Below are 57,671 nucleotides of genomic sequence, written 5' to 3'. Positions count from 1 at the left end.
GCCTCTACACGGCAGTTGGTAGATTATCCAGACTTTCTGGATATCCAATTGCAGTCATTTGTAGACTTTTTTCAGATTGAGACTGCTCCTGAAAAAAGGGCTCAAGAGGGGCTTTACAAGGTATTTATGGAGAATTTCCCGATTACTGATTCACGGGAGAATTTCAAACTAGAATTTATAGATTATACTATTGATCCTCCGAAATATTCGGTAGATGAATGTATAGACAGAGGTCTAACGTATTCTGTGCCCTTAAAGGCTAAATTAAGACTTTCTTGCAGTGACCCTGATAATGAAGATTTTGAGACCATTGAGCAGGAAGTATTTCTGGGCAATGTGCCTTACATGACAGAGAGAGGGTCATTTGTAATTAATGGAGCTGAGCGGGTAATTGTATCTCAATTGCACCGTTCTCCAGGTGTGTTCTTCTCTATGAGTAAACACACAAATGGTACTAAATTATATTCTGCCAGAATTATTCCTTTCAAAGGATCCTGGATTGAATTCTCGACAGACGTAAACAACGTAATGTATGCATATATTGATCGGAAGAAGAAATTTCCGGTAACTACATTGTTACGTGCTATTGGATTTGGTTCTGATAAAGAAATATTGGATTTATTCGGTCTGTCTGAAGAGTTGCCTGTAAATAAAGCTACTCTTAAGCGTATGGTTGGACGTAAGCTGGCTGCACGGGTATTACGTACATGGACAGAAGACTTTGTAGATGAAGATACTGGAGAGGTTGTCTCTATTGATCGTAATGAGGTCTTACTGGAACGTGATCATGTAGTAAAAGAAGGTGATTTAGACATAATACTGGACTCAGAATCCAAGGTTGTAATTGTACATCGCGAAGATGTAAACGTGGCAGATTACAGTATTATTTACAATACATTACAAAAAGATAACTCAAACTCTGAAAAAGAAGCGGTTGAGCAAATTTATCGTCAGTTAAGAAATACAGAAGCACCAGATGAACAAACAGCTCGTGAAGTAATTCATAGTTTGTTTTTCAGTGATAAACGTTATGATCTTGGTGAAGTTGGTCGATATAGAATTAATAAAAAACTAAATTTGGAAATCTCATCTGAGGTTAGAGTTTTAACAACAGAAGATATTGTCTCTATTGTTAAGTATCTAATTGGCTTGATTAATTCTAAAGCCCTTGTTGATGATATTGACCACTTAAGTAATCGTCGGGTGCGTACAGTAGGAGAGCAATTATATGCGCAGTTTGGTGTTGGTTTGGCTCGTATGGCACGTACAATAAAGGAACGTATGAACGTACGGGACAATGAGGATTTCAAACCTGTTGATCTAATTAATGCTCGTACCTTATCATCTGTAATTAACTCCTTTTTTGGAACAAATCAGTTATCTCAGTTTATGGATCAAACCAATCCATTATCTGAAATAACGCACAAACGACGTATGTCAGCTCTTGGGCCAGGCGGTTTATCCCGTGAGCGTGCAGGTTTTGAGGTGCGTGACGTTCACTATACACATTATGGACGTTTGTGTACTATTGAAACTCCAGAAGGTCCAAATATTGGCTTGATCTCTTCTTTGTGTGTGCATGCTAAGATCAATAGCATGGGCTTCATTGAAACACCTTACCTAGAGGTTGACAATGGAAAGGTAAAAGTAGAGCAGGAACCTATTTATCTGACTGCTGAAGAAGAAGATACACACTACATTGCACAGGCTCGTGTAGCAGTTGATGAGAAAGGTAATTTCCAAACTGATAAAGTGAAGACTCGTTATGAAGGTGATTTTCCTGTTGTAGAACCAGAGAAAATTACTTACATGGATGTTGCCACCAATCAGATTGTATCTGTTGCCGCATCTTTGATTCCATTCCTAGAACATGATGATGCGAACCGTGCATTGATGGGATCAAACATGCAACGTCAGGCTGTACCTTTGTTACGTCCAGAAGCGCCGATTGTTGGTACAGGTCTGGAAGGTCGTGTAGCCCGTGACTCTCGTGCATTGGTAGTGGCTGAAATGAATGGTGTCATTGAGTTTGTTGATTCTACTAAGATTGTCGTACGCTATGATCTGACAGATAATCAGCGTCTAGTAAGCTTTGATGAAGAGCTTAAAACCTATAATCTGATCAAATTCCGTCGTACAAACCAAGATACTTGTATCAATCTTAAACCTATTGTCTTTAAAGGACAACGTGTTGTTAAAGGTGATATTCTTTGTGAAGGATACGCGACTCAGAAAGGAGAACTTGCTTTAGGACGTAACTTAATGGTTGCCTTCATGCCTTGGCAGGGATATAACTTTGAGGATGCAATTGTAATTTCTGAAAAAGTTGTTCGCGAAGATATCTTTACTTCTTTACACATTGAGGAATTTGAACTTGAGGTTCGGGATACTAAACGTGGTGAAGAAGAACTGACTTCCGAAATACCTAATGTAAGTGAAGAATCAGTTAAGAATCTGGATGAGAATGGTATTATTCGTGTAGGTTCAGAAGTACGCGAAGGCGATATTCTGATAGGTAAAATCACACCGAAAGGAGAATCTGATCCAACACCTGAGGAAAAACTACTTCGGGCGATATTCGGAGATAAAGCTGGTGATGTGAAGGATGCTTCTATGAAGGCACCTCCATCTTTAAAAGGCGTTGTTATTGATACCAAATTGTTCTCTCGTCCAAAGAAAGATAAAGATGGTCGCGAAAAAATGAAGAATGAGGTGAAAACCTTAATGAAGAAGTATAGTCGCGATCTGAATTCTGTAAAAGATGTGATGGTCGAGAAAATGGTTCAGTTACTGGATGGCAAAACCAGCCAGGGAGTGAAGCATAAGTTTGGAGATGAGGTAGTGTCTAAAGGTGTGAAGTTCTCTCGTCGTAATATTGTAGAAAACTTATTCCCTGATAAAAATATCTATCGGGATGAGAGTTCATATAATGTTCCGGAAGAGGTAAATTTATTGTCTGATCTGACGCTGGAGAATTGGAGTAATGAATCTGAAGCCAATGCATTATTGGAAGATCTGGTTAAGAATTACAATAAGAAGCGGAATGAGATTTCTGCCAGATTTAAACGTGAGAGATTTACATTAGAAGTTGGAGATGAATTACCTGCAGGTATTGTGCAATTGGCAAAAGTGTATGTTGCTAAAAAACGCAAGCTGAAAGTAGGTGATAAAATGGCTGGTCGTCACGGTAACAAAGGGGTTGTTGCCCGGATTGTCCGTGAAGAAGATATGCCATTCTTGGCGGACGGAACAGCTGTAGACATTGTGTTGAATCCGCTTGGGGTACCTTCTCGTATGAACCTTGGACAGATCTATGAAACAGTATTAGGCTGGGCTGGAAGAAAACTAGGTAAAACCTATGCTACTCCAATTTTTGATGGTGCTACTGAAGAACAGGTATTAACCGAGTTAAGAGATGCTGGCTTGCCTGATTTTGGACGTACATATCTTCACGATGGTTTAACAGGACAAAGATTTGACCAACCTGTTACAGTTGGTATTATCTATATGTTGAAACTGGGTCACTTAGTGGATGATAAGATGCACGCTCGTTCAATCGGACCTTATTCATTAATTACACAACAACCATTGGGTGGTAAAGCACAGTTTGGTGGTCAGCGTTTTGGTGAGATGGAGGTTTGGGCATTAGAAGCATTTGGTGCTTCTCATATTCTACAGGAGATTCTGACTGTAAAATCAGATGATGTTGTAGGACGTGCTAAAGCTTATGAAGCTATTGTAAAAGGTGAAAACATGCCGAAACCAAATATTCCTGAATCATTCAATGTATTGGTTCATGAATTGCGTGGTCTTGCATTAGAGATCACATTGGAATAATTGTTTTACGCAGAGTCTGACTGTCATTTCAGACTCTGCGTTGATCTTATCCTATATAAGAAGGAATCATAGTCATAAGCTTCTTTTAAGGATTGCAGGGTTTTAAACATGTATTGTCGCCCATAATTATATTCCTAACCTATGGCTTTTAGAAAAAATAAAAAAATCAACGCAGACTTCTCGAAGGTCACGATTAGTCTTGCCTCTCCACAATCCATTCTGGATAGTTCTTATGGTGAGGTGACACAGCCTGAAACCATTAACTACCGGACATATAAACCCGAAATGGGAGGGCTTTTCTGCGAACGGATTTTCGGACCAGTAAAAGACTGGGAATGTCATTGCGGTAAATACAAAAGAATTCGTTATAAAGGTATTATTTGTGATCGTTGCGGAGTTGAAGTAACGGAGAAGAAAGTTCGCCGTGAACGCATGGGACACATTGAACTGGTTGTACCTGTAGCTCATATCTGGTATTTCCGTTCATTACCTAATAAAATAGGTTATCTGTTAGGTTTACCAACTAAAAAACTTGATCAGATTATCTATTATGAAAGATATGTTGTTATCCAGCCAGGAGTAAAAGAAGAAGAAGGTGTAAAACAACTGGATTTCCTGACAGAAGATGAATATCTGGATATTCTGGATAAGCTTCCTCGTGAAAATCAATTGTTACCAGATGAAGATCCTCAGAAATTCATCGCTAAGATGGGTGCTGATGCATTAGAAATGCTTCTCTCCAGAACTAAGCTGGATGACTTGTCTTATGAGCTTCGTCACGTAGCATCTACAGATACTTCTCAACAACGTAAAGCAGAAGCTTTAAAACGTTTGAAAGTAGTAGAAGCATTCCGGGATGCAAATACACGTATTGAGAACAGACCTGAATGGATGGTTATCCGTATGGTACCTGTAATTCCACCGGAGCTTCGTCCGTTAGTACCTTTGGATGGTGGTCGTTTTGCAACTTCTGATTTGAACGATCTATATCGCCGGGTAATTATTCGTAACAACCGATTGAAGCGTTTGATTGAAATCAAAGCTCCTGAAGTTATTTTACGTAATGAGAAGCGGATGTTACAGGAAGCTGTTGACTCTCTGTTCGACAACTCTCGTAAAGTAAATGCTGTTCGTTCAGAAGGAAACCGTGCACTGAAATCACTTTCTGATATGCTGAAAGGTAAGCAGGGTCGTTTCCGTCAAAACTTGCTAGGTAAACGTGTTGACTATTCTGGTCGTTCCGTTATTGTGGTAGGACCTGAACTGAAATTACATGAGTGTGGTCTGCCTAAAGATATGGCTGCCGAGTTATTTAAGCCATTTATTATTCGCAAACTGATTGAGCGGGGAATTGTTAAAACTGTAAAATCAGCGAAGAAAATAGTTGATAGAAAAGATCCGGTTGTTTGGGATATCTTGGAAAATGTACTGAAAGGGCATCCGGTTCTGCTAAACCGTGCTCCTACATTGCACCGTTTAGGTATTCAGGCATTCCAGCCAAAACTGATCGAAGGAAAAGCAATTCAGTTGCACCCTCTGGTAACCACAGCATTCAACGCTGACTTTGACGGTGACCAGATGGCGGTACACGTACCACTAGGTCAAGAGGCAATTCTGGAAGCATCTTTATTGATGCTGGCATCTCATAATATCCTGAACCCTGCTAACGGTGCTCCAATCACAGTACCTTCTCAGGACATGGTATTGGGATTATATTATGTAACCAAAGGACGTAAACATACTCCTGAATATCCTATCGCAGGCGAAGGCTCTATCTTCTATTCTGCAGAAGAGGTAATTATTGCTGTTAATGAAGGCAAGTTATCTAAGCATGCCAATATTAAAATTCGTACAAAAGTACGGAATGAAAATGGCGAACTGGAAACGAAAATTATAGAGACGGTTGCCGGTCGTGTTTTGTTTAACCAAGCTGTTCCAGAAGAAGTTGGATATATTAATGAATTGCTAACCAAAAAGAAACTACAGCAAATCATTGGTCATGTCTTCAAAACAGTAGGTATGTCTCGCACTGCCAAATTCTTGGATGATATCAAGGAACTTGGTTTCCAGATGGCATTCCGTGGTGGTTTATCAATTGGATTAAATGACGTGAAAGTGCCAGAGGCGAAAGCAAAACTAATTGATAATGCAGTTGGTGAAGTAGACAATGTTTGGAATAACTACTTGATGGGTCTTATCACTGATAACGAACGTTATAACCAGGTAATTGATATTTGGACTCGTGTAAATACTCAGATTACAGAGTCTTTGATGAAACAACTGGAAGGTGACCAGCAAGGATTTAACTCCATCTATATGATGATGCACTCTGGCGCACGGGGTTCTCGTGAACAAATTCGTCAGTTAGGTGGTATGCGGGGTCTAATGGCTAAGCCCCAGAAAAACTTGCAAGGTTCTGTAGGGGAGATTATTGAAAACCCAATCATTTCAAACTTCAAAGAAGGTCTGGATGTATTGGAGTACTTTATCTCTACACATGGTGCTCGTAAAGGTTTAGCCGATACTGCATTGAAAACCGCTGATGCTGGTTATCTGACTCGTCGTTTGGTGGATGTGGCTCAGGATGTAATCATTAACGAAAGTGATTGTGGTACATTACGTGGTATAGTCGTAACAGCTCTTAAAGATAACGAAGATATTGTTGAACCACTATCTGAACGTATCTTGGGACGTGTTACTGTACATGATGTATTTGATCCAATCACAAATGAACTGATTATTGCTTCTGGTGAACAGGTAACAGAAGAAATCGCTACACGTATTGATCAAACAAGTGTAGAGGCTGTTGAGATTCGTTCAGTATTAACTTGTGAAACTCGTCAGGGCGTATGTGCGAAATGTTACGGACGTAACCTAGCTTCTGGTCGTATGGTTGAAAGAGGTGAAGCGGTTGGTGTTATTGCTGCTCAGTCTATCGGTGAACCAGGAACACAGCTTACCCTTCGTACCTTCCACGTCGGTGGTGTGGCGTCAAACATTTCTTCGGATGCAAACATCAAAGCTAAATTTGATGGGGTGATCCAATTCGAAGAACTGCGGACTATCACTACAGTTAACAACGAAGGTGAGAAAGTAAACGTTGTAATGGGACGTTCAGGTGAGATCAAAATTATGCAGGAAGGTACTGATAAAGTATTGATCAGTAACCACGTACCATATGGTGCATTCCTAAAAGTGAATGATGGTGAGAAAGTGAAACGTGGTGATGAACTTTGTTTCTGGGATCCATATAACGCTGTAATATTGTCTGAACTGGATGGTACTGTTCAGTTTGAATCGATTGAAGATGGTGTGACCTTCCGCGAAGAGTCTGACGAACAGACTGGTTTCCGTGAAAAGGTAATCATTGATACAAAAGATAAGACGAAAAACCCTGCAGTAGGGGTATATACTAAAGACAAAGAAGGTAAGTCATATAACATGCCAGTAGGTGCTCACTTGGCCGTTGAAAACGGATCAACTGTACGTGCTGGACAGGTACTTGCGAAAATTCCTCGTGCAATAGGTAAAACTCGTGACATCACGGGTGGTCTGCCTCGTGTAACGGAATTGTTTGAGGCACGCAACCCTTCTAATCCTGCTGTTGTAAGTGAAATTGATGGTGTTGTTACTTATGGAGGTATTAAACGTGGTAACCGTGAGATCTTTATCGAATCCCGTGATGGTGTTCGTAAGAGATATATGGTGCCATTGTCTAAACACATCCTGGTACAGGATAATGACTTCATTCGTGCAGGTGCACCACTTTCGGATGGGGCAATTACACCTTCCGATATTCTGGCTATCAAAGGTCCAACTGCTGTGCAGGAATATCTAGTAAATGAAATTCAGGAGGTTTACCGCCTACAAGGTGTGAAGATCAACGATAAGCACATCGAGTGTATTGTACGCCAGATGATGCAAAAGGTTGAAATCATTGAGGCAGGTGATACTAACTTCTTACCTGGTCAATATGTGGATCGTTTTGAATTCCGTGAAGCAAATGATCTGATTATGAATATGAAGGTAGTTTCAGATGCAGGTGATTCTGAAAACCTGAAGCCTGGACAGATTATTTCTTCCCGTCGTTTGCGTGATGAAAACTCAAGTCTGAAACGTCGCGACTTACGTCTGGTAGAAGTAAGAGATGCTGATGCGGCGGTTTCTCAGCCGACATTGCAGGGTATTACACAAGCCTCTCTGGGTACAGAAAGCTTTATCTCTGCTGCATCGTTCCAGGAAACAACTAAGGTATTGAGTGAGGCTGCTGTGCGTGGTAAAGCAGATCAATTGATTGGTTTGAAAGAAAACGTAATTGTTGGCCACTTGATCCCTGCTGGTACTGGTATGCGTCGTTATCAAAACCTGATTGTTGGTTCTCAGGAAGAATTGGAAACAATGACTACTGCCAAAGAACGTCAAACCAGTTCTCGCCGTCGTGAGCTTCAGGACTAATCTAATCTATAAAATAGATTGATAAAATATAGTTAAAAGAGTTATGGGATACTTCTCATAACTCTTTTTTTTAAGGATAGGGCATTCAGTAATTAGGAGAAATTTATATCTTTTCTTCCAGAAGCAGGGCGATATTTCTATCTTGTGGCTTGAAACTGATAAGTTGTTAGCGAAGGAGATAATCTAAAAATATATCATTTGTAAACTTGTATCGATTATGGCTGATAAAAACAACCCGGAAGAAGAAAACCAACTTAATATCGAACTGTCGGAGGAAATGGCAGAGGGTGTATATTCCAATTTGGTGATGATTGCTCATTCTAATAGTGAATTTGTGCTAGACTTTATTCGTATCATGCCAGGAGTGCCTAAAGCCAAGGTAAAATCTCGTGTCATAATTACTCCTGAACATGCTAAACGATTATTAGCCGCACTAAAAGATAATGTAAGGAAGTACGAAGATGCGTTTGGAACAATCCGACAGACTGAAGAAGGTTTTACATTACCTATGAGTTTTGGTGGAAAAATGGGAGAAGCGTAATCAAAATATCTATATTGCAAATAGAAAGGCCTGATAAGTTGGAACTTATCAGGCCTTTCTATTTGCAAAGATGGTTACTTATCATATAATTTGCTATTAAGATTATATAATCTGTTTTCCATGCCTTTACCACCTCTGAACTGTCCCTCTTGTGGAGCAATGCTGGAGTTAAAGTACCGCCATTCCAAAATGGTAGTTTGTAAGTATTGTGGTCAGACAAGTTATCTCAATGTAGATAGCCTATTCACAGTTGGGTCTCCAATCGTACTGGTAGATTATGGATCTGTTTTATCTGTAGGGAAGAGAGGGAAGATAAAAAATAAGCCTTTTGAAGTAGTAGGCAGATTGCGATTTGATTATGAAGATGGATTCTGGGATGAATGGTTGCTCATAATGGATAACGAAGCCGAAATCTGGTTGCAGGAAGATGAAGGAGAATTTGTTCTTTTTCGAAAGAAAAACCTTTCAGACCCTCCTCAATATACAAGTCTGGTTGTAGGATCAATAACGGCAATAGAGACAGACGATGTTTTTCTTACAGAGAAAAACAAAGCAGTTATCAATGGAGGAGAAGGTGAATTACCTTTTCAGGTAGTTGCAGGCGAAAAAGCTGATTATGTAGATGGGATTGTTGTAGGTAAGAAATTGATTGCTAGTCTGGAGTATATGCCGGATGGTGTTGTATATAATGTGGCAGAGCCTTTGACTATGAAAGATTTTCTGTTTAACTAATCCGACAATCTGTGCAATATGAACAAAATTATTATAGTAGCCCTTTTAATGGTACAGATTATTCTCTGTAGCTGTGACAATATACAAACGAAAAAAGAAGCGGCTATAGCCTCCATACATTATGATACTGTTAACTTTGGCAGTTATTATAATGTACCCATGGATTCTGCTTTCTTCTTTTCTATAAAAGATACTAAAAATACCGAGCTGTCAGATTTTACAGTAGATAGTGCTTATGTGATTACCGTAAGTCTAAAAGGAAAACAGGATATTCCGTTTCGCTTAATCTCATTGAATAAAAATGTAGAGGTGAAACCTATCCAGACAAATGAGAACAAGTATCAGTTGAATATACAACAACGTGTGCCTACTGCTGATAAATATTATGCGAAGCTGGCAGTAATACCGCCTGATAGTACTCGATACATTTTCAGAAACAGATTCTGGCTTGATTCGACGAAATCAAAGTTTGAGGAGGGCACGATGGAAGTAGATACAATTTGTAAACTTACCTATAAGATAAACGCCGATAAGTAGCAATAGTCCTAAGAAGGGTGTTAAAAATCCATGGCATCAATTAAACCACAGTCATATTTTCAAACAATAAAGCAATTCCGGTGTACTAACTGCGGTGGTGAGATTTCATTGATTAACACTCGTACACGTTATATCGGTTGTCAATACTGTGGAGCCGTTGTAGATGCTCGTTCAGAAGCACATCAGGTCATTGCTAAGCTAAATCAACCATCCAAATACCCTCCAAAGTCTTTCATTCGTTTGGGAATGCAGGCAAGATTTGATGGGATCAAATACCAGGTATTGGGGCGTACATGCTGGCGGTCAGTGTACAAGGAATATTGGAAAGATGAAGATGGGAGTGGCTATTCTGACGAAACCTGGAAATACGATGAGTGGGTTCTGATGAGTGAGTATCAAACTTTTTTTTATCTGATAGAAGATGAAGAAGGATATGCTATTTCAACCTCAATAGTACCTGTATACCCTAACCTGCTTTTAAATCTAAAAATTAAAGATTTCTACTCCAATAGTATCCGGCAGGTACAGGAATATGGGAATTCGGAAGTCGTGTTTTTCGAAGGTGAATCTACTTACCAGATACATACGGGAGATAAAGTTCAGTTTACGGAATATGTGGCAGGTAATTCTTTTATTGTAGAAACAAGATTGGATAATACAGGTACTGCGAAGGAGATCGAATTTTTTGAGGAAACGAGAATTAGCCGAAACCAATTGCTGACCGCGTTTGAAGGCAACCCGGAAGTTGACAAACTCTTGCAGTTACGTACTCAGCGACGTGCAAATAATAAATTCTGGTTAAAGACATTTGGCTTTGCAGGGATAGTCTTTTTGCTTTTATTGTTTTATTCGCTGGGCTCTGGAAATCAAATATTTACACAGAAATTTGTGATTCCACAAGCGTTGGATTCCAATAAGATCAGTGAGACTCCCGAGCTACTTACTTTAATCCGGCCTTTTGAGGTTCAGCCAGGGATAGTTAAACTGGTATTATCTGCTTCTTTTCCTGATAATAGTGATGCATGGGTAGGACTAGAACTACAAGACAGTAAAGGAGAAATAGCTAATGTATTAGATGATAATTTTTTTCAGGAATCAGGTACAGAATATTGGCAGGAAGATGGTGAGAGTGGCTGGGAAGACTGGGAGGAGTCTGAAAGAGAGAAAGAAGCTTATTATCGGGTAGAACAAACCGATACATATTCGGGGAAAGTATATGTGATACCTAATGCCAAAGGTGATGTGACTGTGCAGTTTACTGTATTTCAGGGTAGTATACTAAGTAGATACTTTATGATTGCCGCTATTTGTTGTGGAGTAGGTTTTGTAATTATGGTGTTAGCTGGCATAAGAGATTGGAATGTGATGTAGATAGTAAATAGATTTAACACAATTATGTACTTATGCAAACATTTACAAGAATACTTATTGTAAGCGGATTGGCTATTATGTTGGTTGTGGCATACCTGGCTTCTATAAAAGGCTATGGTTTGACAAGAATGACAGATCCAAAGATTCAGGAAGAGATTCGGAAAAATAATGGAAGTATACGGTATTTTCAGGGGCGTAGTATTAGGGGTGGTGGACCTCGATACGGTAAATAGAATAATAGCAGTATAAGCAAAACTATTCATGTCAGATACCTTTACCGAATATAGGAAGTATCCATCTGTTGAACATGCTCAGAGTTTTCTGGATTTATTGGAAGATAATGAGATAGGATATCATGTTGAGAAAACAGCTCCATCTTTTGATGTAACATTTGCTCAAAATCAACTAGGTGAAGACATTGTCATTAAACTAAAGTCTTCCGACTTTGAAAGAGCGAATGAACTTCTTGAAAAAGTAGCTATAGAAACCTATAATACAATTGAAAAAGATTATTACCTTTTTGAGTTTACAAATGAGGAGCTTATGGATATTGTAGCCAGGCCTTATGAATGGAATCTATTTGACTATCAATTAGCTCAGCAAATCCTGAAAGAAAGAGGAAAGTCAATACCTGTTGAACTGACAACTGCTCTCAAAAGGAGTAAAATAGAAGAACTGGAAAGAATAGAACCTTCTCCTGTACCCTGGATATGGGCTGGTTATATACTTTCGATAGTGGGTGGATTATTAGGTTTTTTTATAGGGTGGCATTTACTGGCATCCAATAAGGTTCTTCCTAATGGTAAAAGAATAAAAATGTATGATTCTGCAACCCAGCTTCATGGAAAACGCATAATGATAATTGGAGGGCTCTGTATTATCATTTGGCTTATCATCCGATTAACGATAACTTTTTATATATAAAATCTTTTATCATGTATACACTGCTTACAATCTTACTTCAGGCTCCCGGATTTTGGGAGAAAGGTATCATGGGCACAATCATCTACAGTGTCATTGGACTAATTATGTGCGTAATAGGGTTTAAGGTAGTAGATTGGTTAATTCCAGGACATTTGGCACGACAGATTGCAGAAGAAAAAAACATAGCTGCAGCTTTGGTTGCCGCTGCCTTGATTTTAGGTATCTGCATTATTATTGCCGCCGCCATAGCAGGATAGCTAATCATTGGTGGCAGAACCTCTTTAAAAATGAATATAGAAAATCAGGCTGAAGAAGATAAGACAAAAAATCAAAATAAGTTAACAGCTGCCGTGCTGCCGGTCTTGCTGGTGTCTGTTTTTATTATTGCCACCTGTGGCATTTTGTATGAATTACTAATAAGCAGCATTTCTACCTATTTTTTAGGAAGTAGTATTCTACAGTTCTCTCTGACAATTGGTTTTTTCATGTCATTTATGGGAGTAGGATCATTTTTATCAAAATACATTCATTCAAAACTCCTGGATCAGTTTGTTACTATTGAGATTATTCTGGGAGTGCTTGGCGGCTTCTCTGCCTTTATTCTTTACCTCTCTTATTCTCTCACAGAAAACTATCATCTGATTGCCTTTACTTTAATCAGTTTGCTAGGCACATTGATAGGACTCGAAATACCATTAGTGACCCGAATAGTGCATAGCTATGCAAGCCTTAAAGATACAGTAGCCAAAGTGTTATCATTTGATTACATTGGGGCATTGTTGGCATCTATTATCTTTCCTTTACTGTTACTGCCTTATTTGGGAACAATGCGTACTTCTTTTTTGATAGGCATACTAAATCTGGCTGTAGCGGCATTTAATAGTCAGATATTCAGGAATGATCTGACCAGAGGCGTGTGGAAGCGTAATATCTCCATTGCTTTGATTTTGGTATTATTAGCTGGCTTTATTTATTCATTTCGTATTGTTAGTTTTTTCGAACAGTTTGTATACCAGGATGAAATATTAGTAACCAGACAATCTCCTTATCAACGTATTGTGGTAACCAAATGGCATCAGGATTATCGTTTGTATTTAAATGGACACTTGCAGTTTTCAAGTGCAGATGAATACCGTTATCATGAGCCTTTAGTACATGTGCCAATGGCATTATCGTATAATCATGAAAAAGTATTGGTACTAGGAGGAGGAGATGGATTAGCTGTCAGAGAGTTATTGCTATATAAAGATATTCAGCAAATTGATCTGGTAGATCTGGATAAGGCTATGACTGATCTGGGGCAACAACATCCTATATTTAGACATCTTAATAAGAACTCATTAACTAACAAAAAAGTAAGAATATTTAATGAGGATGCGTATAAGTTTATAGAAAAATCTACTGATATTTATTCTGTGATCATTATTGATCTGCCAGATCCTAGTGATCCGGGTTTAGGAAAATTATACTCCCGTGAATTTTATCAGCTACTTCAAAAGCGGTTGGCGATAGATGGAATTGTAGTTACACAAGCAACCTCGCCTTATTTTGCTACTGAGGCTTTTTGGTGTATTTCCCATACATTAGGAAATGTTTTTACAACTATAAAACCATACACAGTGTATGTGCCTTCATTTGGGCAATGGGGATTTGTATTAGCTTCGAATAAACAAAATAAAAGATTGAGTAAAAATACTGTGTACACAATCCAGCAAATGCTGAAAACCCAGCCCATGCGATTTCTGAAACCACAAATTGTACCTGGTCTTTTTGCTTTTGATCCGGATATGGCAGAACGTCCAACCCCTGTCAATACACTGGATACACAGATCCTTGTTCAGTCTTACGAAAAAAGTTTGCGTAACTGGGAATAAGAAAGCATAACAGAATGATAACGTAGTTACTTCACAGAGTTTGTTATGGTGAATCTATCTTCGCGCCTTTGATCATATTATTATCCGAACTTTATGAAAAAACAGGCTCTTTATCTTCTTTTCTGCTTACTATCTCAGGTGCTATTCGCACAGATAAAGCCATTAGCCAATGCACATGCCCATAATGATTATGAACATACACGCCCACTTTTCGATGCACTGGAGCAAGGATTTACAAGTGTAGAGGCAGATGTATATCTTGTAAATGGTGAACTATATGTTTCGCATAACCCTCCAAAAGAGTTGGATACCAAACGAACATTGAAGGAATTATATCTGAACCCATTGCAGAAGATTGTAAAGAAGAATAATGGAAAGGTGTATGCTGTTTATACTGGGATTTTTTACTTAATGATTGATTTTAAAACTTCGGCTAACGAAACTTATGAACTCTTGAATGAGCAACTAACGAAATATCCGGAACTTCAGAACAATTCACATTTTGTTATTTTCATCTCTGGTAATCGTCCCATAGAAAAAATTCGTACTGATAAATCTGCGAAAGTAGGCTTGGATGGAAGACCTGCGGATCTGGGATTGAATATTCCTGTGAGCCAGATGCCTGTAATAAGTGATAGTTTTACAAATATTTGTAAATGGAATGGAAAAGGAGAGATACCAGAAACAGAACGTCAGAAACTGATCTCACTATCTCAAAAGGTTCATGCTGAAGGTAAGAAGTTAAGACTATGGGCAAGTCCGGATGATGCCAATGCCTGGAAGGTATTGATGGATGTAGGAGTAGATATGGTTAATACAGATAAACTGGCTGATTTAAGAAAATTTCTGGAAAAATATCAACCTGCTCACAATTGAAAGATTGATTTTTGTGTTTTGTAGGAAAATAGCTAATAATCTATGAAACGATCAACTATTTTCCTTTGTGTGAGTTTTTGTATGGGTGTTATTATGGGTAGTGCAGGCCAAGGCAATACTGAACAGTGGCCTGCTTTTTCCGCAGATCTAACTCCTCCAGCACCTGATTACTCTCGGGTTGAGTATTGGGCAGCTCTACCTTCTATAAAAGATAAAGCAGATGAAGTTCCCAAACGTAGTAAAGGGCTGAAAGATCTGCAGGCGGAAGCCAAAGCGGATGTATTTTTCGTTCATCCTACTATATATACCTATGAGCCAACAACAAAATATATCTGGAATGGTGATGTAACAGATGCAGAGCTAAATAAGAAAGTAGAAGAATCTACTATTCTTAATCAGGCATCAGTGTTTAATGCTGCTGGCAAAATATATGCTCCACGTTATCGGCAGGCACACTTCTTCTGTTATTATACATCTCAGAAAAAAGATGCTGCAAAAGCCTTTGATCTGGCATATAATGATGTGAAATCTGCATTTGAATATTACCTTACTCACTACAATCAGGGACGCCCTATTATAATTGCAGCGCATAGTCAGGGGACTCAGCATGCCAAACGACTGTTAAAAGAGTACTTTGATGGTAAACCTCTGCAGAAACAGTTAGTAATAGCCTATCTGATTGGGATGCCAATACCTGCTAACTATTTCAGTCAGATACGACCTGCTATTTCTGCCGAACAAACAGGGGGATTTGCTACATGGTGTACCTATGCAAAAGATTATTATCCATTAGAATATGAAAATGAACAGTATAAATCGCTTGTGGTAAATCCTTTGACATGGGATACAACATCTGTATATGCAGAGAGGAAGCTAAATAAAGGTGGGGTTGGATTAGGATATAAAATGACTAGTGTAGGTGTGGTAGATGCACAAAGACATGAAGGCATGTTATGGATAGGCAAACCTCATATTCTAGGGGCAGGTTTGCTACATACCAAGAACTGGCATGTAGCTGATTATAATTTGTTCTGGATGAATGTACGCGAAAATGCTGTACTACGTGTCGAAGCCTTCTTACGAAATTACTCAGGAAAGCTACCCTCAGAATGAGATATAATTTCATTCTGAGGGTAGCCCTCTTTACTGTTTGCGTTTTTTGTATTTGGCAAGTTGCAAATGCAGATCGTCGATCTGTTCAATCAGACCAGGCTGGTTAGGGCGAATCGTGTACAAAGTCTCTAGGGATTTTAAGGCTGCCCAGTGATCTCCAATCACAAGATAGATAGACGCCATACCTGAAAGTCCCCCAAAATGGCGTGGTTCTAATTTCAGCGTTTGTTTAATATCATCTATAGCCTTCTTAAAATCTCCACGTAAGTAGTAAGCCGTTGCTCGTTTATTCCAAGCTTCTGGATATTCAGGATTTCTTTGGATCATTCTGGCAAAAATACGTATTGCAGAGTCAAAGTTCTCATTTCGGAGAAAACGGCAACCTCGTTTCATCATTGTATTGATCTCATCAGAACCTCCTTCCATCCAGATATCCCAGATCATATCTTCAACAGCCTCAGCTTCATTTTCATTTTTTGTCGATTTTAATATTGTAAACAGACTGTCAAGCATTTCGCCAGAATGAGATTTGTTAGGGTACAACATAGGCAAGTTGTGTTTGGAGGTTGATAACTAATAAGATGAAAAAGTATCTGTAGTTTGTTACTCGTATCAGCGCCAGACTAAAAATATAAAGTTGAATAATGAATGAAAGGCTATCCGGTAATTATAATTACCAGTGCACATTTACAGCCTTACATCTATACAGATTAAGTGTATTGTATGGTTTTGGGCTTCTGCCAGTCGGCTCTGTTATATATAATTCTGTAACAGAGGTTTGAGGTACAAAATATTGCTTAGAAGATATTTCTCTGAGACGGTATACTATGCTTTAAAGCAAGAACATTAAGTTAGTATTAAAAAATTAAATTTCAAGTACTTAAAGCTTTATTTTTTGAAGTAGTCTGTTTGATCAGAATGTATAAGGACTAAAGCTATATAATTCATCTTATAGACATAGATTAGAGATCCAACTAACTTTCGTATAGTAGACTGGATCTCTAATCCATATTCATAGGATAAAGTGTCATAAAGGGATTGAAAAGCCTGAATAAGTATCTTTATGAGATAGGATCAAGTAGGTTAATTGTATAATTATCTTATCATATCTCAAGCTACTTTTTCAACAGGTTGTTGATTGGCTAGTGAGGCTACCCATTCATTATAGTTTTTCTCGATCCACCTTCCCAACAGATAGTTGACTGAAAGAGGTAGTGCGACACGTAAAAACCATGAGGTTCGTTTAGGAAATACAAGATTGATTGCGGCAAAGGAAAAGGTCTCAATCCCATACTTTAAAAGATTATGGGCAATCTGACTATCCAGTAATTTGGCAACGTTTGAATATGGATATTGTTCGATAACAGATCCAGACCCGGGCTGCGATGAGTGAATATCTTTCTGCTCTTCTGTCTCGGAAGCAAAACTGTGATTCTTCATATACAGTTCTATCTATAAATATTAATAATTTGTTCGGTTTGCTGTTTTCGTACAAAATAGTGACAGCTATTAAAAGGTAATGAGCAGGAGACGGTTGACTAATACCGTTATTGAGTTTGTAATAATCTGGGGTTGCTCTTCACTGGTATCTTAATTTCACGTACCGCAGCTCCAGGTTGTTCAGACGCATAAATAAAATTCTTATAACTTCTGCGAATCTTGTGTAATGCTATTTCCAGATCCCGGACTACATATGAATGGCAGTAGCCACGATGTTTGGAGTGAGTGTATATAGTTACTGCTTCTGTTACAGGATTAACAGAAAATCTTCCTACCCTACACCCTTTGTATACAATATAAGGATCATAAATAGCATAGCCTTTATTGATTAAGGCTTTACGCAGGACTTTCCATTGAATTGGCTTTTGCAATAACCAATCCAATACCAGTTTGATGGGCATTGTGAGGTTATTTCTCATATACTTACATATTATTAGATGAATAATTACACTAAAATTTCATGGAAGTGGTTTGTCGTCAATAGATTAGTAAACTAATGTGCCTTTGGATTTAAAAGTTGGTTTTCGTTTGTAACTTGTTGATATACAGCGTGTTTATGACATTTGGTATAAGCTGTGAATGCGTAAAATATTCTACATAAGCACAATTTTCTGATTAGGAAATATATACTATGGATTAGTCAGGTGAATGTCTTTCTACAATCTAGTGGAAATGAAATATAAAAAAAGAGCTACTCACTTAGTTAGTAGCTCTTCCATATAAAAATGTAATCCTATATCACTTATTTGAATGATATGTTTTGAACGCACATTATACAAATGCGGTAGAAGAATTGTTAGTGCAAGAAAGAAGAATAGAAATCAGGTATTCTGATTCTTAGTAGTAGGTACCTGTTAGTAAGTAATTAGTAACATAATCATGAATGCCTTCTTCCAGACTATGAAAAGCTTTGTCGTAACCTATAGATCTAAGTTTTCCCATGGATGCCTGAGTAAAGTACTGATACTTATCTCGGATATCTGCAGGAGTATCCACAAAGTCAATAGTTGAAGGAGTATTTAGTGCCTTAAAGGTATTGTTGGCAAGATCAAGAAAAGTACGGGCTTTACCGCTTCCCAGATTGTAAATGCCTGAGTCTCGTCGGCAATGCATTAAATAACTACAAACTTCAATCAGATCTTTTACATAGATGAAATCACGCATTTGTTCTCCATCTTTGAAATCAGGGTTATGAGATCTGAATAGTTTCATTTTACCAGAATTGCGGATCTGATGGAATGCGTGGAAAATGACTGATGCCATACGGCCTTTATGGTATTCATTCGGGCCATATACATTAAAAAATTTGAGACCTGCCCAGAAGAAAGGTTTTTTATCCTGTTCCAGTACCCATTTATCAAAATCGTTTTTAGAATCTCCGTAGGGATTCAGTGGCTTTAATAAAGGGATGATTGCTTCACTGTCTTCATATCCATGTTCTCCTAAGCCATATGTTGCAGCTGAAGATGCATAAACTAAAGGAATCTGGTATTCATAGCACCTCTGCCAGATAGTCTTGGAATAGTTGATATTTAGACGTTCAAATATAGACCAATCAAATTCGGTAGTATCTGTGCGGGCTCCAATATGAAAAAGAAATTCTACTTCTTCATAATTTTGGTCTAACCATTCAAAAAAATTGTCACGATGTACTCGTTCTTTTATTTTCTTACCTACAAGATTGCGGTTCTTTTCTTCGTTTGAAAAATCATCAACAGCTATAATGTAGTTGAAATTATCGGCATTCAGGCGGCTAATCAGGCAACTCCCGATAAACCCAGCGGCTCCCGTTACGATAATCATGAATAATAATTTTTTGAAAGTTAGGAAAAAAGATTGCTTAAAAAGTGAATGGCTTATACTAAAAAGAATAAAGCTTGAAGCTGTTCTAACTTTATAAACTATCAGTTGAGAAATAAAACATAAGTAGTTTTACCAAAGGTAATCGCAAATCTACAATAAAAAAATGAGAAGAACTGCAATATAATATTTATAAAAAATAGTATTTTTTGTAGTAATGAGGCCGTTTTTTGTTTTGAAGTATATTAACCATACTTTTGTAAATTATTTTAAATGAAATGGATCTGTAGTAAGCAATAATTCTGTTCTGAATAGTTTGCGATCTTTAGATAATATAAGTAATAGCTTGATTAATAGAGACTAAATAAGGAGTGTGATGATTTACATAACACGAAAAGAGCATTTTAATGCAGCACACAAATTGTACAATCCCAATTGGACAAAAGAGAAAAATGACGAAGTATTTGGACCATGTGCTAATGAGTATTTCCATGGACATAACTTTGAGTTAATCGTTACAGTAAAAGGGCGTCCTGATCCAGATACTGGATTTGTGATGGATATGAAGAAGTTAGGTGGATTAATGAAAGATTTAATCATTGATAAAGTAGATCATAAAAACCTGAACCTAGATGTGGATTTTATGAAAGGAAAAATGACCAGTTGTGAGATATTTATTGAAGAGATATGGAAAATACTCGCACCTGCTATTGAAACGGCTGCTCCTAACGCCAAGCTTCATAAATTGTTACTTATCGAGACTCCAAAAAACTTTGTAGAATATTATGGAGAGTAATGTATGGTAGATAGTGTGTTTTATAAGCTTATTCTATTTTTTCATACATTACTTGTGTCATTATGAAATATTATGTCATTGCAGGAGAACGTTCAGGTGATCTGCATGCTGCCAATCTCATTAAAGCAGTTGCACAAGAAGACAAACAGGCTGAGTTTCGGGGCTGGGGAGGCGAACAAATGGAGGAGGCTGGTGCATATTTGGTAACTCATTACCGAAATATGGCGTTTATGGGATTCTTGGAGGTAATAAAGAATCTAACCACCATCAGGAAGTTTATTAAAAAATGCCAGGAAGATATTCTTTTATGGAAGCCTGATGTAGTAATTCTTGTCGATTACGCCGGCTTTAATATGCGGATAGCAAAGTTTTGTAAACAGCATACTATCCAGGTATTTTATTATATCTCACCTAAAGTATGGGCATGGAATCAGAGCAGAGCCTATAAAATCAAAGCAACTGTAGATCGCTTATTTGTTATTCTACCCTTTGAGAAAGAATTCTTTAAGAAGTATGAATACGATGTTGACTATGTAGGGAATCCTTTGCTTGATGAAATTGCCGCCTTTAAACCTGAATCTGATTTTTTGGTAAAGAATAACCTCTCCGAAAAATCTGTTATTGCTCTTTTACCTGGAAGCCGGTATCAGGAAGTTGAAAAGATGCTATCCGTGATGCTTGATGCTGCCCAATTGCTAGATAAAGAAAAGAAGGGGCAATATCAATTTATTATTGCAGGGGTATCTAATCTTCCTAAAGCCTTGTATGAAGAAAAGATAGCCACATTAGAGAAAGAGCTAAATGTTAACGTAATTTATAATCAGTCCTATGATTTATTGTCTGTTGCGACTGCTGCTTGGGTAACTAGCGGGACTGCAACATTGGAAACTGCGTTATTTCATGTTCCACAGGTAGTTTGTTATCGTACAAGTGCATTTACCTATCAGATTGCTCGTTTACTTATTAAGATAAAATATATCTCTCTCGTAAACCTGATTGCGAATGAACCGGTTGTTGTTGAATTGATTCAAAATGAATTAACCACCCAAAAGGCTTTCAACGAATTGGCTAAACTTTTACCTGGAGAAAAAGCTCGACAACGCCAATTAGAAGGATATAATAAGGTAGATAAATTGATGGGAGAACCTGGAGCTTCACAACGAACCGCCAGATTGATGATGAAGTATCTTACGTCATCTACACAAAGCCAGTAAGATAAGTATCGACTGGCTTTGTGTAAAGAAAATTTATGATACTGTTTGATGGAACTGAATCAGACCTGTAATAGGATTGTCAATAATATTTTCGATATGAATATTTTTATCCTGAGCAACTTTAAGAAGGATATCCTGATAATGGAAGGCTATTGAACCTGTGAAGTGAATCGGATACTCCTGATAATTGGCAAACTTATTTACATAGCGTTTGATAAACGCGTCAAAACCGTTATAGATAAGTTGCTGAGAGTAAGGATGTGTAATATGGTCAGATAAGAAACGGGAGAAAGACGCAAAGTAACTGCTTGGGAAATTACGTTTATAGGCGTATTCCAATACAGTTTCAATATTCAGATGGTATGTATCCTCAAATGCCTGATGTAAGTCTGCTGGCATTTCTTCATGGAAGAAGTGTTGAATAAGAGTTCTTCCTAGATACCCACCACTACCTTCATCTCCTAACCAGAAGCCTAAAGATGGACGTCCTGCAATAATATCAGATCCATCATAAAGACCTATATTTACGCCTGTCCCAATAATACAAATGATACCTGCTTTATGACCACTGAGAGCTCTTGCTGCTGCTAGCAGATCATGGCCAACATGAACCTGAGCATGCGAGAATAAACGGCTTACTCCTTCTTTGACAATGTTACAATTTGTCTCAGTTGAACATCCTGCCCCATAAAAATGAATTTCGTCAACGGCAGTTGTACCTAGTTGGGGAAGTAGTTGAGATGCTATCTCAGCATAAATTTGGTCTGCATCCTGATGATAAGGATTAAAACCGGCTGTTTTCGCCATTTTCACAGAGCCTTCTTCGGTTAGCAACCTCCAATCCGTTTTAGAAGAGCCGCTTTCAGCAATTAAGATCATTGGTATGAAATAAATAAGGGAGCAGAAGTACAATAATGTATTAAAAAAAAGCAATTCCTCCGCTAAAATAATAGCTTTTTTTTAATTAAGTGCTATCGTTCGTCGATAAAAGAAAAAAATTTCTTTTATCGACCTGTCATGATAAATTTTTTTATTATCAGCCTACTAATATACCAATAACCTCAAATTTATCAAAAACATTTTCGGTGTGTGGCGCATCTTCCATTTCTGGAGTCAGGTCCTGACCTGCCCAATGTTCATAATGCTTGCCATTTCGCCATAGTTTCGAAATGGTGACATCATAAATAAAGCCTCGATAGGCAACCCATATCTCAGGTTTATCCTGACCATTTCTAAGTGCTAGCTGTGAGCGAGTATATTCTTTAAGATCCTGCATGAATAGGAAGAATTATGAAAACGACATAAGGTTCTGATTTCATAATCCGGAGAGTTTATTGTTGGGATGTGATATAAGTATAGTCCTTTAAAATAGTTTGTAGAAACTCAAGATTCGATTGAGTGGTTTGTACATCAAGCAACGTTTGCAATTTAGCAGCCAGTGAGGATAGTAAGTAAGGATCGTTGCCATTGCGATGATATGTTTGTAGGGTCTCTCTGATGATTTCAATATCCCGATCACTCAAACGAACTACCTGAGGATATAAAGGCTGATAATTTGAATCAACTTCAGGTAGACGAGTCTGGGCTAACGTAACCCGTCGCTTCATAGTAATTACAGTCGTACCGGCAGCCATATCACCCAGACGCTGTCCCTGAGAACTAGTGCTTATGGTTATGATTGCAACTAATCCAATACCGCAGGGAAAATATACATCTATAATTCTTAGTAGCCAGCGTATTATATAGTTTCCTATTGTAGGTTGAGTTCCATCTAATCGCACCACTTTTATATTAAGAGCTCGTTTACCAATGGTTTGCCCATCCATAACTATCTCAAGTATCAGTGTGTAAAATAAGTTAGGTAAATTGAGAATCAACCAGAGTATGCTGACAAAATCGAAGTTAGCTACGGGAGAACTGCGATCCATAAGATTAGTAGCCATTCCAAAAAGCACAAGTAAAATAATAGAATAAGCTGTTCTGATTAGAGCATCAATAATGCCTGCAAGTAAACGGTCTCCTACACCCGCCGGCTGGTATTCAATAAATACATTCTGAGTAGTTTGAATTTGTATAGTGTTCATACTGTACTGGATAAGCAAGATGTGGTGTTAATATGTGCTATTGAATAGGACTAATATGTGCGATAAAGTGGATTGTCAAACAAAAATAGCCTAATACTTGAAAAAATCCTACGTCAGAGATGAATAGACATTTGCTTATGAGAGAAAATAAACCATTATTTGGTAACCTGTATATTTGCCTTTATCCAAAAAGATACATTTCTTACACGGTTTTGTATAGGTTAATGGTTACCAGCGAAATACTTTGGCCATTAAAATAGTATCTTTCCGGACTGACATACAATTAATATGAGAGAGGCCTCCTTTGTAAAACAAAATACTCCACGCTGGCAACAATTCGAGGAAATGTTAATTAGCCATCAGGCTAGTAATCCTGATCAGCTGGCAGAGCTTTTTGTTCAGTTAACAGATGATTTGTCCTACGCCCGTACACATTATCCAAATAGCCAGACAACTTTATATCTGAATAATCTTACAGCGAAAGTCCATCAATCTATTTATCGGAATAAGAAAGAAGATAAGGGCCGATTGATTCGCTTTTGGAAAGAAGAATTGCCTTTATTAATGTATGCTTCCCGCAAACAGTTATTATATTCGTTTCTTATATTCTTTATATCTGTAATTATTGGAGCTGTTTCAGCTGCTCATGATGATAGATTTGTGCGATTGATACTTGGTGATGGATATGTTGAGATGACATTGGATAACATAGAGAAAGGAGACCCTATGGGGATATATAAACAGGAAGGAGAAACCCTGATGTTTTTAGCAATTACTAAAAATAATATAATGGTTTCATTTATAACATTTGTATGGGGTGGATTTCAGGGAATAATGCCAGTATTTCTTTTGCTTTCTTTTGGAACAGGAATTTCATTGGTCAATAATGGAATAATGTTGGGGGCCTTTCAGTATTTCTTCTATCAAAAGGGATTATTACTGGAATCTGCACTTACAATATGGATACATGGTACATTGGAAATCTCTGCTATCATTATTGCTGGATGTGCAGGTATAGTAATGGGGAATGCTGTCTTCTTTCCTGGCACATATACCCGAATGGAGTCTTTTAAACGGGGTGCAATGACTGGGATGAAGATTGCCGTAGGAATAGTTCCTATATTTATCGTTGCTGGATTCCTGGAAGGCTTTGTTACCCGACATACGGAAATGCCTATTGTTTTGAAACTGGCTATTATTCTTACATCTGCCTTCTTTATAGCCTATTATTTCGTTATTTATCCTATGCAATTGCATAAGAAGCAACTAGCAATGAATATTGAAGAATAGAGTTGAATAGCTTCTACAAAAAAACTCATGAACACCCAGAAAATACAATTTCAGCAAATCCGTGACTTTGGACAGGTATTTAATGCCGGATTTGCATTTATGCGTGGGCACTTCTTTCGCATTTTTAGGTATCTGTTATCTATAGGTGGCCCTTTCCTGTTGGTAGGAGTAGGTGTAACAGCCTTACTAATGATTCGCATGCAAAGTTGGTCTACATCTGTTAATACAGGAGGAGGTGTTTTGCCGTTTGCATGGACAGATTTTGGAATTACATATCTGGTAAATCTTCTTTCCTTCTTTGTGGGGTTTGTAATGATAACAGCTGTTATAAATGCCTATATAAAACTATATATAGAGAGCCCTGAGGTGACTCCAAACATCCAGTTGGGAGATGTATGGAGTCAGGTCAGAAAAGATTTCTTCAGATTAGCTGGACAACTATTATTAGTATCTGTATTTGTTTTTGGTGTGAATATACTCTTTTTTGTTTCTGTAGGCGCAATTGGGGAAAGTACTATCTCTGCTGGAGCCGTTCTACTTGTTTTCTTTATAGGCTTTGGGTTGTTTATCTTTTTGATGCCTTATTTGGGCGGCGTATTAACTCCGCAAATTTATTTTGGGCAGACAAATTTCTTTAAGAATATCTCACGTACATTTTCTCTGGTTCAGGATAACTGGTGGATGACTTTGGGACTGGGTTTTGTCAATACAATTATTATGAGTACTGTATTCTTCATCTGTTTTTTCCCTTTCTACCTTATAATGATGATTTCTATAGTTTCTCAGATTAGCTCTAATCCGGGGCAAACTCCTGATTTCTCATCAATGACTGTAGTAATAGTGAGTATGATTGTATTTATGACGTTAGGATATATGGCAACTTTTATCATTCATAATGTCATGGCTGCGGTGCATTATTTTAATCTGGAAGAACGTAAAGGAGGGGGTGGCTTATTGGCTAAGATTCAGAGCATTGGATCTGGAGAAAATAGTCTGAAATCTTCTATCGATTTTTATGATGAAGAGGAAAAATATTAATGGTAAAGAGGACATCATTCTTTAGAACCAAATAGATAAAAAACTTTATTCTCTTTTTGTGCTTGTTTTATCTGGAATCAATACTCTCTGTGCAAAAAAATAATAATTCAAAATTTCAAGGCAGATTCTCTGAGCAGGTTTCTTCTATTCTGTGTCGGGTGCTATTCGTATGGAGTGTATGTCTATTTACTATGCATCTGAAGGCACAAGATACTACAATTGTAAAAGACGCAATTGTAGATTCGGTTGCCATACCTGCTACAGAAGAAGATAATCCGATCTCTGTTCATGAGCGTCAACAGTGGCGCCCGGTTGTGGCAGAACCTCAACTACAGGATACAAAACTTCGCAAGTTTGATCCTGATAAATTAAGTGATTTTGTAAATAATAGTGATTATCAATATGATATCAAACAACCTTCTGATCGGTTATCATGGTGGGAAAGATTTAAGGCATGGCTAATCGAATTACTGAATGGTTTATTTCGTGGGTATGATAAAGTGCCAGGTGGTGATCGTACTATCAAAATCATTGTGATTATTATCTCTGCGGGCCTTTTAATTTTTGCTTTGATAAAATTTATTGGGGCAGATCCAAAAAGCTGGTTTAAACGTTCTGCCAAGACGGATGAACTCTCACTCGAAGATGTCGAAAATGATATCCACTCAATCAGTTTCGATGAGATGATTGCAGATGCAGTAGCGAAACAACAACACAAACGTGCAATACGATTGTTCTATCTTAAATCCCTGAAACAGCTAAGTGATAGAGACTGGATCGACTGGCAACCCTATAAAACTAACTATGAGTATGTAAAGGAACTCAAGAAAAACGAGTTACTTGGAGATTTTAAACAGCTGACTTATTTATTTGAATATATATGGTATGGTGATTTCCAGCTGGATGCGGTTTCATTTAAAGAAGCTGAACAACGATTTTCTGGTTTTGAGCAAAAAATGAGGATAATGTAAATAAATAACGCTACTCTCTGACCAAAGCTTTACAGAATCTTCTTATGATTATTACTAATGAAAAAATATAGCGCACCTCTTTTGTTTTTTGGAATAGCAATCACTCTGTTGATTATGCTTCAGGTGAGCTCCCCACGACCAATTGACTGGACTGAGAATTACTACGCACAGGATAAAAGACCCTATGGAGCAAAGGTATTGGTTGATATGCTTCCATCACTTTTTCCTAAACAAAAAGTCAATATTCCTCAAACTTCACTCTATAAACGCAGGAAGCAGCTTAAACAGGGTAATTATTTGTTTGTAAACAAGAACTTCTTTTTGCGCCGAAGTGATTTGCATTTGTTGCTTGATCTGGTATATAAGGGAAGCAATGCGTTTATTGCGGCGTCAAGCCTCTCCAGAGAGTTAGAAGATACACTGGATATTGAATCCAAATATGTGTGGGCAGCATCGAATGTAAAGATAAATTTTACAGATCCTAAAATGCATAGTTCACACTCATTTGATTATACGCATATCAATTACCTATATGGTATTCTCAGGGAAGACTCTGCAACTTCAATACCTCCAATACAATTAGGAACAGTAGAAATTAGTGATATTGACATTCGCAATAAAAATACAGGTAAACCAAAGACTGCAACTAATTTTGTTGCAATTCCCTGGGGCAAAGGCTATTTCTTTATCCATACAATGCCACAGGCATTTTCCAACTACAATATGATTCATCCTGAGAATGTAGCGTATATAGCCAAAGCATTCTCATACTTACCCGAGCAGGAAGTATTTTGGGAAGACTTCTATACAGAAGACACGTATGCCTCTACGTATGTATCAAGAACAGAGGATGGAGAAGCGGAGGAAGGATCATATGACACCCCAACTGAAGAAGATCGCTGGGATGATTCAAAAATGACACCCATCCGAAAAAATGAAGAGCAAGGCGAAAGCCAATCCGTATTTCGCTTCTTGTTATCTGAGCCTTCACTAAAATGGGCATTCTATCTGACTTTGTTGTCTCTGGTATTATTTGTTTTCTTTGAAGCAAAACGCCGGCAGCGTATTGTTCCGATCATAAAGCCATTGGCAAATACTACGCTGGAATTTACAGAGACAATTGGAAGATTATATTTTCAACATCAGGATCATAAAAATATTGCTGATAAGAAGATTACCTATTTTCTGGAATATATACGTACACGTTTTTACCTGAGTACACATCAGATAGATGATGAATTTTATATTTCTCTTGCCCGGAAAAGCGGATACGATAAAGAAGAAATTATATTACTATTCAGATATATTCAGTATATCCAGAAACAGGGTATTATCACAGAAGAACAACTCCTTGATCTGAATCGGAGAATCCAGAATTTTATCAAATAATATACTAACGGTGTCTAAATAATCTAGCAATCATTCATAAACAGAATTTATTAATGAACGAATTTGAAGCACGCACAGACCTGAGCCAGTTAAGGGATGCTGTTGACCAGGTGAAAACTGAAATTGGAAAAGTAATTGTAGGGCAGGAAGAAATGATAGAATTACTGCTAGCTGCTATCCTGGCAGATGGTCATGCACTTATAGAAGGAGTTCCCGGTGTAGCCAAAACTTTGACGGCCAAGCTGATTGCCAAGACGGTATCTGTTGGATTTTCTCGCATTCAGTTTACTCCCGACTTGATGCCTTCAGATGTGTTGGGAACTCAGGTATTTAATCAGAAAAGTTCAGAGTTTCAGTTTAAACAAGGGCCTATCTTCTCAAATATTGTTTTGATCGATGAGATAAACCGCTCTCCTGCAAAAACACAGGCTGCTTTATTTGAGGTAATGGAAGAACGTCAGATAACGGTTGATGGTACAACGTATTTGATGGATGCTCCTTTCCTTGTATTAGCAACTCAAAACCCAATAGATCAGGAGGGAACCTATCGGTTACCAGAAGCTCAGTTAGACCGTTTTTTGTTTAAGATAGATGTAAAATACCCTAACTTGGATGAAGAAATACAAATTCTAACACAGGCACATTCTCGAACATCTCATACTGCAATAGAAGAGGTAAATCCTGTGCTTACAGTTGAACAGATTGCCCAATATCGTCAGCAAGTGAAAGAGCTTCGTGTGGATGCCAGCCTCATCCGGTATATTGCTCAGATTACAAATAACACCCGGAATAGCCTTTCATTATCATTGGGTGCATCTCCACGGGCTTCGTTAGCTATATTGAATACGGCTAAAGCAATTGCAGCTATTAGGGGACGTGATTTTGTAACGCCTGAAGATATTAAACGTGTCACGATTCCTGTACTTCGCCATCGGGTGATGCTGACTCCTGAAAGAGAAATGGAAGGTGTAATAGCTGATGATATTATAAAACAGATTCTGGATGGTATTGAAGTACCCAGATAACAGTTGACAAGTGTTTCTGGCATTTTAACGTATCTGTGTGTTTTGACAGAACGATTCTTCTGAAATACTACAGATAGTAATAGCTTATGATACGATCTCTATATATCAACAATCGTTTTTTTATTGTAGTCATTGCAATTATCGGACTGTGTTGTCTGGGCTTTGCCTATCCATTTTTTTTCACAATAGCTCAGGTAAGCCTATTGGTTGTAGGTTTTTTGTTGATTGCAGATATTCTGCTATTATACCGTCAGAAAAATGGAATAAGAGCAAAACGAAGTGTACCCGAAAAGCTATCCAATGGAGATGATAATCCAATAGATATTTCTTTGCAAAATGGATATGGATTTCCTGTTACAATCCGGATGGTGGATGAAGTACCATTCCAGTTTCAGTTGCGGGATATGGATCTGCGGTTAACACTGCAAGCTAGAGAGAACAAACAAGTGCGATATACATTACGACCAGTAAAAAGAGGAGAATATCAGTTTGGTGCACTTAATATTTTTGTTTCTGGAATAATCGGATTGGTTCGAAGACGATATATCTTTGATCAGGGCGAATCTGTACCTGTATATCCATCTTATCTGCAAATGAGAAAATATGAGCTTCTGGCTATCTCAGATCGTCTGACCGAAATGGGAATTAAGAAGATCAGGAGGATAGGGCAGAACCGCGAATTTGAACAGATAAAAGAATATGTTCAGGGTGATGATATCCGGACCATTAACTGGAAAGCTACTGCACGACGTAATAACCTCATGGTGAATCACTACCAGGACGAGAAGTCACAAAACGTATATTCAGTGATTGACAAGGGGCGAGTTATGAAGATGCCATTTGAAGGAATGAGTCTGGTAGATTATGCAATCAATGCAAGCTTAGTACTTTCTAATATCGCAGTTCTGAAAGAAGACAAAGCCGGTATTATTACTTTTAATCATACTATAGGAACCGTATTACCTGCAAGTCGTAGTAATCTGCAGATGAAAAGTATCCTTGAGGTTTTGTATAATCAACGTACCAACTTTAAGGAATCAGACTATGAGTTGTTATATACCCGCATCCGGCGAGTAATTACCCAACGAAGCCTGGTAATATTGTATACTAACTTTGAGACTTTATCCAGTATGGAGAGGCAACTGCCCTTTCTGGTACAGATAGCAAAAAATCATTTGCTGGTAGTTGTGTTTTTTGAGAATACTGAGTTAGCAGAAATATTAGAAAAGCCTGTATTTAATACAGAAGAAGTATACAAGCAAACAATAGCACAAAAGTTTGCCTTTGAAAAAAGACAGATTGTGAAGGTTCTACAACAACATGGTATTCATGCTGTGCTTACTCCACCACAAAAGCTAACCGTAAATACTATCAATAAATACCTGGAACTCAAAGCAAGAGGCTTGATATAAAATATGAGCTTTTCTTCTCAACAAAAAAGGATCTGGCATAACAGATCCTTTTTTGTTGGAGGAGATATTTATGTAATCCCTATTCTTATCAGACAGTTTTAATCTGCGTATCATTCACAGCAAGAGAGACATCATGCGTATAGCTCTATGCAAGCAGTGATTTTGCGGTGAATTCCGGTCAAATTTTGTTTGTGCAGTGAACTATGCGCAGCAGAGAAAATGATCGGAGTTCTAATCAAAAGCAAATTTGCTGTGAATGCTATGCAAACTCTTTATTGGTCAGGAGACCTGACTTTTCTCACTGAAAAATATTTTGCAGTGAAGAATGCACAGACAGGACATTTTTCCAAAAGAAATCTCTACCCTTTATTTATATTAATATGAATCAGGAAGACGTATTAGCCTGATATACCATAGGAACTATAAAGGATCTGCAGTGACTTTGAACGTTGTATTTATTTTCAGTTCCATTTCTGGCCAAGGCGCAGAACGAGTTACCACTTCATTTTCAAGTGTATAATTTGATTTTTTTATGTATTCATCCAGTTTTTCCTGAGTAGGGTCGAGCTCTAGTTCTTTTCCAATATTTGTAGGTATACTTATCTTGGAGGCAATCAGGACTTTGGGCAGACCATCTGCTTTAATGTATATTTTGATAGATTCAATAAAACGAAAATCGGCATCGCTGGGTGAAGTAATGGTTAGTTTAAGTTTTTCGAGGACAATATTTTTAACCAGATTTGCATTAGTACCTTCGTTTTCAAATGTCTGACTTGAGTTAGAGGTAATGGATGGTGTAGGGACAATGTTATTGAAAACAGGATTTACCAGATTGGCTCCTGGTATTGTACAGGTTGACTCATTGTTAATCCGGAAAGTGAGCAATCGATCCAGTTGATCTTTGCAGCTATAGCCTAAGAAGGAAATAAAGAGGGTAATGGCAAGTACAACTTTTTTCATAAAAGAACTAAAGGTTAGATAGATAATATGTTGAGGAGTGTATCTTACAAACTACGCAAAAAACAGAAACATGGTTTTCGCACTTTTGCAGTTTATAGAATATGTGTAAGAAAGTTTTGAAACTGATCAGTTTTATTAAGATCTATCTAAAAGTTTGATAGAGAGTGAAATGGCAAAAATCCTGAGTAAAAAGGAAAATTTAGATTGTGAAGACAAATTTTGCTTTGGTGCTGTAAATAAAAGAAAGTACTGAGATAAGTTTCGAAAAGAGAGGCGAAAGGGTTATAAAAATACAATTTGGCAGCAGAAACAAATCTGTTCTTACGTTTTGATCACGATAATTTATTACTTTAGGGTTTATAAATTGAAAAACTTTCTGCAATCTTTGTATAAAGAAAGTTTTGTTAAAGTGCTTTTTCTGAATCTGGTAAGGAAGTAGCATATAAAATGTCAACTCATTATGACACAAAAGATTGTTTGGGGACTACTGGCTTTGTCTCTTTTGTTGTCCTCTTTCTCTGGTAAACTGCCTGTAAGCTCGATACAGCCATACTCTTCCAAAGCAGCCAAGGCTGCCAGCGCCTATCCTTTCATCAAGCAGGATAAAAATCAGATTATAACGTATCATGGTGAATCTATGAAGTACTTCTATGCTTCATTAGATTCTCTTAGTCATCATACCAAACAGAAGGTTAATGTTATTCATATAGGCGATTCTCATATACAGGCAGATTTCTTTTCAGGACATTTACGTGAAATGCTTCAGGCAGATACTCTATTTGGCAATGGAGGACGTGGTTTGGTATTTCCTTATAATGCCGTTCGTACCAATGCTCCAGACAATCTGAAAATTGCCTATACAGGTATATGGGAAGGATGTCGTAATATTTCAAGAGATAAAAGCTGTAATTGGGGACTCGCAGGAATTACAGCTACTACCTATAGTCCTGTTGCAACCTTAACTATAGATCCTACAACAAAGGCTGTATTGCCTTACTCTTTTACAAAGGTTCGGATATTTTTTGATACGCGTGATTCTACAAACTTCCTGTTAAAGATTCTAAACCAGGATACTCCGCTAAATATAAAGCTGGAGGACGGATATGCGATACTGGAATTACCTCAGCCCACTACCAGTATTACACTTGGATTTGAAAAAAGCAGTGAAGAGCAAAATCATTTTACATTACAAGGTATTGCACTTGAAAATGATCAGCCTGGTATACAATACCATTCCGCAGGTGTGAATGGAGCAGAAGTGACTTCTGTACTTCGTATGCCTTCTCTCGAAAAAAATATTGCTGTATTAAAACCTGATCTGGTAATTATTTCGCTTGGTACTAATGATGCGTTTCGCAATCTGGATACTAAATTGTTTAAGCGTAATTACGGCGAGTTGATTCAGCGCATTCGTCGTGCCAGTCCTCATACGTCTATTCTATTAACAACTCCTGGTGATAATCTACGAGGAAAGAAATATGTTAATCCTGACAATGCCAAAGCAGTAAAAATAATGAATGAGTTGGCTGAAGAAACAGGTGTAGCTGTATGGGATTTTTATGAAGTAATGGGCGGCTTACAGTCAATTAAACGTTGGTATGTAAACAAACTGGCTGCCTATGATAAGGTGCATCTGACTCAGCATGGATACATGCTTCAGGCAGAACTTCTGTATGATGCATTGTTAAACGATTATGAAACCTATAAGCATAATAAAGAAGGTCGGCCGTTAGCTGCAGGTGGAGGAAAATAATAAGTCATAGAAATGAATACAGATGTTGAGTAAGCAGATATTTATCTGCTTATTTGCATTTATATACAACTCGGTTTCAAGTAAATACACTCGTTAAACTCTAATTCTGAATAAAAATTGCTTACACTTAAAGACATCTTTAGTTTTGATCCGCAACATCCTATGATCTTTACGACACCTTTATTCTGGGTGTTTTTTGGTGCGGTTCTATTAATTTATCAGTTTATTTATCCAAACCATACTTTACGCAATGTGTTTTTATTGGTTTTCAGTGTCTTCTTTTACTATAAATCAGTAGGTTATTTCTTTGTATTACTGATTCTGACTGCCATAATTGATTATACAATGGGTTGGCAGATTTATCGGACACAGACTAAATGGAAGAAGAAAGTCTTCATTGTGCTGAGTTTATGCTTAAACCTGGGTTTGCTTTCTTATTTTAAGTATGCCTATTTTTTTGCCAGTATTTTGAACGAAACATTCGGATGGCATTTACAACCAATTGACTATCTGGCTGTATGGTCTAATGCCTGGACAGGGGGTAAGCTGGACATTTTTAAAATTATAGCCCCAGCCGGAATCTCATTTTATACATTTCAGAGTATCAGTTATTCAGTTGATATTTATCGGGGACATTTGACACCGGTAAAGAGTTTCTGGGATTTTGCCTTCTTTGTTAGTTTCTTCCCACAGCTTGTTGCAGGGCCTATTGTTCGTGCAGTAGATTTTGTCCCTCAGATTGATAAACCATATAAAGTTAGTGCAGAGGAATTTAACCATGCTATCTATCTGATCGTAGGTGGATTGGTTAAAAAGATTCTGGTATCGGATTATCTGGCAGCTAATTTTGTTGACCGGGTTTTTGATAGTCCGGAGACATATACAGGATTTGAAAATCTAATGGCTGTATACGGATATACTATTCAAATCTACTGTGACTTCTCTGGTTATACAGATATGGCTATCGGAGTAGCTCTATTATTAGGCTTCCGCTTAACAATCAACTTTTTATCCCCTTATTCCGCTGTGAATATTACAGATTTCTGGCGGCGCTGGCACATATCTCTTTCTACCTGGTTACGAGACTATTTATATATTTCCCTAGGTGGAAACCGAAAAGGTAAAATCCGACAGTATCTCAATCTGTTTATTACTATGTTGTTGGGAGGTTTATGGCATGGAGCCAACCTGAAATTTATTATATGGGGTGGTTTACATGGCCTTGCATTAGCCTTTCACAAACTTTGGATGGATATTACAGGATCAAAAAATAAAACCTCTACAGGCTTAGGTCGTTTCATTGCCCAATTCATTACGTTTCATTTTGTAGCTTTCTGCTGGATGTTTTTCAGAGCACGTGACCCAGACCAGGGGGCATGGGGAGTGGATTGGTCAAAAGATGTATTGATGGTATGGAGGATGTTAAATCGGATTGCTTACCATTTTGAGCCTCAGTTGATCATCCAACAGATTATTGCCTATAGACTGATTTTCCTAATTATGATTACCGCATATCTGATTCACTGGTTACAACGTCAGACAAAAGAGACATTTGAAGGCTGGTTTGGGGCAGTGCCTGATTTTGTGAAAGCTGCTATCATTGTTTGTATTATAATGGCACTTTATCAGGTTAAAACAGATACTCAACCATTTATTTATTTCCAGTTCTAAGTTGACTTAACACTCTGTATGTATAAAAGAAAAGGTGCAGCATTGGAGAATGCTGCACCTTTTCTTTTATAGGGTTACTTAGCAAAGTTCAGATTAATGTCCGCCACCGCTAGTTGTAGTACTTTCATAATCTATACCTTGAGATTTAAGTATTCCTTTAACACGGGCTGCATACCAGGCAAGGTAAACAAAGCACACAACAGGCACCCAGTAAGATTGTTGGATACCAATTGATCCCGATAACCAGCTTTGAAACATAGATACAAAACCACCGCCCATGATCATCATAATAAGGAATGCAGATCCTTGAGGTGTATTTTTACCTAATCCTGCAATTGCCAATGTAAAGATACATGGCCACAAAACTGAACAAAACATACCACCACTAATCAATGCATATAATGCAATTTTTCCACTTCCCAAAATACCTATTATAGTAGCTATAGCGCCGAAAGAGGCAAAAGTCAATAGCATTTTGGCTGGTTTATCCTGACTAATGAAGAACGCAATAATGATTGCTAACACACATACTGAATAAATATAAAGAGGCGTTAACTCTGTACCCCGAATAAAGTTGATCAACAAATAAACACCAAACGCAATATAGGGGACAACAACAGTCAATACTTTACGCATAGTTGGGCTTGGGTTAAATACACTTACACCGGCAGTCCAACGTCCAATCATTAAACTAGCCCAGAATAAAGAGACATATGGTGCGAGTTCATCTTCACGCAATCCATCTTCCACACGTAGATATTCTCCCAGATTAGAACCAATGGTCACTTCTGCACCAACATATAAGAATATCGCAATCATTCCTAAAACCAGTTGTGGGTATTTTAGTGCAGCAAATCCGCTATCACTTGGAACATCCTGAGTCACAGACGGGAGCTTGATTAGCCAGAAAAATACAGCAAAGAAGAAAAATAATGCACCCAGAATCAAATATGGGGCTTTAACAGAATCTACTGTTGCGTCTGCACCTGCTCCGGATGAAATAGATCCGAAAATAGCATAGCTGACGAGAATAGGTCCTAGAGTTGTACCAAAGTTATTGATTCCGCCCGCAAAGTTTACACGTTGAGAACCTGAGTTAGGATCACCTAGCAAAATGGCAAATGGCTGAGCAGCTGTTTGCTGTAATGAAAATCCTAACCCTACCACAAACAAACCTGTTAAAAGCAATGCATATGAGTTAGCCTGAGCAGCAGGATAAAATATAAGTGCACCAAATCCTGATATTAACAAGCCAATAGCGATACCATTTTTGTATCCGATTTTATTTAATAAATCAGCCTTTAATGCTTTACTGATCAGAAGGTATATGATAGAGCCTACTGTATAAGCAATATAAAAGGCAAAGCTTACTAATTGGGCTTGCCATTGTTCCAGATCAAAAAACTTTTTAAATACAGGAATTAGAATATCATTGGCGGCAGCCACAAATCCCCAGAAGAAGAAGACGGTTACCAAAATAAAAAACTGGGGATGAGTACCAGTTTTAGTTTGCTCTTTAGTTATAGACATAATTATTGATTGAGGTATAAGTTACAGAGTCGTAAAAATATCCAAAAAAAACTAAATAAAAACGAAATGGAGATATTTAGAATAATTGAAATAGCCTATTTGTCTGATTAGATGTTACTTAAATCTTTAGAAGATTGTAGCTGGATTTAGTTATACTAAGGCAAGCGGTTTTTGCCAAACATTATTTTACGAACAAAATTTAATTTGCACCTTTGCACTCCTTTATACATATCCCCTTTATGACTTCTATTGCCATTTTTGCTTCCGGTTCTGGCTCCAATGCTCAAAAGATCATGGAATATTTTGACAATCATCCTTCTATTCAGGTAAAGCTGGTATTGTCAAACAAAGAAGATGCACCTGTATTATTACGGGCAGCTAATTTTATGGTGCCCACTTATGTATTTGACCGCAAAACATTTTACGAAACAACCAAAGTAGAGGAAGAATTAGCAAGCTATAAGATAGATTATATTGTACTGGCTGGATTTCTCTGGTTGATCCCTTTGCCTTTAATACATACTTATCCTAATAAAATCATTAATATTCATCCGGCGTTGTTACCTAAATATGGAGGAAAAGGAATGTACGGAATGAAAGTGCATGAGGCTGTGGTACAGGCAAAAGAAACAGAAACAGGCATTACTATTCATCTTATTAATGAAGAATATGATAAGGGGGCACACCTCTTTCAAATATCTTGCGTAGTAGAAGCTAATGATACACCAGAACGTATAGCAGAAAAAGTACATGCGTTAGAACATACACATTTTCCAAAAGTAATTGAAGAGTGGATACTAAAGACCAGAAGCTGAATAATCTGTTTAAGAAGGGCGTGAATGGAATGATGGATTACAATTTCATACATCTGAATGAAAAAAAATGCTATTTCTGATAGCGGGTTTTTAAATCAATCAGCAAAAAAACTAACTTTGCGCCTTCGTTTTTCTTGAGTACGATTTTGATTAGTTTTTAATAGTTTAATTACATCCTTTAGCCAGCTGGTAAGCTGGAATATTTTGTTTCTGTATCTGCCTATTCACTCTATCAGCAATTTCAGTTTTTATGTCTTCTCGTAAAATACAATCAGCCCTGATTTCTGTTTATTATAAGGATGGTCTTGCGCCTATTGCCCAATTGCTTCATCAACAAGGTGTTACTATATATTCAACTGGTGGAACACAGACGTTCCTGCAGGATCTGAATATTCCTGTAATTCCAGTAGAAGAGCTAACATCATATCCATCTATTTTAGGTGGTCGTGTAAAGACTCTTCACCCTAAAGTTTTTGGAGGGATTTTGCATCGTCGTGATGAAGCATCTGACTTAGATCAGGTAAAACAATATGAGATTCCTTCTATTGATCTGGTGATTGTAGATTTATATCCTTTTGAAGAAACAGTTGCCTCTGGCGCATCTGAAGAAGATATTATTGAAAAGATTGATATTGGAGGAATTTCGCTGATACGTGCTGCTGCAAAAAATCATAAAGATGTTGTAATTGTTTCTTCTCGTGAACAATATGCAACATTAGAGCAAATATTACGTGATAAAAACGGAGAAACAGAATTAGTTGACCGTAAATATTTTGCTGCCCAGGCTTTTGATATAACTTCTCATTACGACACTGCGATTTTCAATTATTTTAATCAGGAAGAGACGATTCCTTCATTGAAAATATCGGAGCGTCAATCTCAGACATTACGTTATGGGGAAAATCCACATCAAAGAGGATGGTTTCATGGTGATTTAAATGCAATGTTTGATCAGTTGCATGGTAAAGAGTTGTCATACAATAACTTACTAGATGTAGATGCTGCTGTTCTTCTTATTGAAGAATTTAAAGGAGAAACAGCATATGCCATTCTCAAGCACAATAATGCATGTGGAATTGCAGTGGATCCCAATCCGACTCAAGCTTATCTGAAAGCCTTAGCCAGTGATCCTGTTTCTGCATTTGGAGGTGTTATTATTACTACAACTGAAGTAGATATTGCCACAGCAGAAGAGCTAAATAAGTTATTTTTTGAAGTGTTGATTGCCCCCTCATTCAGCCAGAGCGCATTTGAGTTACTTACCACTAAAAAGAATCGGATTCTTTTAAAGAAAAAAGATGTAACATTGCCTAAAATGCAGGTACGTACAGTCTTAAATGGTATTATGCGTCAGGATCGGGATGCTAAAATGGAGACAGTGTCTGAATTACGAACTGTAACTGAAAAAGTACCAACAGAAGCAGAAAAAGAAGAACTGATTTTTGCTGCAAAGATTTGTAAGCATACTAAATCAAATACTATCGTTTTATCAAGAGACAAGCAATTGATTGCTAGCGGTGTAGGGCAAACATCCCGAGTAGATGCTCTTAAACAGGCTATTGAGAAAGCTCGTTCTTTTGGATTTGATCTACAAGGTGCTGTTATGGCGTCAGACGCTTTCTTCCCATTTGCTGACTGCGTCGAAATTGCACATGCTGCAGGTATTACAGCTGTGATCCAACCTGGAGGATCCATTCGTGATCAGGATTCTATCGATTTTTGTAATCAGAATGGTATGGCAATGGTCACGACAGGAATCCGCCATTTTAAACATTAATGCCCTATATAAATCTACATAAATGTAGAAAATCTTACAAGGCATAACTCTTATGTCAAAAGTAGTATTTTTCATAGATTTGCTTTTGGCTGTTTTGTTTGTAATTTTGGAGATTTAGTGGTTTATACATCTAAGTATGAGAGTTGTTTGATTTGTTTGAACTAATGTAATTCAAAGAAAATATATGGGATTGTTTAACTTTTTGACAAGTGATATTGCGATAGATCTGGGCACTGCTAATACACTGATTGCACATAAAGACAAGATTGTTGTAGATGAGCCTTCCATCATTGCTATTGATAAAATGAATAATCGTGTACTGGCCATTGGCAAAGAGGCCATGCAGATGCACGAGAAAACACATGAAAATATCAAGACAATCCGGCCTCTTAAAGATGGTGTGATTGCTGATTTTACCGCTGCCGAACAGATGATCAAAGGTATGATCAAAATGATCGATACTGGCAGCAAGTTATTTACTCCTTCGCACCGTATGGTAATCTGTATTCCTTCTGGAATTACAGAGGTTGAAAAACGGGCCGTTAAAGATTCTGCAGAGCATGCAGGTGCTAAAGAAGTTTATATGATTTATGAACCAATTGCAGCTGCAATTGGGATTGGTATTGATATCGAGCAACCAGTCGGTTCAATGGTAGTTGATATTGGTGGAGGTACAACAGAGATTGCTCTTATCGCTCTTTCTGGTATTGTATGTGATCAATCTATACGGGTAGCAGGTGATGTATTTACGAAAGATATTCTGGACTATATGCGTCGTCAGCATAACTTGTTGATTGGAGAACGTTCTGCCGAACGAGTGAAGATTGAGGTGGGTTCTGCTTTGACTGAGCTCGAAGTGCCACCAGCTGATTACGAGATCCGTGGACGTGATTTGATGACGGGTATTCCTAAGACTGTAAAAGTTACCTTTACAGAGATTGCGTATGCTCTGGATAAATCAGTATCCAAAATAGAAGAGGCAGTATTAAAGGCACTGGAGATGGCTCCGCCTGAATTATCTGCAGATATTTACACCAATGGTATTCACCTTACTGGTGGAGGAGCTTTATTACGAGGTTTGGATAAAAGAATTGCCGCTAAAACAAAGCTGCCAATCCATGTTGCAGATGATCCTTTAAAGGCTGTTGTGCGCGGTACAAGTCTGGCCATGAAGAACCTGCGTAGTTTCCGTCCTGTATTGATGACCTAATTTTTACTGAATAGGGAACAACGTAAACATAACTTCGTATATAGGATGTTTTAGTATAATTCATCTGGGTATACATTTGCGTATTTCCCTATTCACACTACAAGAACATGCAGCGGATTTTTTGGTTTTTATTTACCTACAGGGCTTTTATTCTATTTGTACTGCTGGAAATTTTCTGTGGATGGCTTATTGTGAAAAATAATGCCTACCAGGGAGCCTATTTTTATAATTCTTCAACCCGATACACTGCAGATGTTCTGAAAAAGACACAAGAGGTAAAAGATTATTTTGGGCTCAAAGATGTTAATCGGGAACTGGCTGCAGAAAATGCCCGATTACATCAGATGTACGAACAACTTGCATTAAGCAAAATAGCACAGCAGGGAAGTTATAAGCCTGATTCGGCACTAACTCAACGATTTAAGTTTGTTGCGGCTAAGGTTATACGGAGTTCTACTGTTTCTCCACGTAATACCATTACAATAGATAAAGGTACACTGGATGGAATTAAACCTGATATGGGAGTTATCTCTCCACAGGGAGTAGTTGGAAAGATAACCGCATGCTCGGAACATTTTTCTGTAATCACTTCCATATTACACATCGATTATAGATTATCTTCACAGATAAAAAAGAATGGAAGTGTTGGGACTGTAGAATGGGATGGCAAAAATAGCCAGATATCTGCAATGAGATATGTTCCTCGTTATGTGGAGGTTCAGGCAGGAGATACTGTAGTAACATCCAGTTATAACTCTGTATTTCCTCAAGGTGTGCTGGTTGGTGTTATTAAGAAAGTTAGTGCTGCACCATCTGAAACTGCTTATGATCTGACAGTACAGCTGGCAACTGATTTTAACAGATTGTCTTATGTATATGTAATCAACAATATTTACAAAGAAGAACAGGAGATACTGGAAAAGAAGAATGTTCCTGTAGAATCAAATACGCCATAATTTATATCTGGGAAAGAAAGAGATATCTATAAGCAACCGGCGGCCGACTTACTATGAATGGTAGAGAATTTTTTTTGCAAGCTATATATTTTGTCATTTATGTAGGGTTACAGATGGTTTTTGTCCGTAACCTGGTTGTATTTGATGTAGCTTTTTGTTTTGTCTATGTAGCATTTATCTTATTGCTACCTCTGGAAACAGACACGGTATTATTGTTATTGCTCTCCTTGATAACGGGTCTGCTTGTAGATTCCTTCTATGATACAGCGGGTATACATGCGGCAGCTTGTGTACTAATGGGATATTTGCGTCCTTGGGTGATTCGAATTATTACACCTCGTGGAGGATATGATCAAAACCTGAGGATATCTCTGGATCATATGGGAACAGAGTGGTTCTTTTCTTATTCCCTTATTCTTATAGTATTTCACCACCTGGCTTTATTCCTCATTGAAGCAAGCCAATGGAGTCTTGTTCCATTGGCATTACTCAAAACACTTTGTAGTTCTGTATTTACCTGGATTATGTTGGTTATTATACAGTATCTTTTTTATCGGAGACGATAGCCAGATTTACTTTATAAGGCCATTAGCTTCTATTCTGGCTTTTCTGATCTCTGTATTAATAATATCTGTTTCAATTAATCCATCACGAAGCCTAACGATACGGTGTGCATAGCGTGCTATATCTTCTTCGTGTGTTACCATGATAATAGTATTGCCTTTGCTGTGTAATTCCTCAAACAGGTCCATAATCTCATAAGATGTTTTGGTATCAAGGTTCCCTGTAGGTTCATCTGCCAGAAGTATACTTGGATCATTAACAAGAGCTCGTGCTACTGCAACCCGTTGGCGCTGACCACCTGATAATTCGTTAGGCTTATGCTTATATCGTTCTCCCAAACCTACACTTCGTAGTGCCTCAAGTGCCTTCTCTGTGCGGTCGGATTTGTTAAAGCCTGCATAAATAAGAGGCAGTGCCACATTTTCCAATGAAGAAAGACGGGGAAGAAGATTAAAAGTTTGAAATACGAACCCAATTTCTTTGTTTCTTATTTCAGCCAATTCATTGTCACTCATATCACTAACATCCTTGTTATTCAGGATATATGTGCCATTAGTGGGAGTGTCCAGACAACCAATAATATTCATCAAGGTTGATTTTCCTGAACCCGATGGCCCCATAAATGCAACATATTCTCCTTTATTAACAGATATAGTTACAGATTTCAGGGCTTCAATTACCTCCTCACCCATGATATATCGTTTGGAGATGTTATGAGTTTCAATGATCTTCTTCATCGGATTAGTTTGATAGTTTAATCCTATCTCTGTATGAGTACAGAAATAGGGATTTGGCATAATATGGATAATGTTAATCTAGAAGAACTCACACACAATTACCAATATCTCCAGAATAATGGAAATAACGTCTGTCGTTTGTTTAGGATTTTGTGATGGCTCTGATTCCTCAGAATTCATGGAGTCTTCTGCTGATTTTTCCAGTTCCATATATTCATAATTTTTCTATTTTAAAAATAGAGAAATTACTTCCATTCTGCCAGCTTTTTTTCTATCAAAGCTCGTTTCTCTTCATATTTCGGTGCAAAAGACTGATAATCGGCAGGAGAGAGGATTCTCTTAAGTTCTTCCATACCTTGAGCTGCATAGTCTGTAAGATTTAGTTCAAGCGATTGCAGAACGTATGCTTTCTGAATTTCAGGTGCCATTGGGTTAATTTGCAATGCTGTAGTTAAGATCTCATATCCCCGGTCTGGATTATTCTGACGATTATAAAATTCTTCAGCGGCCAGAACAATACTTTCGTCAAAAGGAAGTTCTTTCATTGCTTGAAGATAATATTTTTCAGCCTCTGATTTCTTTCCTGTGTTAGCTGCTATTTCGGCTTGATAGAATGTCTTTCTGGGTGAATGAGATGAGGCAATAAGCTTTGCCAGTGTATTCCAATCCTTTTTCAGCCATACCGTTTTAACTTGTAGCTCATTAATTAACTCTTTTGCTGAACTATCGGTAACAGACAAAGACTGAAGCGCCTGTAGGTCACTTTCTGCTGCACTGGTATTATTTGCATTCAGATGATTCTCAGCCAGATACAACAATGCAGATGCTCTAAAGCTTAAATCATTAATACTGGATACAACAGGAGTTAGATCCTCTTTGTGACTAAAGTAAACCAATGCTACTTTCTCCGCATCAGATAGAGAATCTGTCTTATATCCTGATAGAGTATGTGTTACTTTTGCCATCGTATTTGATACACCTCTAAACTGAGGTATGGGGCTCATACGTAATGCTTGCCATAGGGAGTCTGCTCTTCCAAAGTCCCCAGTTTCTGTTAATGCAAACCCTTGATTAATTAAACTAAGTGTATCTCCTGCCTTGACAGCTTTTTCAAACCGATATACGGCTAATGCAGGAGCATTTTGTTGTAAATACCAGGTACCTAATGTTTTATTTAAGTGTGCTGACTGTTGTCCACTGGTTCCTTGTTCTGTATTTTTTAAAATATCTACTCCTTTTGCAATGTTTTGTGTATGATATAACTGCACAGCTTGAGCAAAATCCAGATAGCTGGTGAACAAGGAGTTGTCCGGTTTGCTGGTTACAAGTTTAATCTGGTGAGTTGGAAGAGTATCTTTATCTGTTTTGTGATTCAGAACATAGTTATACAAGTAGGTAAATCGTTCTCGCGTCAATAAAGTGTCTGGAATTGGAAGATAAGCTTGTTTATCCTGTTTATGTAACATATTGCTCATTACCAGTCGGTTGCTCTCCAGAGCATAATAGCTGGATGGTTGGATTGTTCCAAATACCGAATCTATTTTTTGTGTAGAGAGATTTTTAGCCCAGAAGGCCACAAGATTAGTCTGTACTTCTTCAGATCTGTCTGTCAACTCAAGGGCCTGATTATAAAAGTAATAGGCCGAATCCAGTACATGCGTTTTTTCATACAGAATTGCCAGGTTATTAAATAATTCACCACTGTTAGGAAACTTCTGAGTACCTTCTTTGAGCGTAAATAACGCCTCAAAAAATAATTCCTCCTGGCTATAAAGCTGGCTTAAAGCCGCATATGTATAAGGTGTGGGTTTATTGGTAATTGCCTGTTTTAAAAAGGCTGCCATAACTTCCGGATTATTGTGTTGTTTGGCAATAGTCGCCAATGCATAATTGGATTTATGGTTACGTTGCTGAAAGAGTAATGCTTTTTTATAATACGATTCAGACAAAACATAACTCTTTTCCGCAAAGTAAAGGTCTCCCAGGTAGTTATGATAGCCTGCAACTCCTTGGTTAAATGGCAACATGCTAACCCTGAATAAAAGGGCTAGCATAATCAAAGCTGCCAGCGCAAATGAAAGTCCGAAGGGCATGATACGAGGCTGGTACATTATTTTATGTACAGGTAGTCCCTGAGTCATTGGACCACGGAAATTAATTAGTACATACATATAGAATGCTATTCCCATCGCAAGATGTGAATAGATAATGGTATCCTCATACATATCCACCATTGGATCGTTGCCTGTTGCAATGGCGTACCCAATACTGCTTACAGTAATAATGCCGAGAGCTGCATACAGCATAGTGCCATATGGGTCTGATAGCCAAGAGTCTACTCGTTTACGAAAGCCCCAGATACCCAGTATAAGAGTAACAATGAGTAGATAAAATCCATTGATGTATAGGAAGTTCCAGTCAATAAGGCCTGAGTTGTACAGATAAGAAACTATAAGGTTCCCTACATAAAAAAGAGTAATTACTGTAAAGTGGAAAACGCTGTTACGACTGGTTGTTATACCTGTATTGGTGATGAGCAATAACAAATGAGAAGGGATCTCGTGAGCTGTAATAAAGATAAACAATACACTTACAATTGCCAGAATCCTTGTACCATATGACAAAATACTCATTGATGGATTGTGTATTGCAGCAAACTTTGTTGAGATAAAAGCTACAAAAAAAATCACTATCGTAAATGTCAGCAATCGGACAGGCAGTGATATGTCAGGACGGAATGCATGGAAATAATAGCTGACAGGGAGTAGAACTATGAGAAACGCAATAAGAATTGTAAAATTAGGGAAACCCCATACCTGTAATATATCAAACTGAAAGGAGGTAAATAAGGCTATGACAACCATCATACCTCCCAGATACCACCAGCGTGATAATGCAGGAAGTAGGCTCAGTATCCATATCAGAGCAATTGCAACACTGCCCCCATAGATATAGGTTGCTGCTTCATTGATTTGCATGTCTGAAGCTTCAAACCATTCTACTACGAGAAAACTTGGGGCTGTTGTAGTAAAATTGAATATGCCTTTGGTAAAGCTATCTATATCGAAAGAAATATCCTGAACTTCATTTACAGTTTTCCAGTCAATGACAGCATCAGATCCAATTACCTTCTGAATAAGATAGATAATAATAGAAATGCCAAACAGAACAAAAATACTTATGTATAAACGACGATATAGAGGGAGCCAACGGTTCCAGAAAAATAAATCCTGTTTCATGTAGAATGCAAAACAATAAAATGGATAAAGGCCTGTTATTCAGACCTGGAAAATCTTTCAGTAATTGAAAAATGGTGCAAAAGAATAACTATAAGTGTAAGCTTATCTGTAAGGTAAGTAAATACTAATAAGCTATAACACAATAAATTATAAAGGATATTTCTTTTACAAAACGATGGGGCAAATATGATATATACATTGTGTTTGCCAAAAGTAAATCAGGCAAATTGCGAAACAATGTAAGTTTTTGGTGAAAAAGAATTCCTGAAAAAAGCCTATAGATTAAAAAAGTAAGAAAGAGTGCCAAAAAAGGCTTTATTCTATTACTTTGGGTACCCGAAAGTGTACTCCATCTTGTTTGGGTGCGTTTTCCAGAGCTTTAGGCCGAGGTAAGGTTTCAGAAACAATATCTTCGCGCATTACATTCAGGTCAGTATTAATATGAGTTAATGGCTCTACATTACTTGTATCTATCTCACTTAATTTCTCTACCCAGGTTAAAATTCGATTGAGATCATTTAGGATTTCTACTTCATCTGATTCTTTCAGATCCAGTCGGGCCAGATTGGCAATTTTACGTAATGTATCTTGATCAGCATTCATAGTAAGTTAAGTATCTGTCTACCTGTTAATATTCCGATTAGGAGTACAAAAGTATAAAAAATCGTATATCTACTATCTTTTTTGTTTAGGATTAATAAGCGTATAGGTAGCAGAAATTGGGAAATGATCTGAGAAACCTATTTCTCGATGAGTTTGAAAATCAAAAACATCCAAGTGGCTGTCACTATAAAACTGATTATCTATACGCAGAAAGAAAAGTTTGCTATCATTATAGGAAAATCCAAATCCGCTACCTGCATCTTCAAATGCATTGGCAAGGTTTTTACGTATTTTCTGATACGCAAAACTATAAGGGACAGCATTAAAATCTCCACAAACGATCACAGGGTAAGGACTTTCCTGAATGTAGCGTTCCAGTATCGTTACTTGCCTGCTATGGGTAATAAAGCCTCTTCGTAATCTGGCAAAGACATCTTTAAAGCCTGATTTTACTTCTTTATATTCTTTATTAATGCCAAGTTTTTCTGCACGGATACTCATAGAGTAAAGGTGAATACTAAAAACTCTCAATGTATCTTCACCAACCTTAATATCTACAAAGATACCTTTGTTTAGTGTCCGTCTGTCAAATATTATATCTCCAGTATGAATGATAGGGTATTTAGTGAATATGGCGACTCCATCAAATCCTTTACTGCCATCTGATTGGGCCAGAGGTGTAATATAATAGTTGTAATTGCCGCTGGTTGCGATTTTGGATATAGCGTTAAATGTTTTTGATCCATCTTCATCATGAAACTCCTGTAAGCACTTAATATCTGCATCACTCTGACTAATCCATTCAATAATCTTTTTAGGTTTCGACTTATCCCCTTCATAATAATCGTGTGCATTGAGACGCTGTGTATTATAGCTAAGTACTTTAATAGTATTCTGAGTACTGTCTGAAGCTTCTTTCCAATGCAAAACAAAAGTACGTTCAAAAAGTGGATAAGCTATAATGAGTATCAGGATAGATACAATGGCTCGTTTAGAATAGGCCCATATCCAATAGATACTAAGAAAAATATGTATAACCAGAATGATTGGAATAGAAAGTGTAATAAACCCTACTGGCCAAAAGCGTGTAGGGGGTATATGAATAGCCAGAAAGGCTATCAGACTATATAGGTACAATAGGATGTTAAAAATCCATACGATTCGCTGTCGCCAGGTTAGTTTTTGAATACGCTGGTTAGTCTGAGAATATACTTTAGTAAAGAACACGTTATGTAAGCTGTTGTATGGTTTTATAATCGCTACTCTGGACAAAGGTAGAATAGCTGATAAGAAAAATAAACTTTTTGATGTATCTTCTACCAGTCTGGTAAGATCACTATCAAATTGTTCTGAAAAGGTTTAACGTGTATTACTCTGAAAAGATTTGCTGGAAGGACGAAAATGGATGAATGGTTGTTATAACCATCTGAGGAAGATTTACATCACATCAGGCTGTGAAGATTGACAGTAAAAGCCTGATGTGTTAGGTCGTGATATTGTAAGTTTAGATACTTATTGCCATTGCTGCACCTAAAGATGAGCCCAAAGGGGTAGGAGTAGCGATTATTTCAAAAGAAGGCAGCGATCGGCTTAACATTTCAATGAATAAAGAACTATTTGTAAAGCCGCCATCCACAAACAATTTGTGAATATGAGTACTACCAGTTGCCAGCTTTATAGAACGTACCTGAAGGTCGATCATCTCAATCATCATTCGATGTAATGCCTCTTCAAAAGATCCAAAAACAGACAAATCTGTCTGATCTGCACCTATAATGCTGTTGTCTGGAAACTGAAGATTTTGCCAGCAAAAAGACTTTTCATGCAGGCCTTTCCATTTTATATATATTCCTTCATCGAACTCAACTTGGCGAAAGTAATCAGGAGATTTCTGAAAATAAGTGGCTAATAATTGGGTTTGATAATTGTACTCATTTCCCAGGAAAAGCCTTGAGGCTTTGACCGGTTCCCCATTTGTTTGAAGATACAATAAACAATCCTGATTCAACTCTTCTTTGGTAAGTGGTTCGTTATTAAAAGGGTTGAACGTAATATTCCATGTGCCTGTAGAAAGAAGTAAAAAAGGTTCTTTGTTTTGAACAATATAAGGTAATAGTGCGGCAGAGCTATCATGAATGCCTGTTCCTACACGAATCGTATGGCCATTTAATTCTGAAAATGTAAATTGAGTAGTAGGCACTAATGGTGGCAGAATGGTGTCAAGCTGTTCATTAATCACCCACCTATGATAATGTCGTGTAACAAAGTTCCACAAGCCTGTATGACACCCAACACTGGTATACTCACTGGCAGCCAAACCAGTAAATAAGTAACTACAGTATTGGGGAAAATGAAGTGAATACCGAATTTTTGCAAATAAGTCTGGTTTTGTTTTGCGAAGCCAGTAGAGTTGCAACCCTGAATTGAGCATACCTAGTGCAGGAGACGCTGTATATACTGAGAATGTATCTTTCCCTTCATTCTTTTCATAAAAATCTTCCAGTAACTCAGATGGATAGGGCTTTGTATAATTATAAAGAGGAGTCAATGGAGTACCCTGTGCGTCCAGATGGACAAAACTGGCGCCATAGGTTGAAAAATTGAGACGTTTGATTTCAATAGTATCAGACTGTAAAAAGCGATTCAATGTTTGTTGCATCCATGTTGTGACTGCCAATAAATCTTCACATGGATAACCATCCTCATCTGTTGTTTCTGGAATTGAAATGTATTCCTGATGTAACTCTTTGAACTCAAAATCAAATAGAAAGAATTTCTTATTGGTTTTTCCAATATCAAATACGGCGATGGTTGGCTGCTTCATAAATGTTATATAGATACAAATCCTGTGTTACATTCTTCAACACAGGATTTGGTTAGATAGAAAGATCATGCATTTTAATCATGATCTACACTAAAAGGTATGCTATTCTTATAAGCCTGTTGCCACAGTGACACTACCCCGTTCCTTAATCAATTGTTGTCGTATATTTAAGTAGCGATAGGCTTTGATAGGCTCTATAACACCCCCTGAACGCAAACGTGCTTCCTGTAATAGTGGACGTACATCCGTCCGAAATGCATCTTGTAGAATTTCCTGACCAACAGACACGTCATTGTTTAATTGAGCATCCCATAAGCCTTGGCGATCTACTATCAATGCCTGGACATAAGCCAAACGGATAGCTTCCAGTGATTGAATCAGATCTTCCAGAGGATCTTTGAGATTGTGACTGGCATCAATCATCCAGGCAGGCGCTGGATTCTGTGCTGTATTGTTTTCCAGTCCGTACACTAATTCATTAAATATGAGATACAATTGGTATGGTTTGATACTACCTACTGTCAGATCATCATCACCATATTTGGAATCGTTAAAGTGAAATCCTCCCAGTTTACCCCGGTACATGAGCGTGGAAACAATTTGTTCAATGTTGGTATTAGGCAAGTGATGTCCTAAGTCAACTAAAGTATAGGCTTTATTACCTAATTCATTTGCCAACAAAAATGAAGTACCCCAATCCTGAATAACTGTTGAGTAGAAATACGGCTCATAGGGTTTGTATTCAATAAAAAGTTGCCAGTCGGCAGGCAACTGAGCATAGATCTCCTGTAAAGACCGTAATGTATTGTCTAGTGCTCTGCGAAAGTTTAGTTGGCCGGGAAAACTTGAGCCATCTGCCAGCCAAACGGTTATAGACTTGGAGCCTAGTGCCTGCCCATAGCTTATTACTTCTATATTGTGCTCTACAGCTTGTTTACGTACATCTGCATTGATATGTGAAAGGGAACCAAACTTATAACTCAAAGCCTGATCTTTCTGATCCTGAAAGGTATTGGAATTCATCGCATCAAATACAATATCCAGTTCGCTGGCTTGCTGCTTGATAGCTTGAGCATCACGTGGGATATCCCATGGAATATGTAGTGAGATAGCTCCAGCTGATCTGGTAAGGGCATGCAGCAACCCGATATCATCCAGTTTTTGCTCTAGATTGCCGGGTTCTCCACCTGTTGAAAAACGTCCAAACCGGGTTCCACCAGCTCCCAAAGCCCAGCTGGGAATTGCTATCTGAAATTGCCGGAGTTTCTCAACAACAGCATCTGCATCAATTGATTTTTGAGCCAGCAGTTCTTTGGTTATGCGATAGTTATTTTCATGAACTTTGATCGCACTGGCATTGTATTGATCTATATGAGACGATTGGATACGCATAGTGAGAACAGGTGTAAGAGTGAATAATTAAGAATAAAAAATGATGTTGCCTACAGGATAGTAAGTGGTTAGCGTATTGTGTATTTTCATACTTTGCACTAGAAAAATACTATTTTGTAAAGAGAAAGAAAAACGCGCTTTAAGCGCGTTTTCAATAGCTAACAAGTGTTAACGAGGGAAGGCATTCGCTAAGCCACCATCTACATTCAACATGTTACCTGTGGATTTGGATAATAGTCCTCCTACTAATACAAATACCGCATTCGCAATATCTTCCGGAAGAATAATCTCATTAAGTAATGTCCGTTTGGCATAATAGGCAGGCAATTCTTCCACAGAGATACCATAGGCTTTAGCCCGTCCTTCAGCCCAGCCACTTTGCCATATTTTACTATCTGCAATAACAGCATCCGGATTTACTACATTTACCCGAACTTTATCTCCGGCAAGTTCGGCTGCCAGTAATCGACTCATATGCAACTGTGCCGCTTTTGCAGAGCCATACCCAATGTTATTAGGTCCGGACATCAGTGCATTTTTGCTGACAATATTGACAATATCTCCACCGAGACTTTGCTTACGTAATACACTAACACCTGCCTGAGATACAAGGTATTGACCCTTAACCAATACATTATATAGCAAATCCCAATCTTTTTCTGTCGTTTCTTCAATAGGTTTAGAGATGGAGAGGCCTGCACAGTTCACAATAATATCAATACCTCCAAAACTTAATGAAGCTTGTTCGAAAGCCTTTGTAATTGCCTCTGCGGATGTAACATCCAGCACTACAGAAGCTGAAGCATCTTTGCCAAATGATTTTTTGAATTCTTCTGTTGCACCTTCCAGACGTGTACTGTCATTGTCATTGAGAAGAACACATGCACCTTCTTCTACAAATTTTCTGGCAATTGCTTTACCTATACCACCAGCGCTACCTGTTATCAGAGCTACCTTACCTGTAAGTGGCTTGGGTTTAGGCATACGTTGTAACTTTGCCTCTTCCAGAAGCCAGTATTCTATATTAAATGCTTCCTGTTGTGGCAGAGAAGTATATTCAGAAACAGCTTCTGCTCCACGCATCACATTGATGGCATTAATATAAAACTCAGCAGCAACACGGGCAGTTTGTTTGTCTTTGGCAAAAGTAAACATACCTACTCCAGGATAGAGAATCACAACCGGATTAGGATCACGCATAGCTGGGCTATCTGGATGTTTGCAGGTTTCGTAGTAATTGGTATACATTGCCCGATAAGCATCAAAGGCAGGTGACAACTTTTCCTTTAGTGCTTTTGTATTGGTAAGGTCCTCTTCAGGTTTAAGATTTACTACCAGCGGACTGATCTTTGTCCGTAAAAAGTGGTCTGGACAACTGGTTCCCATAGGTGCTAGTTTACTAAGATCCTTTGAATTAATAAACTCCAGTACCCGATCATCATCAGTGAAATGTCCGATCATGTTAGTATGTGAAGAACAAAATCCGCGTAATGTAGGCGCTAAGAGAGCTGCTTGCTGTAGTCTTTGTTCTTTAGATAAAGAATTAAGTTCTACTCCTCCAAATACAGGGCCTTTTTTGCCATAGTTCTCCTGTAAAAACTCCGAGTAGCGTTCTATTACATCTAGTGTATTTACATAACAATCATAGGCAGTGTCTCCCCATGTAAATAAGCCATGCGAACCTAACATTATACCTCTTAAATCAGGATTCTCTGTTACAGCCTGCTGAAGTTTCAACCCCAGATCAAACCCCGGACGCTGCCAGTCTACCCAACCAATAGCTCCATTAAATAGCTCCTGATTGATTCGCTTTCCATCTTTTGCTGCCGCAATAGCAATGGCCGCATCAGGGTGAAGGTGATCAATATGTTTGTAGGGTAAGAATGCATGTAGAGGAGTATCAATAGAGGGAGCTTTGGATGATAGATCATATATACAATGATTAAACAATTCTACCATTTCATCTTCAAAAGCTAGTCCCCGATATCTTTTTTTCAAAGCATGCAAACGATCTAGATACAATGCTGCTAATCCGCTACGTTTGAGTGTGCCAATATCCCCTCCGGAACCTTTCACCCACATTACATCCGTTGGTGTGCCGCTTAAAGGATCTGTTTCTACCGTTTTCACGCTGGTGTTTCCTCCACCATAGTTAGTCAATCGTAAGTCAGCCCCCAGTAAGTTCGAACGATAAAGTAAAAGTGCAACTTCATCTCCTGCTAACGTTTCTGCATGTGCATGATCCCATAAATAGCTCACATATTTGTAAGCAGACACTGCTGGATTATTCATTGTTTTAAATGTATTAATTTGTGGATGATGTAAAAATAAAAGAACTTTACTCTGCGTCTTTCCTGTACTTTCCTGTTATTCCAAAGATTATATACAGGTATTACAGATTGTGTATTGCATCTACATACTCCAAATACCGGCAATCCATTGTTTAATTTTCAACTCTTATGTATAGATTACAGATTAATCCTGAAGAGAAAACACCTAAATACAAACAAATCGTATCTTCTGTTATTCACGATATTGGAAAAGGTATATTAAAACGTGGAGACCATCTGCCCTCTATTAATTATGTTAGTGAAGAATATTATTTGGGACGTGATACTGTAGAAAAAGCCTATAGGGAACTGAAGGAACTGGGATATATTTCATCTGTGGCAGGAAAAGGATTCTATGTGGAAGGTTCTCCTACTAACAAAATTCGTATTCTGTTGGTGATGAATAAATTAAGTTCTTATAAGAAAATTGTCTATTACTCTTTCTTGAAAGCCCTTGGGGATAAGGCAACTGTTGACTTACATATTCATCATTACAATGCAACTCTTTTCAGAGAGATCATAGAAAAGAATCTGGGCAAATATCATTATTATGTAGTGATACCTCATTTTTATGAAAACATAGATAAAGTAGACATCCAGCAAACATTGGAACAAATTCCCAGGGATGAATTAATCTTATTAGATAAAGATCTTCCGGAAGTAAAGGGGGAAATCATTTCTGTATACCAGGATTTTGAAAAAGATATTTACCAGGCACTCGAGACAGGGGAGGATCTGTTAAAAAAATATGAACGAGTAGTACTTGTATTTCCCAGTGATGGCAACTATCCACAGGAGATTGCACGTGGGTTTAAATTGTATTGTATTCACTACCAGAAAAAGTTTGTTATAATTGAAAATGCAATGGATGAAAAAATAGCTTCATCAACAGCATATATTGTTATAGAGGAAACAGACCTTGCTGAGATTATTAAGAAAATTCGTCAGACTCCTTATGAGATAGGAAAAGAAGTTGGAGTAGTGTCTTTTAATGACGCAACTTTAAAGGAATTGTTGTCTATTACAGTTATAACTACTGACTTTGAGACTATGGGGCGCACGGCTGCTGCCTTGTTACTGGATAAAAAGAAACTTCGTATTAAAACCCCGTTTTCTATGATCAGAAGACAGTCATTATAACTATTTAGATCTTGCAAATAATATAAGAATGAATCTCCGATAAAAGTGTGTTATGTGTAGTGTGAATTATATTATACTTTTGTGCCGAATATACCCAAACACATTAATCATGGAAGTAAAAGATAGTAATGGAACACTATTGAATGATGGTGATTCTGTAAAATTGATAAAAGATCTAAAAGTAAAAGGCTCTTCTATTACTTTAAAAAGGGGAACTGTTGTGAAAAATATTCGTTTGACAGATGATGAAGAGGAGGTAGATTGTAGAGTTGACAAAGTAAATATTGTATTGAAGACCTGTTTCCTTCAGAAGATGTAATTAATAGCCTGTGAATTATAGCTAAAACAAAAAGCGCTGATCTGCAAAGATCAGCGCTTTTTGTTTTAGTTCATACATGTATTTTATTGGATAACAACTTTAGAATGTTGTATACCTTTCTGTCCTCTTACTGTTACAGTATACATACCTTTATTTAAAGTAAGGTTCTGTAATTGAATAATTCCATCTACAACTTCTACATTTTGTTGGAAAGCTACATTACCATTTAAGTTATAGAAAGTAACTACCATGTCTTGTCCATTCTGGCTCTGATCATCTATTTTGAATGCAACCTGATCACCATTCGAAGGATTTGGATAAGCTACCAGACTTGCAGCAGAAGATGTTCTACCAGAGTTAGCTGCAGTAGCCGTTGGGATCTTTTTATACAGAACATTTTTTGGAACAATTGTAGGTGTCGCAGATGAACCTCTACCAGGATTTACAGTTCCAGGGATGCTGCTGTATAGTTCAAGCCCTGCATTATCCCAACACATACTTTGAATGATTTCAATTGTATAGAAACCAGTTCCAGCAAAACTTACACGAGCTGTATTGGAGTTAAATGCCCAGTTTTCTTCGTTTATAGTTACTTGTACTCCATTAACAGTCATTGCAGCATGACCTTGTGAATACAATGTAAAGTCAACATCAATAGTACTATTACCTGGCTGAACATCGAATTCTGGCTTAATTTCAATATATCCAAATAACTTTACAGTTGATGTTTCCAGATTCTGATTTGGTGCACCTGAACCGTCACTACCTAGCCATGATCCCCATGAACTTGAATATGATGATGTATTAGCACTTCCGTTTGGATAATCTACAGCTGTCGAAGTGAAGGTAAATGCTGCTGCCTGTCCTGCGATAGATTCGCGTGTTTTAGGAACTGTGAATCCAAATTGGGTATACAGTTGTCCATTCAATCCATCTCCTGTTGTTGCTGTTGCTCCAGATGTTACAGAAACACTAACGATAGTAGAAGTAGCAACACCTGTTTTATCATCAGTTGCTTTTGCTGTTAAAGCATACGTTCCTGTTGCAGAAGGTGTCCAGTTGATTGTGTAAGGAGCTGTTGTTGTCTCACCTATTTTGCTTGTTCCTGCAAAGAACTCAACTTTACCTACTTTTCCATCTGTATCTGCAGCATTAGCAGTGATAGTGATAGCATTACCTGAAGTAAACGATGTATTGTTAGCAGGAGATGAAATCGCTATAGTTGGTGCTTGATTTGGAGATGTAATTGTTACATTAACTGCAGAGGAAGTAGTCACTCCACCTTTATTATCTGTTGCTTTTGCTGTTAGCGCATAGGTTCCAGCCGTAGCCGCATTCCAGCTGAAAGAATAAGGAGAACTTGTTTTCTCTCCAACTTTCGTAGATCCAACATAAAACTCTACTTTAGCGATTGAACCATCTGCATCAGATGCATTAGCAGTCAGGTTGATGCTACTTCCAGTTGGATACGAAGCATTTGCTACTGGATTTGCCAAGCTTACTACTGGTAGTTTATTAGCTGCTGGTTGAGTACTAACAATTACACTTATCGCAGATGATGTTGTAACAGATCCTTTGTTATCAGTAGCCTTTGCAGTTAAAGAATAAGTTCCAACTGTAGTAGTGCTCCATGTAACTGAATAAGGTGATGCTGTTTTTTCGCCAATCTTAACTGCACCTGCATAAAACTCTACTTTAGCAATTGAACCATCACTGTCTGTAGCAGAAGCTGTAGCTGTAATTGTTGCGCCTGTTTGAAAACCTGCATTAGCAGAAGGAGATGTTAATGCAACAACAGGGGCTTTATTAACAGGTGCATTAATCACTACTGATATTGCAGAGGAAGTAGTCACTCCACCTTTATTGTCTGTTGCTTTTGCTGTTAGCGCATAGGTTCCAGCCGTAGCCGCATTCCAGCTGAAAGAATAAGGAGAACTTGTTTTCTCTCCAACTTTCGTAGATCCAACATAAAACTCTACTTTAGCAATTGAACCATCACTGTCTGTAGCAGAAGCTGTAACTGTTACGTTTCCAGTTGTGAAAGTTGCATTTGCGGTTGGTGCGGTCAGACTTACTACCGGCAATTTGTTTATCGCATTTACAGAAACACTAACGATAGTAGAAGTAGCAACACCTGTTTTATCATCAGTTGCTTTTGCTGTTAAAGCATACGTTCCTGTTGCAGAAGGTGTCCAGTTGATTGTGTAAGGAGCTGTTGTTGTCTCACCTATTTTGCTTGTTCCTGCAAAGAACTCAACTTTACCTACTTTTCCATCTGTATCTGCAGCATTAGCAGTGATAGTAATAGCATTACCTGAAGTAAACGATGTATTGTTAGCAGGAGATGAAATCGCTATAGTTGGTGCTTGATTTGGAGATGTAATTGTTACATTAACTGCAGAGGAAGTAGTCACTCCACCTTTATTATCTGTTGCTTTTGCTGTTAGCGCATAGGTTCCAGCCGTAGCCGCATTCCAGCTGAAAGAATAAGGAGAACTTGTTTTCTCTCCAACTTTCGTAGATCCAACATAAAACTCTACTTTAGCGATTGAACCATCTGCATCAGATGCATTAGCAGTCAGGTTGATGCTACTTCCAGTTGGATACGAAGCATTTGCTACTGGATTTGCCAAGCTTACTACTGGTAATTGGTTGGCGATTCCTGTTCCTCCAGATTCATAAGCACCAATATCAGGGCTGTTACCACTATATTTCATTGCAATAGGGGCTGCTGGCAAACTGCTTGTTCCTTTATCTATCAGATTACTACCTTCAGCTGTAGATAAATATGGCAAAGCTAAAGCCCCAGAACGTAACAAAGCTGGAGTAGTCTGAGTGTTGTTGCTTACCGATGCCCCTGAAGAAATAGCCGAGAATGGCTCACTGTGATGGTTGTTGCTCACTACTAATCCCTGTGGCTGGGCTGTGCCTCCTTCATATGTTACCGCTGTGATCTGACCGCCTGTACTCACATCAAAGGCATTGTTGAATACCTGCAAATTCTTGGACGCTACCCCATTGCTGGTCGATCGGATCTGAAACAAAGCCGGATTGCCGCTACCATTGATGGTG

47 protein-coding genes (1 of these 47 running past the window's edge) are annotated in these 57,671 nt (G+C 37.8%); 29 read left to right on the top strand and 18 right to left on the bottom strand.

Annotated elements, in window-relative coordinates; all coding sequences use genetic code 11:
* The 12 genes from rpoB to QNI22_RS24905 all read left to right on the top strand — a co-directional run.
* Positions 1 to 3,837, top strand: partial view of a DNA-directed RNA polymerase subunit beta gene (rpoB, locus tag QNI22_RS24960; protein ID WP_314514768.1) — the 3' portion only. Its footprint begins 36 nt before the window's first position; 3,837 of the gene's 3,873 nt are visible here — the last part of the coding sequence; its start codon lies beyond the left edge, outside the window; the stop codon is at positions 3,835 to 3,837.
* A 141-nt stretch (positions 3,838 to 3,978) separates the two neighbouring features.
* Positions 3,979 to 8,292, top strand: a complete 4,314-nt coding sequence (rpoC, locus tag QNI22_RS24955) for a DNA-directed RNA polymerase subunit beta' (protein ID WP_314514765.1) — start codon at positions 3,979 to 3,981, stop codon at positions 8,290 to 8,292.
* Positions 8,293 to 8,509: 217 nt separating this feature from the next.
* Complete coding sequence (locus QNI22_RS24950) at positions 8,510 to 8,833, top strand: DUF3467 domain-containing protein (RefSeq protein ID WP_313976697.1); 324 nt, start codon at positions 8,510 to 8,512, stop codon at positions 8,831 to 8,833.
* Positions 8,834 to 8,953: 120 nt separating this feature from the next.
* Positions 8,954 to 9,565: a DUF4178 domain-containing protein gene (locus QNI22_RS24945; RefSeq protein ID WP_314514763.1), complete on the top strand. Its 612-nt coding sequence runs from the start codon at positions 8,954 to 8,956 to the stop codon at positions 9,563 to 9,565.
* An 18-nt stretch (positions 9,566 to 9,583) separates the two neighbouring features.
* The gene (locus tag QNI22_RS24940) at positions 9,584 to 10,102 is read left to right on the top strand and encodes a hypothetical protein (protein ID WP_314514760.1); all 519 of its coding nucleotides are present in this window, start codon (positions 9,584 to 9,586) and stop codon (positions 10,100 to 10,102) included.
* Between the two features lie 30 nt (positions 10,103 to 10,132).
* Positions 10,133 to 11,473 carry a TFIIB-type zinc ribbon-containing protein gene (locus QNI22_RS24935; protein WP_314514757.1) on the top strand — a complete coding sequence of 447 codons (1,341 nt, stop codon included), beginning with the start codon at positions 10,133 to 10,135 and terminating at the stop codon, positions 11,471 to 11,473.
* Between the two features lie 32 nt (positions 11,474 to 11,505).
* A complete protein-coding gene (locus QNI22_RS24930; RefSeq protein WP_313976693.1) occupies positions 11,506 to 11,706 on the top strand; it encodes a hypothetical protein in 201 nt (66 codons plus the stop codon).
* 28 nt (positions 11,707 to 11,734) lie between these two features.
* The gene (locus QNI22_RS24925; RefSeq protein WP_314514755.1) at positions 11,735 to 12,397 is read left to right on the top strand and encodes a hypothetical protein; all 663 of its coding nucleotides are present in this window, start codon (positions 11,735 to 11,737) and stop codon (positions 12,395 to 12,397) included.
* An 11-nt stretch (positions 12,398 to 12,408) separates the two neighbouring features.
* On the top strand, positions 12,409 to 12,654 hold the full coding sequence (locus QNI22_RS24920; protein ID WP_314514752.1) for a DUF350 domain-containing protein: 246 nt from the start codon (positions 12,409 to 12,411) through the stop codon (positions 12,652 to 12,654).
* 30 nt (positions 12,655 to 12,684) lie between these two features.
* Positions 12,685 to 14,271, top strand: a complete 1,587-nt coding sequence (locus QNI22_RS24915; protein ID WP_314514750.1) for a polyamine aminopropyltransferase — start codon at positions 12,685 to 12,687, stop codon at positions 14,269 to 14,271.
* A 93-nt stretch (positions 14,272 to 14,364) separates the two neighbouring features.
* Positions 14,365 to 15,147, top strand: a complete 783-nt coding sequence (locus tag QNI22_RS24910; protein WP_314514749.1) for a phosphatidylinositol-specific phospholipase C/glycerophosphodiester phosphodiesterase family protein — start codon at positions 14,365 to 14,367, stop codon at positions 15,145 to 15,147.
* A gap of 42 nt (positions 15,148 to 15,189) precedes the next feature.
* Entirely contained in the window at positions 15,190 to 16,260 is a 1,071-nt protein-coding gene (locus tag QNI22_RS24905) for a DUF3089 domain-containing protein (RefSeq protein ID WP_314514747.1), read from the top strand.
* A 30-nt stretch (positions 16,261 to 16,290) separates the two neighbouring features.
* Here QNI22_RS24905 and QNI22_RS24900 read toward each other — a convergent pair whose 3' ends face one another.
* The 4 genes from QNI22_RS24900 to rfaD all read right to left on the bottom strand — a co-directional run bounded on the left by QNI22_RS24900 (position 16,291) and on the right by rfaD (position 19,563).
* A complete protein-coding gene (locus QNI22_RS24900; protein ID WP_314514745.1) occupies positions 16,291 to 16,806 on the bottom strand; it encodes a tetratricopeptide repeat protein in 516 nt (171 codons plus the stop codon).
* Positions 16,807 to 17,370: 564 nt separating this feature from the next.
* Complete coding sequence (locus QNI22_RS24895; RefSeq protein ID WP_314514742.1) at positions 17,371 to 17,700, bottom strand: hypothetical protein; 330 nt, start codon at positions 17,698 to 17,700, stop codon at positions 17,371 to 17,373.
* Between the two features lie 107 nt (positions 17,701 to 17,807).
* Positions 17,808 to 18,179: a hypothetical protein gene (locus tag QNI22_RS24890; protein ID WP_314514737.1), complete on the bottom strand. Its 372-nt coding sequence runs from the start codon at positions 18,177 to 18,179 to the stop codon at positions 17,808 to 17,810.
* Positions 18,180 to 18,597: 418 nt separating this feature from the next.
* Positions 18,598 to 19,563, bottom strand: coding sequence for an ADP-glyceromanno-heptose 6-epimerase (gene rfaD / locus QNI22_RS24885; protein ID WP_314514736.1), 966 nt, complete (start codon positions 19,561 to 19,563; stop codon positions 18,598 to 18,600).
* A gap of 373 nt (positions 19,564 to 19,936) precedes the next feature.
* On the opposite strand from rfaD, the gene QNI22_RS24880 reads away from it, so the two are divergent.
* Complete coding sequence (locus QNI22_RS24880; RefSeq protein WP_314514735.1) at positions 19,937 to 20,356, top strand: 6-pyruvoyl trahydropterin synthase family protein; 420 nt, start codon at positions 19,937 to 19,939, stop codon at positions 20,354 to 20,356.
* Positions 20,357 to 20,418: 62 nt separating this feature from the next.
* Positions 20,419 to 21,570, top strand: coding sequence for a lipid-A-disaccharide synthase (gene lpxB, locus QNI22_RS24875; RefSeq protein ID WP_314514734.1), 1,152 nt, complete (start codon positions 20,419 to 20,421; stop codon positions 21,568 to 21,570).
* 33 nt (positions 21,571 to 21,603) lie between these two features.
* Here the strand turns inward: lpxB and QNI22_RS24870 are convergent, their stop codons facing one another.
* The 3 genes from QNI22_RS24870 to QNI22_RS24860 form a co-directional block, all read right to left on the bottom strand.
* Complete coding sequence (locus tag QNI22_RS24870; RefSeq protein ID WP_314514732.1) at positions 21,604 to 22,449, bottom strand: N-acetylglucosamine kinase; 846 nt, start codon at positions 22,447 to 22,449, stop codon at positions 21,604 to 21,606.
* A 157-nt stretch (positions 22,450 to 22,606) separates the two neighbouring features.
* Positions 22,607 to 22,846 (bottom strand): cytochrome b5 domain-containing protein, encoded by a 240-nt coding sequence (locus QNI22_RS24865; protein WP_314514730.1) that lies wholly within the window; start codon positions 22,844 to 22,846, stop codon positions 22,607 to 22,609.
* A gap of 55 nt (positions 22,847 to 22,901) precedes the next feature.
* On the bottom strand, positions 22,902 to 23,654 hold the full coding sequence (locus tag QNI22_RS24860; protein ID WP_314514727.1) for an RDD family protein: 753 nt from the start codon (positions 23,652 to 23,654) through the stop codon (positions 22,902 to 22,904).
* Positions 23,655 to 23,942: 288 nt separating this feature from the next.
* Here QNI22_RS24860 and QNI22_RS24855 point away from each other — a divergent pair, with 288 nt between their 5' ends.
* The 6 genes from QNI22_RS24855 to QNI22_RS24830 all read left to right on the top strand — a co-directional run bounded on the left by QNI22_RS24855 (position 23,943) and on the right by QNI22_RS24830 (position 30,779).
* Entirely contained in the window at positions 23,943 to 24,944 is a 1,002-nt protein-coding gene (locus tag QNI22_RS24855) for a stage II sporulation protein M (protein ID WP_314514725.1), read from the top strand.
* 27 nt (positions 24,945 to 24,971) lie between these two features.
* Positions 24,972 to 25,982, top strand: a complete 1,011-nt coding sequence (locus tag QNI22_RS24850) for a hypothetical protein (RefSeq protein WP_314514723.1) — start codon at positions 24,972 to 24,974, stop codon at positions 25,980 to 25,982.
* A 191-nt stretch (positions 25,983 to 26,173) separates the two neighbouring features.
* Positions 26,174 to 26,953, top strand: a complete 780-nt coding sequence (locus tag QNI22_RS24845; RefSeq protein ID WP_314514720.1) for a DUF4129 domain-containing protein — start codon at positions 26,174 to 26,176, stop codon at positions 26,951 to 26,953.
* A gap of 57 nt (positions 26,954 to 27,010) precedes the next feature.
* A complete protein-coding gene (locus QNI22_RS24840; protein WP_314514717.1) occupies positions 27,011 to 28,342 on the top strand; it encodes a DUF4350 domain-containing protein in 1,332 nt (443 codons plus the stop codon).
* A 53-nt stretch (positions 28,343 to 28,395) separates the two neighbouring features.
* A complete protein-coding gene (locus QNI22_RS24835; RefSeq protein ID WP_314514713.1) occupies positions 28,396 to 29,367 on the top strand; it encodes an AAA family ATPase in 972 nt (323 codons plus the stop codon).
* A gap of 86 nt (positions 29,368 to 29,453) precedes the next feature.
* Complete coding sequence (locus QNI22_RS24830; protein WP_314514711.1) at positions 29,454 to 30,779, top strand: DUF58 domain-containing protein; 1,326 nt, start codon at positions 29,454 to 29,456, stop codon at positions 30,777 to 30,779.
* 420 nt (positions 30,780 to 31,199) lie between these two features.
* Here QNI22_RS24830 and QNI22_RS24825 read toward each other — a convergent pair whose 3' ends face one another.
* Positions 31,200 to 31,739 carry a hypothetical protein gene (locus QNI22_RS24825; RefSeq protein WP_314514710.1) on the bottom strand — a complete coding sequence of 180 codons (540 nt, stop codon included), beginning with the start codon at positions 31,737 to 31,739 and terminating at the stop codon, positions 31,200 to 31,202.
* Positions 31,740 to 32,199: 460 nt separating this feature from the next.
* On the opposite strand from QNI22_RS24825, the gene QNI22_RS24820 reads away from it, so the two are divergent.
* Both QNI22_RS24820 and QNI22_RS24815 read left to right on the top strand, forming a co-directional pair.
* Positions 32,200 to 33,492 (top strand): GDSL-type esterase/lipase family protein, encoded by a 1,293-nt coding sequence (locus QNI22_RS24820; protein ID WP_314514709.1) that lies wholly within the window; start codon positions 32,200 to 32,202, stop codon positions 33,490 to 33,492.
* A gap of 117 nt (positions 33,493 to 33,609) precedes the next feature.
* The gene (locus QNI22_RS24815) at positions 33,610 to 35,163 is read left to right on the top strand and encodes an MBOAT family O-acyltransferase (RefSeq protein WP_314514708.1); all 1,554 of its coding nucleotides are present in this window, start codon (positions 33,610 to 33,612) and stop codon (positions 35,161 to 35,163) included.
* Positions 35,164 to 35,256: 93 nt separating this feature from the next.
* Here the strand turns inward: QNI22_RS24815 and QNI22_RS24810 are convergent, their stop codons facing one another.
* Positions 35,257 to 36,693 carry an MFS transporter gene (locus QNI22_RS24810; RefSeq protein WP_314514706.1) on the bottom strand — a complete coding sequence of 479 codons (1,437 nt, stop codon included), beginning with the start codon at positions 36,691 to 36,693 and terminating at the stop codon, positions 35,257 to 35,259.
* Positions 36,694 to 36,932: 239 nt separating this feature from the next.
* Here QNI22_RS24810 and purN point away from each other — a divergent pair, with 239 nt between their 5' ends.
* The 5 genes from purN to QNI22_RS24785 all read left to right on the top strand — a co-directional run bounded on the left by purN (position 36,933) and on the right by QNI22_RS24785 (position 42,017).
* Positions 36,933 to 37,508 carry a phosphoribosylglycinamide formyltransferase gene (gene purN / locus QNI22_RS24805; RefSeq protein ID WP_314514703.1) on the top strand — a complete coding sequence of 192 codons (576 nt, stop codon included), beginning with the start codon at positions 36,933 to 36,935 and terminating at the stop codon, positions 37,506 to 37,508.
* 250 nt (positions 37,509 to 37,758) lie between these two features.
* Positions 37,759 to 39,285 (top strand): bifunctional phosphoribosylaminoimidazolecarboxamide formyltransferase/IMP cyclohydrolase, encoded by a 1,527-nt coding sequence (gene purH / locus QNI22_RS24800; protein WP_314514702.1) that lies wholly within the window; start codon positions 37,759 to 37,761, stop codon positions 39,283 to 39,285.
* A gap of 184 nt (positions 39,286 to 39,469) precedes the next feature.
* Complete coding sequence (locus QNI22_RS24795) at positions 39,470 to 40,495, top strand: rod shape-determining protein (protein WP_313976666.1); 1,026 nt, start codon at positions 39,470 to 39,472, stop codon at positions 40,493 to 40,495.
* A 107-nt stretch (positions 40,496 to 40,602) separates the two neighbouring features.
* The gene (gene mreC, locus QNI22_RS24790) at positions 40,603 to 41,451 is read left to right on the top strand and encodes a rod shape-determining protein MreC (protein WP_314514700.1); all 849 of its coding nucleotides are present in this window, start codon (positions 40,603 to 40,605) and stop codon (positions 41,449 to 41,451) included.
* Between the two features lie 53 nt (positions 41,452 to 41,504).
* Positions 41,505 to 42,017, top strand: coding sequence for a Rod shape-determining protein MreD (locus QNI22_RS24785; RefSeq protein ID WP_314514699.1), 513 nt, complete (start codon positions 41,505 to 41,507; stop codon positions 42,015 to 42,017).
* A gap of 6 nt (positions 42,018 to 42,023) precedes the next feature.
* Here the strand turns inward: QNI22_RS24785 and QNI22_RS24780 are convergent, their stop codons facing one another.
* The 8 genes from QNI22_RS24780 to QNI22_RS24745 form a co-directional block, all read right to left on the bottom strand.
* On the bottom strand, positions 42,024 to 42,752 hold the full coding sequence (locus tag QNI22_RS24780; protein WP_313999897.1) for an ABC transporter ATP-binding protein: 729 nt from the start codon (positions 42,750 to 42,752) through the stop codon (positions 42,024 to 42,026).
* A gap of 78 nt (positions 42,753 to 42,830) precedes the next feature.
* Positions 42,831 to 42,962: a hypothetical protein gene (locus QNI22_RS24775; RefSeq protein WP_314514697.1), complete on the bottom strand. Its 132-nt coding sequence runs from the start codon at positions 42,960 to 42,962 to the stop codon at positions 42,831 to 42,833.
* Between the two features lie 35 nt (positions 42,963 to 42,997).
* Positions 42,998 to 45,991: a tetratricopeptide repeat protein gene (locus tag QNI22_RS24770; RefSeq protein ID WP_314514696.1), complete on the bottom strand. Its 2,994-nt coding sequence runs from the start codon at positions 45,989 to 45,991 to the stop codon at positions 42,998 to 43,000.
* Positions 45,992 to 46,306: 315 nt separating this feature from the next.
* Complete coding sequence (gene gatC, locus QNI22_RS24765) at positions 46,307 to 46,594, bottom strand: Asp-tRNA(Asn)/Glu-tRNA(Gln) amidotransferase subunit GatC (RefSeq protein ID WP_314514694.1); 288 nt, start codon at positions 46,592 to 46,594, stop codon at positions 46,307 to 46,309.
* Between the two features lie 72 nt (positions 46,595 to 46,666).
* Positions 46,667 to 47,821: an endonuclease/exonuclease/phosphatase family protein gene (locus QNI22_RS24760; RefSeq protein ID WP_314514692.1), complete on the bottom strand. Its 1,155-nt coding sequence runs from the start codon at positions 47,819 to 47,821 to the stop codon at positions 46,667 to 46,669.
* Between the two features lie 277 nt (positions 47,822 to 48,098).
* Positions 48,099 to 49,418 (bottom strand): FGGY-family carbohydrate kinase, encoded by a 1,320-nt coding sequence (locus QNI22_RS24755; protein ID WP_314514691.1) that lies wholly within the window; start codon positions 49,416 to 49,418, stop codon positions 48,099 to 48,101.
* A 108-nt stretch (positions 49,419 to 49,526) separates the two neighbouring features.
* The gene (locus QNI22_RS24750; protein ID WP_314514690.1) at positions 49,527 to 50,810 is read right to left on the bottom strand and encodes a sugar isomerase; all 1,284 of its coding nucleotides are present in this window, start codon (positions 50,808 to 50,810) and stop codon (positions 49,527 to 49,529) included.
* Positions 50,811 to 50,978: 168 nt separating this feature from the next.
* Positions 50,979 to 53,102, bottom strand: a complete 2,124-nt coding sequence (locus tag QNI22_RS24745) for a bifunctional aldolase/short-chain dehydrogenase (protein WP_314514688.1) — start codon at positions 53,100 to 53,102, stop codon at positions 50,979 to 50,981.
* A gap of 167 nt (positions 53,103 to 53,269) precedes the next feature.
* Between QNI22_RS24745 and QNI22_RS24740 the strand changes: the two genes are divergently transcribed.
* Both QNI22_RS24740 and QNI22_RS24735 read left to right on the top strand, forming a co-directional pair.
* On the top strand, positions 53,270 to 54,280 hold the full coding sequence (locus tag QNI22_RS24740; protein ID WP_314514686.1) for a GntR family transcriptional regulator: 1,011 nt from the start codon (positions 53,270 to 53,272) through the stop codon (positions 54,278 to 54,280).
* A 109-nt stretch (positions 54,281 to 54,389) separates the two neighbouring features.
* Positions 54,390 to 54,599 (top strand): alkylphosphonate utilization protein, encoded by a 210-nt coding sequence (locus tag QNI22_RS24735; RefSeq protein WP_313999924.1) that lies wholly within the window; start codon positions 54,390 to 54,392, stop codon positions 54,597 to 54,599.
* A gap of 83 nt (positions 54,600 to 54,682) precedes the next feature.
* Here QNI22_RS24735 and QNI22_RS24730 read toward each other — a convergent pair.
* Positions 54,683 to 57,671 (bottom strand): Ig-like domain-containing protein (locus QNI22_RS24730; protein ID WP_314514685.1); only part of this gene is annotated, 2,989 nt, incomplete at its 5' end.

It is taken from the genome of Xanthocytophaga agilis (assembly GCF_030068605.1).
Taxonomy (GTDB): Bacteria; Bacteroidota; Bacteroidia; order Cytophagales; family 172606-1; genus Xanthocytophaga; species Xanthocytophaga agilis.
Note: the sequence above shows the minus strand (reverse complement) of the source record. Positions and strands in the feature narration are given on the sequence as shown.

Coding starts and splice junctions, on each gene's coding strand:
- rpoC (WP_314514765.1), top strand. CDS start 3,979: ATGGCTTTTAGAAAAAATAAAAAAATCAACGCAGACTTCTCGAAGGTC.
- QNI22_RS24950 (WP_313976697.1), top strand. CDS start 8,510: ATGGCTGATAAAAACAACCCGGAAGAAGAAAACCAACTTAATATCGAA.
- QNI22_RS24945 (WP_314514763.1), top strand. CDS start 8,954: ATGCCTTTACCACCTCTGAACTGTCCCTCTTGTGGAGCAATGCTGGAG.
- QNI22_RS24940 (WP_314514760.1), top strand. CDS start 9,584: ATGAACAAAATTATTATAGTAGCCCTTTTAATGGTACAGATTATTCTC.
- QNI22_RS24935 (WP_314514757.1), top strand. CDS start 10,133: ATGGCATCAATTAAACCACAGTCATATTTTCAAACAATAAAGCAATTC.
- QNI22_RS24930 (WP_313976693.1), top strand. CDS start 11,506: ATGCAAACATTTACAAGAATACTTATTGTAAGCGGATTGGCTATTATG.
- QNI22_RS24925 (WP_314514755.1), top strand. CDS start 11,735: ATGTCAGATACCTTTACCGAATATAGGAAGTATCCATCTGTTGAACAT.
- QNI22_RS24920 (WP_314514752.1), top strand. CDS start 12,409: ATGTATACACTGCTTACAATCTTACTTCAGGCTCCCGGATTTTGGGAG.
- QNI22_RS24915 (WP_314514750.1), top strand. CDS start 12,685: ATGAATATAGAAAATCAGGCTGAAGAAGATAAGACAAAAAATCAAAAT.
- QNI22_RS24910 (WP_314514749.1), top strand. CDS start 14,365: ATGAAAAAACAGGCTCTTTATCTTCTTTTCTGCTTACTATCTCAGGTG.
- QNI22_RS24905 (WP_314514747.1), top strand. CDS start 15,190: ATGAAACGATCAACTATTTTCCTTTGTGTGAGTTTTTGTATGGGTGTT.
- QNI22_RS24900 (WP_314514745.1), bottom strand. CDS start 16,806: ATGTTGTACCCTAACAAATCTCATTCTGGCGAAATGCTTGACAGTCTG.
- QNI22_RS24895 (WP_314514742.1), bottom strand. CDS start 17,700: ATGAAGAATCACAGTTTTGCTTCCGAGACAGAAGAGCAGAAAGATATT.
- QNI22_RS24890 (WP_314514737.1), bottom strand. CDS start 18,179: ATGAGAAATAACCTCACAATGCCCATCAAACTGGTATTGGATTGGTTA.
- rfaD (WP_314514736.1), bottom strand. CDS start 19,563: ATGATTATCGTAACGGGAGCCGCTGGGTTTATCGGGAGTTGCCTGATT.
- QNI22_RS24880 (WP_314514735.1), top strand. CDS start 19,937: ATGATTTACATAACACGAAAAGAGCATTTTAATGCAGCACACAAATTG.
- lpxB (WP_314514734.1), top strand. CDS start 20,419: ATGAAATATTATGTCATTGCAGGAGAACGTTCAGGTGATCTGCATGCT.
- QNI22_RS24870 (WP_314514732.1), bottom strand. CDS start 22,449: ATGATCTTAATTGCTGAAAGCGGCTCTTCTAAAACGGATTGGAGGTTG.
- QNI22_RS24865 (WP_314514730.1), bottom strand. CDS start 22,846: ATGCAGGATCTTAAAGAATATACTCGCTCACAGCTAGCACTTAGAAAT.
- QNI22_RS24860 (WP_314514727.1), bottom strand. CDS start 23,654: ATGAACACTATACAAATTCAAACTACTCAGAATGTATTTATTGAATAC.
- QNI22_RS24855 (WP_314514725.1), top strand. CDS start 23,943: ATGAGAGAGGCCTCCTTTGTAAAACAAAATACTCCACGCTGGCAACAA.
- QNI22_RS24850 (WP_314514723.1), top strand. CDS start 24,972: ATGAACACCCAGAAAATACAATTTCAGCAAATCCGTGACTTTGGACAG.
- QNI22_RS24845 (WP_314514720.1), top strand. CDS start 26,174: ATGCATCTGAAGGCACAAGATACTACAATTGTAAAAGACGCAATTGTA.
- QNI22_RS24840 (WP_314514717.1), top strand. CDS start 27,011: ATGAAAAAATATAGCGCACCTCTTTTGTTTTTTGGAATAGCAATCACT.
- QNI22_RS24835 (WP_314514713.1), top strand. CDS start 28,396: ATGAACGAATTTGAAGCACGCACAGACCTGAGCCAGTTAAGGGATGCT.
- QNI22_RS24830 (WP_314514711.1), top strand. CDS start 29,454: ATGATACGATCTCTATATATCAACAATCGTTTTTTTATTGTAGTCATT.
- QNI22_RS24825 (WP_314514710.1), bottom strand. CDS start 31,739: ATGAAAAAAGTTGTACTTGCCATTACCCTCTTTATTTCCTTCTTAGGC.
- QNI22_RS24820 (WP_314514709.1), top strand. CDS start 32,200: ATGACACAAAAGATTGTTTGGGGACTACTGGCTTTGTCTCTTTTGTTG.
- QNI22_RS24810 (WP_314514706.1), bottom strand. CDS start 36,693: ATGTCTATAACTAAAGAGCAAACTAAAACTGGTACTCATCCCCAGTTT.
- purN (WP_314514703.1), top strand. CDS start 36,933: ATGACTTCTATTGCCATTTTTGCTTCCGGTTCTGGCTCCAATGCTCAA.
- purH (WP_314514702.1), top strand. CDS start 37,759: ATGTCTTCTCGTAAAATACAATCAGCCCTGATTTCTGTTTATTATAAG.
- QNI22_RS24795 (WP_313976666.1), top strand. CDS start 39,470: ATGGGATTGTTTAACTTTTTGACAAGTGATATTGCGATAGATCTGGGC.
- mreC (WP_314514700.1), top strand. CDS start 40,603: ATGCAGCGGATTTTTTGGTTTTTATTTACCTACAGGGCTTTTATTCTA.
- QNI22_RS24785 (WP_314514699.1), top strand. CDS start 41,505: ATGAATGGTAGAGAATTTTTTTTGCAAGCTATATATTTTGTCATTTAT.
- QNI22_RS24780 (WP_313999897.1), bottom strand. CDS start 42,752: ATGAAGAAGATCATTGAAACTCATAACATCTCCAAACGATATATCATG.
- QNI22_RS24775 (WP_314514697.1), bottom strand. CDS start 42,962: ATGGAACTGGAAAAATCAGCAGAAGACTCCATGAATTCTGAGGAATCA.
- QNI22_RS24770 (WP_314514696.1), bottom strand. CDS start 45,991: ATGAAACAGGATTTATTTTTCTGGAACCGTTGGCTCCCTCTATATCGT.
- gatC (WP_314514694.1), bottom strand. CDS start 46,594: ATGAATGCTGATCAAGATACATTACGTAAAATTGCCAATCTGGCCCGA.
- QNI22_RS24755 (WP_314514691.1), bottom strand. CDS start 49,418: ATGAAGCAGCCAACCATCGCCGTATTTGATATTGGAAAAACCAATAAG.
- QNI22_RS24750 (WP_314514690.1), bottom strand. CDS start 50,810: ATGCGTATCCAATCGTCTCATATAGATCAATACAATGCCAGTGCGATC.
- QNI22_RS24745 (WP_314514688.1), bottom strand. CDS start 53,102: ATGAATAATCCAGCAGTGTCTGCTTACAAATATGTGAGCTATTTATGG.
- QNI22_RS24740 (WP_314514686.1), top strand. CDS start 53,270: ATGTATAGATTACAGATTAATCCTGAAGAGAAAACACCTAAATACAAA.
- QNI22_RS24735 (WP_313999924.1), top strand. CDS start 54,390: ATGGAAGTAAAAGATAGTAATGGAACACTATTGAATGATGGTGATTCT.